Origin of the sequence: Curtobacterium phyllosphaerae (assembly GCF_049341865.1) — a bacterium.
In the GTDB taxonomy this organism is placed as follows: Bacteria; Actinomycetota; Actinomycetes; order Actinomycetales; family Microbacteriaceae; genus Curtobacterium; species Curtobacterium phyllosphaerae.
Genome location: NZ_JBMPIU010000001.1, coordinates 456,215 through 513,232 on the forward strand (window position 1 = coordinate 456,215; position 57,018 = coordinate 513,232).

The following is a 57,018-nucleotide window of genomic DNA, read 5'->3' on the forward strand; positions in this document are numbered from 1 at the left end:
TGTGGTCGCGGTCGTCGCGCCGGAGCCCGTCGTCGTGATCCCGCCGTCCGCGGCGAACGCGTCGCGCGCGCGGTCGGCGAGTGCACCGAACCCGTGCTCGAGATCGCCGAGTTCCGCGGCGGTGAGCCGAGCGATGTCCGGACGCACCCGCCACGTCGACGTCCGGCCGTCCACGCTGTGCGCGACCCGCACGGGTGCGTCGCCGAAGGCGGACGCGACGATGCGCCGGAACGTGCGGTCCTGCCGGACCGGTGCGCCGGCGGCCGAGATGGTGACGGAGGTGAGCCGATCGGGCGACGCGCGGAGGGCCTCCCGGGCGGTGTCGGTGGGAGCGCGCACCGCGAGTGCGGCGGCCGCCGAGCCGAGCACGGCGAGCACGACGACGGTCGCGGCGACCACGCCGAGGACCGCCCGCCGGCGGAGCGCACGACGGACCCGGAACCGCACCGGACTTGCTCTCAGCACCGTGCCCCCCTCGTCCCTCCGACGTTTCCGCACGACGATAGCGGAGCCGGGGCGTCCGTCGGGGGCATGCGATCCGGTCTGTGGACAGGTTCCGGCCGAAGGTCAGAGCGCCTTCCGCAACTCCAGCTCGCGACTGCCCGGTGCGAGCGGGTAGGGCAGGGTCACCCCGGTCCGGACGAACCCGCGGGACTCGTAGAACGCGATCGCGCGCGGGTTGTCCTCGCGCACGTGCAAGGTCAGCGCGGGTCCCTCTCCGGCGGCCCAGGTCTCCACCGCCGTGAGGAGCGCATCCGCGACCCCGACGCGCCGACCGCGGAACGCCGGCTCGACGAACACCCCGACGAGCATCGGCAGGGGGTCGTCGGGCAGCCCGTCGACGACACCGCCCATCGTCCCGGCCCACGTCCCCGTCCGGTCGATCGCGACGAGGAGCGTGGAGTGCTCCTGCAGATCGCGTGCGGCACGGGACCGCCAGACGTCCTCGGAGTGCAGTCGGGCGGCGGCGAGCGTCTCGCCGAACGCGATCGGGGTGTCGGCGAGGGCGTGCAGTCGGAGCGAACGGACCTCACGCCAGTCGTCGGGGAGGGTGCCACGGACCGTGAAGCGAGGAGCCATCCGCACACAGTACGACGGTCGCGGGTGCGGTCGGCGACGGCCACCCGGGAACGACCCGGTAGCGTCGGCACGGACGCGTCCCGCACGGCGCGCGAGAGCAGGAGCACGACACATGGACGTTGCAGGGACCTCGGTCGTCGTCATCGGAGGCGGTGCGAGCGCGGTGTACGTCGCCGTCGCTGTCCGGGACCGCGCAGCCGAGCGCGGTGTGCCCGCGCCACGGGTCACGGTCGTCGGGCGCGAGCCGGTGGTCGGACGCGGGCTCGCCTACGGCCGTGCGGGCCGGCACCACCGTCTGAACAGCCCTGCCCGAACGATGAGCATCACGGCGACCGACGACCAGCACTTCCTCCGCTGGTGCGCCGAGCACGGCCACGACGTGCAGCCGGGCGACTTCGTGCTCCGGAACACGTACGGCGACTACGTCGAGGACTGCTTCCGCGTGCTGGAGGCCGACGGTGCGGCGACCGCCGTGCAGGGCGACGTGGTGGACCTCGTCTTGCACGGAGACGGAGACGGAGACGGAGATGGGGACGGAGATGGGGACCGGGACGGCGACGGGTCGGCGGCCGGGACCGGGGTGCGCGTCGTGCTCGCCGACGGCAGGACCGTCGACGCGGACGTCGCGGTCCTCGCCCTCGGGAACCCGCCGCCGACCACCTGGGCGACCGGCGCCGCGGTGCAGGTCGACGATCCCTGGGCCGTCGACGCGCTCGCCGCGATCCCTGCCGGCGCGGACGTGCTGCTCGTCGGCACGGGTCTGACGATGGTCGACGTCGCCACGATGCTCGCACGGCGCGGGGACGGGGTGCGGATGACCGCGACGAGCCGACACCTGCTCCTCCCGGGGGTGCACCTGGCGGCGCCGGTCCCGGCTGGACCCGGGCTGGACGGGTCGGCGACGTCGCTCGGCGAACTGGTGCACGACCTCGGGACGCAGCTCCGGGCGGCTGCGCAGGACGACGGCCCGTGGCAGGCGGTCGTCGACGGGGTGCGGCCGCGACTCATGGACCACTGGACGGGGCTCTCCGAGGCGGAGCGTCGGCGGTTCCTCGAGCACCTCGCCCGTCGCTGGGACGTGCGTCGACACCGGATGGCGCCGTCGGTGCACGCCGAACTCGAGGCGCTCGTCGAGGCCGGTACCCTGCGGTACCAGACCGACGCAGACCCGGCGGACCACGATGCCGTGGTGTTCTGCACCGGACCGGGTGCCGTCACGACGCCCGGCTGGAGTCCGCTCACCGATGCGCTGCTCGCGCGCGGCACGATGGTCGCGGAGCCGCTCGGCCTCGGTCTGGCAGCCGAGTCATCCACCGCCGTGGTCGACGACACCGGGATCGCCAGCGGTCGGGTGCTCGCGATCGGGCACGCGCTCCGCGGGGTGCTGTGGGAGACGACGGCGATCGGCGAGATCCGCACGCTCGCCGGCCGGGTGGCGGATCAGGTGCTCGCCGCCGCGGCTGCAGCCCAAGCCTCCGCGGACTCCGACGCGGTCGACGCGCACGACCCCACTGTCGGGCCGTCAGGAACCGTGCACGGAACGACGGCTGGTGCGACCGCGACGGGCCCTGCGTCATGACGGACCGCATCGGCGGCCTCCCGTTCCCGGTCATCGACGGCCACAACGACCTGCCGTGGGAGTGTCGGGTCTCGCGGAACTCCAGCGTGGAGGGCGTCGACGGCGTGGAGCGGACCCTGCACACCGACCTCCCGAAGCTCCGCGAGGGCGGTGTCGTCGGCCAGTTCTGGTCGGTGTACGTCGACGTCGCCGACCAGGACCCGGTCCGGAGCACGCTGCAGCAGATCGACCTCGTGCGCCGTCTCGTGGAGCGGTACCCCGAGGAGCTGCAGCTCGCCCGGAGCGCTCAGGACGTCCGGGACGCGGTGGGCAGGGGCCGGATCGCGTCGCTCCTCGGTGCGGAGGGGGGCCACTCGATCGGCGACGACCTCGCCGTGCTCCGCACCCTCGCGCGCCTGGGGGTCCGGTACATGACGCTCACCCACACCGACGACACCCCCTGGGCGGACTCGGCGACGGGTTCGCACCCACACGGCGGACTGACCGACCGCGGTCGCGAGATCGTCGCCGAGATGGAGCGCATCGGCATGCTCGTCGACCTCTCCCACGTCAGCCCCGACACCATGCGGGACGTGCTCGACGTGGCGACCTCGCCGGTGGTCTTCAGCCACTCGTCCACGATCGCGGTGCACGACCACCCCCGGAACGTCCCGGACGACGTCCTCGAGCGACTGGCCGGGAACGGGGGCGTCGTCATGATCACGTTCGTGCCGCAGTTCGTGTCCGCCGAGTACGACGCGTGGGACGGGGCCGGCACGCCGCCGACGGTGTCCGTGGCCGACGTCGCTGACCACGTCGACCACGCCAGAGCGATCGCCGGCGCGGCCCACGTCGGACTCGGTGGCGACTACGACGGGACGCCGACGCTGCCGGCGGACCTCCGGGACGTCTCGCGATACCCGGTGCTCGGCGAGGAACTCCGCCGCCGAGGCTGGTCCGACGCCGACCTCTGGGCACTCGCCGGGGGCAACGTCCTCCGCGTGCTCGAGGCGACGGACGATCGGTTCGCCCGGAACTGACGGCGTGCCCGGCGGGTGCCCTGCGGGTGGTCAGGGGTGCGTCGGTTCCGCAGGACGATGCCGGCGCCGCGTGCCGGGCGGGTGCCCTGCGGGCGTTGGTTCCTGCCGGACCGACGCCGCCAGCCCGGTGACGAATCCGGACGGGAGGCGCGGGGCGGCCTGGCCCCGCGCCTCCCGTCCGGCGGTGGTGGCTGACGTGTCGGTCCCGCAGGACGATGCCGGCGGCCGGTGCCCGGGCGGGTGCCCGGCGGGCGGTGCTTCCTGCCGGACCGACGCCGGCAGGTCGGTCACGAATCCGGACGGGAGGCGCGGGTCGGCCTGGCTCCGCGCCTCCCGTCCGGTGGTGGTGGGTGGCGCGTCGGTCCCGCAGGATGGTGCCCGGCGGCCGGTGCCCGGCGGGTGCCCTGCGGGCGGTGCTTCCTGCCGGACCGACGCCGGCAGCTTGGCCCTGCGCCTCCCGTCCGGTGGTGGTGGGTGGCGCATCGGTTCCGCAGGAGGGTGCCGGCGTTCGGTGCCCGGCGGGCACCCGGCGGGCGGTGCTTCCTGCCGGACCGATGCCGGCAGGTCGGTCACGAATCCAGACGGGGGGCGCGGGTCGGCCTGGCCCCGCGCCTCCCGTCCGGCGGTGGTGGGTGGCGCGTCGGTCCCGCAGGACGATGCCGGCGGCCGGTGCCCGGCGGGTGCCCTGCGGGCGTTGCTTCCTGCCGGACCGACGCCGCCAGCCGACGCCGCCCCACCCCGCTCCGCCCTGGAAGCCGGACCGACGCCGCCGCACCGCCCCACCGCCGCGCGGCCGCGCCGCCCCCCCCGCACTCCCCGCCGAGCGGACGCGCTCAGCCGACGGGGTCGTGCGTCGGCAGGCGGACGACCTGCCCGGCGTACGTGAACCCGCCGCCGAAACCGAACAGGAGCGCCAGCGCCCCGGGCGGCAGCTCCCCGGCGTGCCACGCGCGCGAGAGTCCGAGGGGGATCGACGCCGCCGAGGTGTTCCCCGACGTGACGAGGTCGCGGATGACGATCTTCGCCTCCCCGCCGAGCGCCGCCGCGAGCGGGTCGATGATCCGGAGGTTCGCCTGGTGGAACGCCAGGACCTCGATCTCGTCGATGTCGTGTCCTGAGAGCTCGACGGCCCGCAGCGCATGCTCCTTCGCCTCCGTCAGCGCCCATCGGAGGATCGCGCCGCCCTCCTGCGCGAACGTGGCGGGTGCCGGGGGGAGCTGCACCGAGCCGACGAGCCGCGGCACCGAACCCCAGGCGACCGGCCCGATCCCGGCGTCCTCGGCTCGGGTGACGACGGCGGCGCCGGCACCGTCGCCGAACAGCACGCACGTCGAACGGTCCGCCCAGTCGAGCACGGGCGACATCGTCTCCGACCCGATCACGAGTGCCGTCGTGGCCGACCCGAACCGGATCGACTGGTCCGCCATCGCGAGGGCGTACTCGAACCCGGAGCACGCCGTGTTGACGTCGAGCACTGCCGGGCCGTCCATCCCGAGTGCGACCGCGATCTGTCCGGCAGCGGAGGGCGACCGCTCGGGATTCGTCATGCTCGCGAGGATGACGAGGTCGACGTCCTGCGGAGCCGTCGCCGCATCCGTCAACGCCATCCGCGCGGCGGCGGTCCCCATCGAGACAACCGTGTCGTCGCTCGTCATGAGTCGTCGTTCGCGGATGCCGGTCCGCGTCCTGATCCACTCGTCGGTGGTGTCGACGAGGCCGGTGAGCTCGTCGTTCGTCACCACGCGGCTCGGCCGGTGATGGCCGAGCCCCGCGACGCGGCTCGCGATCGGGTCGGGACTGCGCATGTTCAGGGGTTCCGGGTCCTTGCTCGCCTCGGGGTGCGGGGCGTCGTGGTGGGTGCGGTACGGGCTGCTGCGTCACTCGTGGCGGACGTTGCCCCCTCCGTGGGCGACAACCGGCCCTCGCGGTGCCGCATTCCTGCGGGACCGCCGGACGGGAGGCGCGGGGCGGGGCCGACCCGCGCCTCCCGTCCGGTGCGTGGTCGCGGCACCTCGGCGGCGCGGCACTGCGGCGGCCGAGGACGTCGGCACGGCGCCGCCGAGGGCATCGGCACGGCGCCGCCGAGGGCATCGGCACGGCGCCGCCGCCGTCAGGCGTGGGAGAAGACGAGGGTCGCGTTGTGCCCGCCGAACCCGAAGGAGTTGAGCACGGCGGCGCCCGCGTCGACCTGCCGTTGCGTCGTGGCGACGTCGACCTCGATCGCCGGGTCCACCGTCTGCACGTTGATCGTCGGCGGGACCGTCCCGGAGCGGAGCGCCTCGACGACGGCGACGGCGCCGAGTGCGCCGGACGCCCCGAGGAGGTGGCCCGTCATCGACTTCGTGCTCGTGACGACGGCGTGGTCCCCGATCGACCCGAGGATCGCCCGGCTCTCGTTCGCGTCGCCGATCGGGGTCGAGGTGGCATGCGCGTGGACGAAGCCGACGTCCGCGCCGGACAGCCCGGCGACCCGCAGCGCGAGGGACATCGTCCGCGCCTGGTTCTCCGGATCGGCCTGGACGATGTCGTACGCGTCCGAGGTCACCGCCGAACCGTCGAGCCACGCCAGGACGTCGGCTCCCCGGGCGCGGGCGTGGTCCTCGGACTCGAGGACGAGCATCGCGGCCCCCTCGCCGAGCACGAAGCCGTCGCGGTCGACGTCGAACGGGCGGGAGGCGAGGGTCGGGTCGCCCTCACGGCGGGACAGGGCGCGGGTCTGAGCGAGTGCGGCGAGGGTGAGGCCCTCGACGCAGGCCTCGGTCCCGCCCGCGAGCACCACGTCGGCGGCGCCGGAGGCGATGAGCATCCGCGCCTGGCCGAGCGCCTCGGTGCTCGACGCGCACGCCGACACCGGGGCGCTGGCACCGCCGCGCGCGCCGATCGCCATCGAGAGCCACGCCGCAGGACCGTTCGCCATCATCATCGTCACGGTGTGGGGCAGGACCTTGCGCGGTCCTGAGTTCTCGAGCGCGTGCTGTTGCTCGATCGTCGAGTGCAGGCCACCGATCGCCGTCCCGACCACCACGGCGACCCGGTCTCGGTCGTCCCCGGCGAGGGTGCTCGCGCCGTCCTGGTCGGTGAACCCGGCGTGCGTCCATGCCTCGCGCCCGGCGATCATCGCGAGGTGCTCGGCGCGGTCCATCCGCTTCAGCTCCCGGACCGTCAGGTGCTCGGTGACGTCCGTGTCGACGAGGGCGCCGATGCGGACCGGGAGCTCCTCGGCCCAGGGTTCGTCGATCTTCGTCACACCGGACCGTCCGTCGAGGAACGCCTGCCACGTGGTGGGGGCGTCGGCGCCGACAGGGGAGATGGCACCGAGACCGGTGACGGCGACGCGAGTGCTGGTCATGTCGTCAATCCTTCCAGGGGAGGGTGGGAGCCCGGCGGTGGATGTCCCACCACGGATGGGGTGCGCCGCGGTCGAGACCCTCCAACGAGACTCCGGGTGGCGGGGCGGGGCGGTGCTGCGGCGTGCGCGGCGCTGGAGGCGTGCGCGGCGCTGGCGGCGTGCGTGGTGCTGGTGGCGTCGCGCGGTCTGCATTCGGAGCACCCGGTAGGGTCGACGGGTGCAGGCGATCGTCATCGAGCGGCTGGAGGGGCCGTCCGCCGCGGTCCTCCGCGACGTCCCCGAACCCGAACACTCCCATCACCGGGCCGGCGGTCTCCGCGTCGTGGTCGAGGTCCGCGCCGTCGGGCTGAGCGTGATCGACGTCCTGCAGAGCCGCGGGACCTACCAGTACGGCGCGCCGGCCCCGTACGTGCTCGGGTCCGAGATCGCCGGTGTCGTGGTGTCCGCCGACGTCGGCTCCGGCTTCGCGGTCGGCGACCGCGTCGGGAGCATCGTCTTCTGGGGCGGACTCGCCGAGCGTGCCGTCGTCGCACCGGACTACACCGCCAAGCTCCCCGACTCGATGAGCTTCGCCGAGGGCGCCGGCGTCTACCTCAACTACTCCACGGCGTGGTTCGCCTACCACCGGTCGGGCGTCCGGCCTGGAGGCACGGTGCTGGTCCACGGGGCCGCTGGCGGTGTCGGGACGGCGCTGCTCGACCTCGCGCCGGCGTTCGGGGCGAGGGCGATCGCCGTCGTCTCCTCGGACGCCAAGGCAGCGGTCGCATCCGAGGCCGGAGCGTTCGCCGTGGTCCGCTCGGACGGCCCGTGGAAGGACGAGGTCCGCGCCTTGACCGACGGTCACGGGGTGGACGCCGTCCTCGACACGGTGGGGGGCGACCGGTTCACCGACTCGCTCCGAGCGCTCCGGACCGGCGGGATGCTCGTGGTGATCGGGTTCGCCGGTGGGGCGATCCCATCGGTCAAGGTCAACCGTCTGCTGCTCAGGAACCTGTCCGTGACGGGCATCTCGATGGACACGTTCGACGACGAGTACCCGGGGACCCTGCGGATGGTGCGCGACGCGATCGAGGAGCTCATGGCAGCGGGGGGCATCCACCCGCGGGTGGGCCGGGTGTTCCCGTTCGAGCAGGCCGCCGATGCGATGCGCCTCATCGAGTCCCGGCAGGCCGTGGGCAAGGTCGTCGTCGAGCGCTGAGGGTGGTGTGTCGGCGATGGCGCGGGTGCCGGGGCCCGGGCGGGTGGCGGGGCCTGGGCGGGTGGCGGGGCCTGGGCGGGTGGCGGCGTGGATGGGTGGCGGGGCCTGGGCGGGTGGCGGGGCCTGGGCGGGTGGCGGCGTGGGCGGGTGGCGGCGTGGATGGCAACTCAGGAACGCGGCGTGATCCGCGGGGGCAGGTGGGCCGTGGCGCGGCGGTGTCCTGAATTGCCGGCGAGTGTCGTTGCGGCGGGTCGGCTGCGGCTGGGGCAGCGGCGGACGCGCGGGGTGTCGGCAGCGGCGTGGATGGGCAACTCAGGAACGAGGCACGATCTGCTGGGGCAGGTGGGCCGTGACGCGGCGGTGTCCTGAATTGCCGGCGAAAGACGAGCACACCGATGCCCGCGGGGGGGGGGCTGGCGTGGCGCGGCGGATGTCGGTAGCGCAGGACACTCCTGCCGTCCCCGCTGCTCCGGACCGCGTGCAGCCGGACGTTCCTGCGCCGCCAGCTCGGGCGACGTGGTGGGCCTGAGCCGGGCCTCCCGTCTGCGGATGCCTGACCGACGGCGCCAGCCTGGAGCGGAGACGCGCCGACGGGCGGCGACGCGGCCCCGGCGGTGGGAGCGCGCCGACCGGCCGTTCCACCCGACGGCGACACGCCCGGCCTGGTACCGTGACCCCCCGGACAACACCGAGGACGCTCCCGCGGACGACGGGGCGCCCGGAGCAGAACGGACGGACAACCCCATGACCGGCGAACCCGAGCAGATCCGCCGAGACCCGTACTCCCCGACGATGCTCGAGGGCGACCGCATCCTCGTCACCGGCGGCGGCTCAGGACTCGGCAAGGCGATCGCCGGCGCGCTGCTTGCCCACGGTGCCGAGGTCGTGCTCTGGGGTCGGCGCCGCAACGTCCTCGAGGCGGCGGCGAGCGAGATCGCGATGCTCGGCGATCCGGCCCGGGTGATGGTCGACTCGGTGGACGTCCGCGACGCCGAGGCCGTCGACGCCTCGGTCGACCGCATCTTCGACGGTGGTCGTCCTCTGACCGGCGTCGTGAACGGTGCTGCCGCGAACTTCATCGCCCCGACCGAGTCGTTGAGTGCTCGCGCGTTCGCCGCTGTGACGTCGACCGTGATCAACGGGTCGTTCCACGTGACGCACGCGGTCGGCCGGCGATGGATCAAGGACCGGCTCCCGGGTTCGGTGCTGTCCCTCCTGACGACGTGGGTGGAGACGGGGTCGGCGTACGTGGTGCCGTCCGCGATGTCGAAGGCAGCGGTGAACGCGATGACGATGTCGCTCGCCGTGGAGTGGGCGCACTACGGGATCCGGCTCAACGCGGTCGCCCCGGGACCGATCCCGACGGACTTCGCGTGGGACGTCCTCGATCCTGGAGACGCCTCGGTCATCGGCGCGACCGACGTCCGCGGTGTTCCCGCAGGACGGTTCGGCAGGCCGGACGAGGTCGCGAACCTCGTCATGTTCCTGCTCTCCGACGCGTGCGACTACCTGACCGGGGAGACGATCGCGATGGACGGCGGTCAGCGACTCGCCGGGCCGTCGACGTTCTCGGACCTGACGCACCTGACCGCCGACGACTGGGCGGCGATCCGCACGCGAGGCAAGGCCGCCGCGGCGGCGACGAAGGCGCAGCAGGGGGGCGTGTCCTCGGAGTTGCGGTAGCGACGCGTCGTGCATGCCGGGGCCCCGTCGTTCCATCCTGCGCCGTCGGCGCTCGTTCGGCGGCGCGGTGCGGGCTCGTTCGGACGGTCGGCGGCGGCTCGTCCGGCGGGGCGGTGGGGGCTCGGCAGGATCGTCACGGCCTGGAGGGGCGGGTCGGGCTCGCACCGGGCCTCCCGTCCGGTGGGTGCGCGGGTTGTCAGGTGTCGGCTCTGCAGGAATCCGACTCCGGTCGGGGCTCCGTGCCGGGAAGCCCTCAGCGACCGGTGAACTCGGGCGGGCGCTTCTCGATGAACGCCGTGAGTGCCTCGGCCATGTCGGAAGTCCGGGTGAGCAGTGCCTGCCCGCGGCTCTCGAACTCGATCGCCGCCGCATACGACCCGATCTCGAGGTTGTGCTGGAGTGCACGCTTGGAGAACTTGACGCCCGACGGCGAGTTCCCGACGATCGCGGCGGCTGTCTCCATCGCGGACTCCAGCAGTGATTCTGCAGGAACGATGCGCGACACCAGTCCGATGTCCGCGGCTTCATCGGCACGGACCGTTCGACCCGTCAAGGCGATCTCGTTCGCCCGACCACTGCCGATGACCCGAGGCAGCAGCCAGGACAGCCCGAGGTCGCCCGCCGAGAGGCCGATGCGAACGAAGGACGCGACGAACGTGGCCGTCGGAGCGGCGATCCGGATGTCCGCTGCGAGTGCGAGTGAGAACCCGCCACCGGCTGCGGGGCCGTTCACCGCCGCGATGACCGGGAGGCGGAGCGTCCGGATGCCGACGAGCGCCCGAGCCGCAGCTTCCTGCCGTTCCAACATGTCGATCGCGGTGAGGTGCGGGAGCTCCTTCGCTTCGTCGAGGTCGTATCCCGCGGAGAATCCGCGACCAGCTCCGGTGAGGACGAGCACGCGAGCCGAGTCGTCCTGCGCGAGCGACATGGCCAACGCCTCGAGCTCGGCGAACATGCCGACCGTGATCGCGTTGAGTCGTGCCGGCCGGTTCAGTGTCACGAGGACGACGCCCGCCGCCGGTCGCGTGATCAGGAGGGCGGGCTCGGATGTCGGCTCAGGAATGATGTCGGGCATTTCGGGACCTTCCGGCGGCGATTCCGTGCCGCGGCAACGCGTCAGACGGGGACCGCTGCTGATTCTGCAGGAACGGGCGCGCCTGGTCCGGCGACGCCGACGTGCTGGGGCAGCTCCACGACCTGGACCGCGTACGCGAGGCCGGCGCCGAACCCGAACTGCAGAGCGATCTGCCCGGGTTGGGCAAGCCCTTCGCGGAGGAGCCGTTCCGTGGCGAGCGGCACGGATGCCGAGGAGGTGTTGCCGGTGTCGACGATGTCGCGTGCGACCACGACGTCGTCGTTCAACCCGAGTCGGCCGTGCAGGCCCTCGACGATCCGGAGGTTCGCCTGGTGGGGGATGAAGACCTCGATGTCCTTCGGAGTCAACCCAGCGTCCGAGATGGCCTTGAGGGCGAGTTCGGGGAGCGCGGTCTGCGTCCAGCGGTACACGGACGGCCCGTCCTGACGAGCCGTCGGCCACGGGACGTGCTCGTCCTCCGCGGCGAACTTGAAGTCGAGCCAGGAGTGCGTCAGCCCGATCGCGTCGTTGAGGCGCCCGTCCGAGCCCCACACGGTCGGACCGATCGCCGGGGTGTCGCTCGGGCCGACGAGCGCGGCTCCTGAACCGTCGCCCATGATGAACGACATGGTCCGGTCGGTGGGCTCGATGAAGTCGGAGATCTTCTCCGCGCCGATCACGAGCACGTGCTTCGCGAGGCCGGACCGGATCATTGCGTCGGCCTGACCGATGCCGTAGCAGTACCCGGCGCACGCGGCGTTGGAGTCGAAGGCGGCGGTCCCGGGCCCGGTGCCGAGCCGGTGTGCCACGAGCGGGGCCATCGCCGGCGTGGTCTGCATCCACGAGATGCTGGCGCAGATCACCGCATCGACCTGCTCGGGGTCGATCCCGGCGGCCTCGATCGCGCTGCGGCCGGCCTGCTCGGCGAGGTCCTGCACGAGGACCTCCTTCCGGGCGTGCCGACGCGTCACGATGCCGGTCCGGCGCTGGATCCACTCGTCGGAGGAGTCGATCGGGCCGACCAGGTCGTCGTTCGGCACGACGAGATCGCCGCGGACGCCCCCGACGCTGAGGATGCGGGAGTACGAATTCGTCGCTGCACTACGCATGGTGGAAGACACGTTATGTGTTCGTCGCAGGAAAAGCGCGGGTTTGGTCCACCTCAGTTCCGCGACGTGCTTCGCAGCGCGAGTTCAGGAAGGCTGTGTCGAGCGTCTCGGGGGAGGTCCGTCCCGCGCGGCGGTGGCGGTTCCGGGGATGACGGACCCGGTCTGGCCCTCCATGCGCATCGCGCGACCGCGTCCTGCAGAACCGGCGCGTCGCCGGGCGAGTCGGCGTGGCGGACGCGAGTTGCGCCTCCCGTCCGGGCGCCGGAGTCGACGTGGCCCGTCACACGGAGACGTCAGCGCGGACCGACGATTCCTGCCGGGCCGACCGCTGGACGGACTGGAGGCACGGCTCGCGCCCGCCCCGCGCGGTGCGTCATACACGGTTCGAGATCGAGTCGGATGCATAGAATCGGCCTTGACCGGCCGCACTCGTACGGCGCCGGATGCACCTCGAGAACGGGATGACGATGACCGGCAGGATCCACGACGACATCACGCAGGCCTTCGGCAACACGCCACTCGTCCGCCTCAACCGCCTTCCAGTGGCCGGTGGCGCCGAGGTCCTCGCGAAGCTCGAGTTCTACAACCCCGGTGCCAGCGTCAAGGACCGTCTGGGAGTCGCGATCGTCGATGCTGCGGAGAAGTCAGGAGCGCTCCGCCCCGGTGGCACGATCGTCGAGGGCACGAGTGGCAACACCGGCATCGCCCTCGCACTCGTCGGCGCAGCGCGTGGCTACCGAGTCGTCCTGACCATTCCGGAGACGATGAGTGTCGAGCGGCGTGCGGTCATGCGGGCCTACGGCGCCGAGATCGTGCTGACGCCAGGGTCCGAGGGGATGAAGGGCGCAGTGTCACGGGCGGCCGACATCGTCGAGCAGACGCCGGGAGCGATCCTCGCCCACCAGTTCGAGACCGCCGCGAACGCCGCGATCCACCGCGCGACCACCGCACCGGAGATCCTCCGGGACACCGACGGCAGGGTCGACTTCTTCGTCGCGGGCGTCGGCACGGGCGGGACGATCACCGGCGTCGGTCAGGTCCTGAAGGAGCAGGTTCCCGGCGTGCAGATCGTCGCGGTCGAGCCGGCCGACTCACCGCTGCTGACGAAGGGGACTGCGGGTCCGCACAAGATCCAGGGCATCGGGGCGAACTTCGTTCCTGAGGTGCTGGACCGCTCGGTCATCGACGAGGTCATCGACGTGGAGCTCGACGACGCCCTGCGCGTGGCCCGAGCGCTGGCCACGCAGGAAGGCATCTTCTCGGGGATCTCCTCCGGAGCGATCGTGCACGCGGCCCTCGAGATCGCGGCTCGACCCGAGAACGCCGGCAAGCGCATCGTCGCCGTGGTCTGCGACACGGGGGAGCGGTACCTGTCGACGATGCTGTACCAGGACCTGGCGGAGTGAGCTCTGCAGGACACCGCGGCGGTCAGCCCGGCCCGAGGGGCCGCCGATCCGTCGGGTTCCTGAATCGTCTGCGTGAGGACATCCGCGCCGCACGCCGTGTCGACCCGGCGGCGCGCGGCGACGTCGAGGTCGCGATCGTGTATTCCGGACTCCACGCTGTGTGGGGGTACCGCCTCGCTCACCGCCTCTGGTGCGCCAATGGGCTTCCCGCGTCGAGATTCGCCGCGCGCGTGCTCGCGCAGCTCGTCAGGACGGCGACCGGTGTCGAGATCCACCCCGGAGCACGCATCGGCCGAAGGTTCTTCGTGGACCACGGCATGGGAGTCGTCATCGGGGAGACCGCGGTCATCGGGGACGACGTCGTCATCTACCACGGGGTCACCCTGGGCGGGAAGGGCGGCGGCCACGGGCAACGGCACCCGACGATCGGAGACCGCGTCGTGCTCGGCGCGGGGTCGTCCGTCCTCGGCGCGATCTCCGTCGGAGCGGACACGGTCGTCGGGGCCAACACGGTCGTCACGCGCGACGTGCCGGCCTCATCCGTCGTCACCGGTCAGCCAGGAGTCGCGCGGCCGCGGTGAGCCCGTGGGCCTGTGAGCCTGTGCGCCCTGGCGCCCGTGCGCCCGTGCGCCCGTGCGCCCGTGCGCCCGTGCGCGAAGGGTCCCCCGATGTCGTTCCAGGGCCCGGGCGTCACCTCGGCAGCCACCACTCCCGTCTGCGTCGCGGGCCGGACCGTCGGATCGGCACGAATCGTGGTCGTGGGCGCGCCGGCCGACCCGGCGGAACGACTGCTTCGAGCGCCGTCTGGACCATGGTCCACGACTCGCGCAGCATCGCCACGGTCACCCGGACCGGCACGAGCCCGGCGTTCAGGATGGTGAGGTCCTTTCTCCGGTCGGCCTCGAACGACAACGCGTGGTGCTCTCGTCCGTCGACCTCGAGCCCGATCCGACGGTCGACGACGAGGTCGATCCGTTGTCCGTTCGGGAGCGGCCCCTGTGACCGAACGGCATGTCCGCGCAGGCGCAGCCGTGTCCGCGCGATGCTCTCCGGGAACGTGTCGCAGCGCGGATCGGCCCAGGACAGGATCCGGCGTGCGTCCGCCGGCAGCCGCCCCACCGCCGCGAGGAGCTGCCCACGTGTGAGGGCGAACGTCCGCATCGCCCAGTCCACGAGCGCAACGGCTTCCTCGAACGGCGCTTCGAGCACCGCTCGAGCGAAGGCGTCCACCACATCCACCCGCCAGGTCGTCCCGCGGGACTGGACCGCCGGTGGGTCGTACACCACGCGGACACCGGGACGATGGCGGAGTCGCGCTGCGTTCCGCGGGACCGAGACGACGATCTGTGGTGGGGTCCGGCTCCATCGCCACGGCAGCAGCGAGGTCAGGGCGGCGAGCCCGGTGAGCCGTCCCCCGACCTGGACCGCGATGAACCGCGGGTCGTCCGGTGGCCAGGTGGAGTACCAGCCACGGCGCGGTCTCCGGACGGTGCCCTTCCGCACGGCGGCGGTGAGGTGCCGGTCACGAGCTCCAGCACGCACGAGGTCGCGCTTGTGCAGGAGCCCGCCCCCGTCGGTCACGATGCTTGCGATGGTCGTCATGTCCGACACTCTCCGGCCCCTACGAGCTGCGCGGGGACGCGAGCAGCGCTCCTGTGGACGAGTCGGCGGCGAGGCGATCTGTGGAGGACGAGCCGCACCTCCCGTCCATCGCCGGAGCGCTGCGCAAGCGCTCCGGCACACGGGCCTGTCGGGCCGCCCGGCTGCGCCGGGTCCGTCAGCTCCGCTGGGTTCGTCAGCTCCGCTGGCTCGAGACGGTCGCGACAGTGCGGAGAACGCAGGAACTCGCCCTGGAGGCGCGGCCCCAGCCAGACCCGCGCCGCACCTTCCTGATTCGGCGGCGGATCCGCTCGCGTGAGTCGGCGCCGCGCGGCAGGCTGTCTCCATGGACGGAACAGCACTGCAACGCATCGCCGATCGCGTGGCGACCGGCTTGCCCGCGGCGACGAAGGGCCAGCCGTTCGGCGAGGGCACCGACGTGTACAAGGTCGTCGACAAGGTGTTCGTGATCGTGAGCGAGCGGAACGGATCGGCGATGGTCACCCTCAAGGCGGCACCCCCACACGTCGTCGCGCTCCTCGCGGGCCATCCGTCGATCACCCCCGGCTACCACATGAACAAGCGGCACTGGGTGACCATCGGGCCGGGCGCAGACGTGACCGAGCGACTCGTCGAGGACCTCGTCGGGAACTCCTACGACCTGATCGTGAGCACCCTGCCGCGGGATCGTCGACCGATCGATCCCGTGCGCGACGAACCGGACCAGGACGTGCGAGCGATGGAGCCGCTGGTCAGGCCCCGGCCCGGGCCAGTGTCTTCTCCGCCTCGGTGCGCAGTTTGACCGGAACAGGCCGGACGCTGCGCAACAGCGCGGCGGCCTGGCCCGGTTCGAGACCGCGGAAGACGTCACCGATCGTCACCCCATGGTCCGGTTGTTCGACGACCGTGAACGTGTCTCCGGCACGGACCGGCCCGGACTTGACGACGCGCAGGTACGCACCGGGGCGTCCTTCCTCGGTGAACCGCTTCACCCACTTGTCGATGCCCATGCGTCGCGCGAAGGTCCCGCACGGGATCCGGGGGAAGGTGACCTCGAGCACGAGCGACTCGCCGACGCGCCATCGTTCCCCGACCAGCGCGCGAGTCACGTCGAGTCCGCCGACTCGGAGGTTCTCCCCGAACAGCCCCGGCGGGATCGGACGGCCGAGTTCCGCTGCGAAGTGTGCGGCATCGTCGTCGCTGTAGGCGTACACGGCCTGGTCCTCACCGCCGTGGTGTTTCCGATCCGCCTGGACGTCTGCGTGGAGCCCGAGCGGACGGATCCGCACCGGACCGTCGACCGGGCGTTTGTCGATCGCGGTGACGCCGATCGTCCCGGAGTCGCGGAGCAGTCGATCGACGCGGCAGACGGCCGTGATGATGGGCATGCCTCCATCGTGCCGGAGTCGTGCAGGAGCCGCCAGAGGTCATTGCACGTCGGGGAGTGGTTCTCGACGAGCGATTCCGCCGTCAGCGCTCGGTTCTCCCGTCGATGCACACCTGCCCCTGAACGAGGAGCGCTCTGCGTGCCGCGACGGGCGTGCACCGTCCGACGGGGAGAAATCTGCTCACCGGGTGTGGCGGTCCGCGCCCGGCGGGCGAGTGCGACTCGGCTGGTGGCTTGAGGAAGTGCCGCCGGGAGGGGGCTGCGTCGACAACTCAGGGATGCGCCGCGACAGCGGGTGCTCGGACGTCGGGACGGCGTCGTCGTCCTGGATCGCGCCGACAGCCTCAGTAGTTGTTGAACGCCTGGGAGTGCGCCCATGCTGCGCAGGGGGTCCCGTACGCGGCGCGGATGTACCGCAGTCCCCACGCGACCTGCGTCGACGCGTTGGTCTGCCAGTCGGCAGCGATCGTGCCCATCTTCGAGCCGGGCAGGGACTGCGGGATCCCGTAGGCGCCCGAGCTCCCGTTCGACGCCCGGTAGTTCCAGCCCGACTCCTTCGTCCAGAGCGAGTTCAGACACGCGAACTGCGAGGCGCCCCAGCCGTACTGCGTCGCCGCCATCGACGCTGCAGTCGCCTTCGCACCGGACGGGGTGTTCGCGGCGGCCTGGGCCTCGGCAGCGGCCTGTGCCTGCGCGGCAGCTGCGGCGGCTGCGGCGGCAGCAACTGCCGCGTCGGCCTCGGACTTCGCGTCGATCGCGGACTGTTCCTGAACCTCCGTCGAACTCGTCACGGTCTCCGAGATCTGCTGCTGGAGCTGCACGGCCCCGAGCGAGTGGTAGTCCGACAGTGCGGCGATGTCTCGCTCGAGGTCGCTCGTGTCGGTCGAGGCGTTGGCGGTGTCGAGGACGGTGCGGGCCGTCGACATCGTGGCTGCGGCCTGCGCCTTCGCGAGGTCACGCTGACTCATCACGGACTGCGTCGCGGCAGGCACGCCGATTGGGTCTCCGACGCCGAACGCCTCGCCGACACCGCGCTGCGTCGTGACGGCGAGCACGCCGCCGGCGACGATCGTCACCGCGACGACGCCTGCGCCGATCTTCCGACGACGAACGGTACGGCGACGACGACGTGCCGCACGCCGGGTTGGAGGCGCAGGAACGGGGGTCGGTCGAGCTGCGTCGACAGCCGGGAGGGTGTCGGGGGAGGTGATGGTGTTCTCGTGGAGTTCTGTCACAGCGATCCGTGTCTGGGCCGACGTTCCGGGTCCCGGTGCCGCGGGCAGTCGCACACCTGCTCGCCGGCCAACGGGCTCGACAGCAGCGATGCGACCCGGATGTCGGGTGTGGCGAGCGGTGGTGTGGACCCGCTCGTCCGCCGGTCGTCGCCGGGACGTCGTCCTCGCTGGACCCACTTCGGGAGCGGGTTCCGCAGGAGGACGGCGTCGATTGATCAGGACGATCCCGGTCCGGCTCCGGCGACGTGTCCCGGCTCCGGGGAACGTTCTCCGTGCGATTGCGAAGTGTCCTGAACACCCGGCGCGGGGCGAAGCCGACACCATCGCATCGAATGCTGGACGAGTCGTGCGCAGCACCTGGCAGAACCATCCGTCCACCCGAACAACCCGGCACTGCTGCAGACGCCGACGTCGGACGGCACGCGCCGCCCGTCGACGCCCGCGCCGGACTCAGACGCTCCGCGGATCCTCTTCCACCCGCGCGACCCGCTCGAGCGCCCCGAGCGCCCCGGCGATCGCGGCGATGTCCTCGTCGTCCAGGTCCGCGAGGAGCTCCGTCACCAGCCCAGCGCGCTCGGCCCGTGCCGACGACACCGCTCGGACCCCCGCCGGCGTGGCTCGCACCACGAACGCGCGGCCATCGGTCGGATCGTCCGCGCGCTGCACGAACCCTCGCGACTCGAGCTCGCCCAGCACCCGCGTGGTCGTCGGCTTCGTGATGACCTCGGCCCGCGCGAGGTCGCCGGGCCGGATCGGGCCGAGCCGGACGATCGAGGCCAACGCCGACACGAGGCCGTAGCTCAACTCTTCGCTGCTGTTCCGGGCACGGCGGTTGATGCGACCGACGGCGACCGCGAGCCGCGCCGCCACCACCTCGCGATCGACCGCTCGCTCGCTCTCGTCGATGGGGTTCTCGATCATGCTGCTCCGTCGGGTCGCGAACTCGTCGTCACCGCGATCGTAGCGGTCGGCCCGTTCGACTGACGACGGACCCTCGCGTGGACCGCCCGGCGGACGGAGGCCAGACCCACCGATCGGCGGACGGGAGGCCCACCCACCGACCCAGGCCGTCCCCAGCCCGTCGGACGGCCGGTCGGGCACCCGTCAGCGCTCGTCGCCGGGCAGCTGGTGGATGGCCTCGGTCGCGAGCTCGGCCGCGATCCCGTCCTTCGCCACGATGGCGTCCCGCAGGCGCCGGAAGTCCGTGATCATGGTGTCCCAGTCGACGATCGTGTCGAGGTTCGGCAGGCGGAGCCGGAACGCGAGACCGTCCATGGTGTCCTTGCACACGCGCTGGAGCGACGGGTTCCCGCACTCCTCGACGAACATCGCGAACACGGCGAGGGCGTCGGTGTTGACGGCCTTGACGTCGTGCGCTTCCATCTCGGCGACGTTCTTGTCGACCGCGGCGATGATCTTCTTGCGGGTCGGTTCGGTGAGCAACGGCACGGCCAGGCGCACGACGCCGCCGAAGAGCACCCCGAGGGTCTGCAGCGCCTCGACGACCTCGTGTTCGTTCGGCGTCGTGACACGGGTGTACCGGTTCGGGGCCATCTCGATGAGGCCGGCGCGCGCGAGCTGGCTGAGGGCCTCCCGGATCGGGGTGCGGGAGACGCCGAGCCAGGAGATGAGCTCGTCGTCGTTGAGGCGCTCGCCGGGCTCCAGGGTGCCGTCCATGATCGCCGAGTGGATCTTCTCCCGGACGGTGTCGCGGAGGAGCTGGTGCTCGGTGGGCTCGCTACGGGGGACGGGCATGATGTTCCTTCGGCTCAGGTTCTGCAGTCTGCCCCAATGTACCTGATATACGCCGGCGCGTTCATCGGTCCGAGCCCAGCGCGTCGTCGAGCAGACGGAGGGTCGCCGGGTCCTCGCCGGCGAACCACCGCGCGAGCACCGCGTCGAACGGCGCTCGTGCGCCGTCGCCAGCCCCGTCGCGCGCGCCGTCACCTGCGCTGTCGACTGCGCCGTCGTCGGCGGCTCGGGCGAACAGGGTCATCGACGAGCGCAGCTTCATCGCATCGATCCCGCCGAGCAGGGCTCCGACGTCCGCCGCGGGAGCGGTCCTCGCAGCGTCGACGGCCGTCCCGAGCCGTGGCCCGAGAACCGGGTGCCGGAGGTACGCACGAGCCTCCGCGAGGGACCCGATCGCGTACCGCGTCGCCATGGGACTCGTGCCGAGGCCACGGATCTGCGGGAACACGAACCACATCCAGTGCGACGTCTTCCGACCGGCCCGCAGCTCGGCGACCGCTCGGTCGTGGACACCGTCCTGCGCGAGGACGAACCGGCGGAGGTCGAACGGATCGAGGTCGGCGGGATCGTGGCCCGCGCGTTCTGCGTCGATCACGGGCGGGCGTGCCGGGCGATGCGGAGCGCCCAGGCGAGGAGGGGCAGCTGCAGGGGGAGCCGGAGGAGTGCGACGATCCGCAGCGGTCTCGGCGAGCGCGGGTTGTCGAGCAGGTCCCGCGCCATCTTCACGTTCGCGGGGAACACCGCGAGGAACAGTGCGGCGGCGGCGAGTCCTGCACGGCGCCGGGTCCGCGGCACGAGGAGTCCGGCCGCGATGGCGAGTTCCGCGACACCCGACGCGTACGTCGTGGTCCGGGCGGGCAGACCGCGTGGCACGATGCGCACGAACGTGCCGGGCCGGACCATGTGGAGCACCCCGGACGCACCCAGCAGGAGCGCGATGCGGCCGGCGATGGTGGAGGCGCGTCGAGCGCGTGCGGATCGTCCCATGCGTCCATCGTGGACCCCTCGCGTGCAGCGCGGTGCACCGCGGTCGGCCGGCGCCGTCCTGCGGACGGGACTCAGACGAGCGCGGTCGCCACGAGGTCGAGGAGGACGTGCGCAACCTCGGACTTGCTGCCGGACGCCTCGCGGACCAGCTCCCCGCCCGGGACGAGGACCTCGATCGCGTTCTCCTCGGCCTCGAACCCGGAGGTCCACCCGACGTGGTTGACGACGAGCATGTCGGCGGGCTTCCGCGCGATCTTGGCGCGTCCGAGTTCGAGACGGGCTGCTCGGTCCGGCTCGGTCTCGGCAGCGAACCCGACCACGAGCTGCCCAGGGCGTCGTGCGGCCACGAGCTCGGCGAGCACGTCGGGGTTCTTCACGAGCGTCAGAGTGATGCTGTCCCCGGCGGACTCCTTCTTGAGCTTGGCGTCGAGGACGTCGGCCGGCCGGTAGTCGGCGACGGCCGCCGTCATCACGAGCACGTCGGCGTCGTCGGCCAGTCGGTGCATCTCCGCCGCGAGCTCCGCTGCCGTGCCGACGGGGACCACCGTCGGGTCGATCGGCGCGTCCGTCTCGCGCAGTGCGGCCAACACGCCGGGTTCGATGTTCGCACTGACCACGGTCACCGTCGCCCCGCGGGCCGCAGCCTCGGCCGCGATCGCCAGTCCCTGACGGCCGCTCGACCGGTTCCCGACGAACCGCACCGGGTCGAACGGCTCGCGCGTGCCTCCGGCACTCACCACGATCCGGGTGCCGGAGAGGTCGCCGCGGCGGGCGTCCGGGCGGTCGGCGGACTGGAGGCGCGGGGCGGCGGTGCCCCGCGCCTCCAGTCCGTCGTCGGGGACCGACCGCGGTCCGGAGGCCGGACTGCCGGCGTCCAGGACCGCGAGCGCGGCCGCGACGATGTCGTCCGGTTCGGACATCCGGCCGATGCCGGAGTCGCCGCCCGTCAGAGGCCCGGTCTCGGGGCCGACGACGTGCACGCCGCGCGACCGGAGGGTCTCGATGTTCGCCCGCGTGGCCGGGTGCTCCCACATCTGCGGGTGCATCGCGGGGGCGATCACGAGGGGCGCGGTCGTCGCGAGGAGCGTCGTCCCGAGGAGGTCCGGAGCGAGTCCGTGCGCCATCCGGGCGATCGCGTCTGCGGTGGCGGGGGCGATCACGATGATGTCCGCCCGGCGGCCGAGCGCGACGTGGCGGACCTCGGCGACCTCCTCGAACACGCTCGTGGAGACGGGGTTGCGGCTGATCGCCTCGAGGGTGGGGAGGCCGACGAACCGCAGTGCGCCCTCGGTGGGGACGACGTGGACGTCGTGGCCGAGCCCGACGAACGCGCGGACGACGCCGACCGCCTTGTACGCCGCGATGCCACCGGTGATGCCGACGACGACGGTCCGGGCGAGAGTGCTTCGATCGGTCACGCCCCGACGCTACCAGCGGGGTCGTCCTGCGGCGGGGACGGGATCGCCGGGACGGGATCGCCGTGCCGGGACCGTGGGGACGGGACCGCGGGGACGGGATCGCCGCGACGGGATCGCCGCGACGGGATCGCCGGGATGGGACCGCCGCTGGGCACCCGCCCGCGCCGTGTGGCGGTGGCGGCTGGTGCCTGGCCCCGCGTGGTGGCGGCCGTGCCCGCTGCCGGGGTCGGGGCTGCTCTGCAGGACGCGCTGCGAGGATCGACCCATGTGCACCGTGATCGTCCGCGTCGCCCCGGGAACAGCATGGCCGGTGACGCTCCTCGCGCTTCGTGACGAGTCCCCGGAACGGCCCTGGGACCCGCCGGGCGCGTGGTGGCCGACGATGGGTCAGGAAGTCCGCGGCGTGCACGACCGGTCAGCCGGCGGGGCATGGCTCGCCGTGTCGGACCGGACGCGGTCACTCGCAGTCGTCCTGAACCGTTCGCCGGACGAGCCGGTGCCGGCGACGCCGACGACGCGCGGAACGCTGCCGCTCGACGCGGTCGTGTACGGCCGTGTGCCGGCCGGGACACCGACCGCGCGACCGTTCAACCTCGTGCACGCGGATGCGGAGGGGGTCCGCGTGACGTCGTGGGACGGGGTCGAGGTCCGGACGAGCGCCCTCGCGGCCGGGGTGCACATGATCGCGGAGACCGCTGCGGACGACCGTCGGGTGCCTCGGATCGGACGATGGCTCGACGCGTTCCGGGAGGGCAGTGCGCCCGCCGTCCCGCCGTCCGTCGACCCCGCGGAGGCGCTCGCTGGTGCTGCGTTCGGCGCGGGTCTCGGCGCCGCTGCTGCGGGAGGCGCGGGCGCGGGTCTCGGCGCCGCTGCCGGTGCCTGGGCTCCGTGGTTCCAGGTCCTCGACGCCAGCCGACGGCTCGACCCGACCGACCCGGAGGCCATCGTCCGCGACCACACCGGACCCGATGGACGCTTCACCACCCTGTCGGTCGTGTCGGCGGCGATCGGGACCGAGGGTGTCGTCCTGCGGCATTCGCGGCTCGATGCGCCCGCCGCGATCGACGGCGGGGTGCGCGTCGGTCATGCTTGACCCGTGACCATGTCGAAGGACGAGTTCCGCGCGCAGTTCCGTTCCACCGGAGGGCGCCTCGGGCTGGGGTACCCGCACGTCGGCGAGGAGCAGGCGGCGATGGTGGTCCACGACGACGTCATGCTGCAGGCCACCTACGAGGGGTGGCTCCGTGCGCAGTCCGACCAGGCGGCGCGGGGTGGGCCGGCCGGTCGGGACGCCGGGGCGGATCCGGGTCCTGCCGGTCCGGGAGCGTCGGCGCCGGTCGGCCCGTCGCGTGATGCCGACGGCGACCGCGGGTACGGGGCGTCGATCGAGGACCAGCCGCCGTACGGACAGGTTGCACCGGGGTCAGGCACGGTTCCTGGCGGGCCCCCGTACGGTCGCGTCGACCCCGGGTACGGCCCGACCGGCCCCGGGTACGGTCCGACGGGCCCCGGGTACGGTGCACCGACCGGCTCGGGGTGCGGCCCGTCGGGACGCTCGTCGCCGTCGGGAGCGCCCTACGGCGGCGGTCCGGGCGACGCCCTCTACCGAGGTGCGCCGGGAGGCCCGTACCAGGGGCGACGTGTCGTCGCCTCACCAGTGAGACCGTTCGTCGTCGCGATCATCGGCATCGCCGTCGGGTGGGTGTTCTGGGGACTCGGCGTCGGGCTGGGCATCTGGGCGTTGCAGGACGTGCTGGTCCTCCGGCGCGTGATCCCGAAGGGCGCGAAGGGATCGACGATGCTGTCGGCGGCGTTCGCCCTCGCGATCGTGTCGATCGTGTTCGGGGCCTTCGTCATCCTCCGACGTCTGCTCGGCCTCTCCTTCCGCTGAGGTCTCGGCGTCGGGCGGGGCAAGGTTCCTGCCGCGCCGATGCCGTGCCTCCCCGACGCCGTGCCTCCCCGGCGCCGGACGGTGTCGGCGGTGCAGGAAGTCACCGCCCCGGGGGTGGTCCGAGCCACCTCGGGGGCGCCAGCTTCCTGCCGGACCGACCCCGAGCCTCCCGTCCGGCGCAGTGCCTCCCGTTCGGCGCATGACCGTGTCGGCGATACAGGAAGTCACCGCCCCGGGGGTGGTCCGAGCCACCTCGGGGCGGCAGGTTCCTGCGGGACCGACCCCGTGCCTCCTGTCCGACGCGGTGCCGCCCGTTCCGCGCCGACTCTCCCGTCCGGCGCAGTGCGTCCCTTCCGGCGCATGACCGCGTCGGCATCGCAGGAAGTCACCGCCCCGGGGGCGGTCCGAGCCACCTCGGGGGCGCCAGCTTCCTGCCGGACCGACCCCCGTGCCTCCCGTTGTGCGCCGAGCTTCCGGCGCATGACCGCGTCGGCATCGCAGGAAGTCACCGCCCCGGGGGTGGTCCCGCCACCCCCGGGCGCCAGGTTCCTGCCGGACCGGCACCGCGCCTCCCGTCCGGTGCAACAGCCTCAGCAACCGCGCTGTCCGGAATACCCGACGCGTATCCGTTGTATGATCATGCAAACGCATCGATCTCGGAGGGCACATGTCCAGCGCATTCGGCAACATCGGCGGCGACGACGCAGCAGACCCAGCGGCTCGGCCCGTGTCCCGGCCGGCCGACGCCCCGCCGCCCGCACCGGTCCGCGTCGGTGCCGTGCAGCTCGGCCTCGACACGTTCGGCGATGTCACCGAGACCCTCGGCGGCGAGCGGCTCAGCCAGGCTCAGAGCATCAGGAACATCGTCGACCAGGCCGTGCTGGCAGATCAGGTCGGTCTCGACTTCATCGGCGTCGGCGAGCACCACCGAGCCGACTTCGCAGTCAGTGCGCCCGAGGTCGTCCTCGCCGCCATCGCCGCCCGCACCGAGCGGATCCACCTCGGCTCCGCCGTCACCGTCCTGAGTTCCGACGACCCCGTCCGGGTGTACGAACGGTTCGCGACCGTCGACGCGCTCTCGAACGGACGTGCTGAGGTCGTGCTCGGCCGAGGGTCGTTCACCGAGTCGTTCCCGCTCTTCGGCTACGACCTCGCCGACTACGAAGCCCTGTTCGAGGAGAAGGTCGAGCTCTTCGCAGAACTCCTCAAGGAGGGGCCGGTGACCTGGTCGGGGACCAAGCGCGCCTCGTTGACGGATCAGGACGTCTTCCCGAAGACCGAGGACGGCGCGATCCGGACCTGGGTGGGTGTCGGCGGTTCCCCGCAGTCGGTGATCCGTGCGGCGAGCTACGGCTTCCCGCTGTTCCTGGCGATCATCGGCGGGCAGCCCGCGCAGTTCGCACCGTTCTCCCGGCTGTACCGTCAGGCGCTCGACCAGTTCGAGCTCCCGCAGCAGCCGATCGCGATGCACTCGCCCGGCTTCGTCGCGGACACGGACGAGGAGGCCGCCGCGATCTACTTCCCGTACCACAAGGACGTCACGGACCGGTTGGGCCGCGAGCGAGGATGGCCGCCGTTCGACGAGTCGCAGTACCGGGCAGGCCTCAGCGCCGGTGGGGCCCTGTACGTCGGGTCGCCGGAGACCGTCGCACGGAAGATCGCCCGGAACATGCGGATCCTCGGCGTCTCACGGTTCGACATGCGGTACAGCACGGGCCGACTTCCGCACGACCACATGATGCGGTCGATCGAGCTGTTCGGGACCCGCGTCAAGCCCCTGGTCGAGGAGATGCTCGCTGCTCCGGTGCCAGCCGTCTGACGCGGGGTACGGCAGGGTCCCGAAATGGGGACACGGTCGTACCCGCCCTCTGGACCGGTGGCGGCGAAGGAACCACGAGGGCGTGCTGAGCCCTCCCGCGGGTGCCCTGGCCCGCTGTGACGCGGGATCCGGTACCCGATCCGGATCCCGCGTCCATCCGGGCGGGGGCTCCGGGCGCGGGTCGCGCTGGGGCGGGACGCCGAGCTGTGTCGGGGGTGTCTGTGGTGCTGCGGTGCTGTGGTGCTGCGGCTCTCTGCAGTTCCGGCGCTGTGGTGCTGACGCTGCGGAATCTCGGTCCGGACGGGAGGCGCGGCTTCGGCAACTCAGGAAGCCAGCGCTGCGGGGGTGACCGTCGCAGCTGCGCGCGTGCCGATGCCCTGACTGGCCGACCTGTCGGCGCGGTCGCGTCCGCCTCGTCGCGGTGGTCGGACGCCCCGGTGCCACGGTCCGGTCGGAGGCGCTGGCTCGGCAATTCAGGACGCCAGCGCTGTGGGGGTGGCTGGTGCGGCTGCGCACGTGCCGATGTCCTGACTGGCCGACCTGTGGGCGTGGTCGCGTCTGCGGCGTCGCGGTGGTCGGACGCTCGAATGCCTCGGTCCGGTCGGGAGGCGCGGGCTCGGCAATTCAGGACGCCAGCGCTGTCGTGGTGGCTGGTGCGGCTGCACGCGTGCCGATGTCCTGAATCACCGGCATGTCGGCGTGGGTACCGTCGGTGTCGTGGATCTCCTCAAGCGGACGGTGCCTCCTCGACGCGAGGAGCGGTTCCGTGGACACATCATGGGCATCGGCTCATCGAGCGGACTCCGCGCCGTCGTCGGCATGTGGCGGCATTCTCCGCTGGGAGCGTTCACCGACGTGTTCCTCGAACTGCCCGACGGGACCAGCCTGCTCCTCGCGCCGGATGAGCGAGTCGCCGAGTACGTCGGATCCACATACCGGTTCGACCGGGTGGAGGTCGTTCCGGTGGAAGCGCGGCGGGTCGGCGACCGTGTGGTGCTGGCCGCTGGGCCGCTCCAGCTCGAGGCGAGCATCGGGGCGATCACGCTGCTCGGTCGTCTCCTCAGGATCGTTCCGGATCGACTGGCTGTGCACCCGTCGTGGCTCAGGATGATCAACCCCATCGCTCGACTGCTCGTACCGGGCGCTGGGACGGCCGGCACGGCGGGGGGAGGCCGTCGTGAGTTCTACGGCGTGGTCGGATCACACGCCGTCACGGGGATCCATGGCACCTGGGAAGGGAAGGACATCGGTGACCTGCGCGCGGTCGATCCGCCGGTGCAGTTCGGGTTCGCTTCGATGCCGGCGCGGCCGCAGATCGTCGATGTCCAGACGACCATCCTGAGTTGACGTCTCCTCCCGGACCCGGACCCGGACCCGGACCCGGACCCGGGTCATATGTGACGCAAGATCTCGGTACGCGGGGATGCGCGGGGGCCTCTGGCGGGCGGGGTTCCTGAGTTGTCGGGTGGGCCTCCTGGGTGGGTGGCGGGTGTTGGTGGCGCAGGGTGCGTGTGCGGGGGGATGCGTGGTGGGGACGTTTGGCGGGCGGGGTTCCTGAGTCGCCGGGTGGGCCTCCTGGGCGGGGATGGGTGTTGGTGGCGCAGGACCCGGGTGCGCGGGGATGCCTGGTGGGGACCTTTGGCGGGGGGGGTCCTGAGTTGCCGGAGTGGGCCTCCTGGGTGCCGGGTGCGCGGGGATGCGTGGTGAGGGCCGTCAGCGCCGGGGGTTCCTGAACTGCCGGAGTGGGCCTCCTCGGTGGGTGCCGGGTGCCGGCTGCCGGGCGGAGAGTGCCGGGTGTTGGGTGGCGGCCGTTGGCGGCTCAGGATGAGGACGCGCGAGGGTGCGTGGTGGGGGACTCTGTGGCTGGGGTTTCCTGAACCGCCGGAGGGCACCTCCCGGCCGGGCGCGGGCACCCAGGGCGCGACCAGGCGCACCCAGGACACCCGGGGCGCCCCCCGGAACACGCCCCCGGCACCCCGAGATGCCCCGGACTGGCGACTCCGGGCGCCTCGCGGGAACGTCATCGATCGCCGGGAGTTCCCGGAGAACGCGCGCGAAGGACCGTGGCGCGGGGCAGGATCTGGTGTCAGACACGGCCCCGGGTCCTCCCGGCAGCAGGTCCGGCGACGACGACGGGGCTCGAGGAAGGAAGCATCATGACCGACACACACGTCGACGAACGGGCCGCGATCTCGGACATCGTGCACGGTGCCCACACCGCACTGCTGACGACCGTGAGCGAGAACGGCGAGCTGCACGCCCGCCCCCTCGCGGTCCAGGACAAGACGTTCCAGGGCACGCTGCGGTTCCTCGTCCAGGCCGACAGCGAGAAGGTCTCCGACATCGCGCGCAACCCGAACGTCAACGTGGCGATCGAGTCGCAGGGCGGGTACCTGTCCATCGCCGGGACTGCCGCGGTCACGCAGGACGAGTCCGTAATCGACGAGCTGTGGTCGCCCTTCGCCGAGGCCTGGTTCCCGGACGGGCGGCAGGACCCTTCGATCCGGCTCCTCACGGTGACGGGCGCCTCGGTCGAGTACTGGACGCAGGACTCCGGCCCGGTGGGCAGCCTGGTGCAGACGGTGAAGGCGGCGCTCACGCACTCGACGCCGGACGTCGGGAGTCACGGCACCGTCGAGCTCTGAGGTGCGTTGCGGGGACGTCGCCCTCCGCGGCCGACGTCCCCGCGGAGCCGGACGGCCCCGAGAGGCCTCCGGGAGGTCCCCGGGAGGCCCCCGGCCGAGGCGACCCCGCGAGGCCTCAACCCGGCGGCCCCGGAACGCCTCCGCGCCCACCCGGCGGCCCCGGAACGCCTCCGCGCCCGCCCGGCGGCACCCGCACGCCTCCGGCTCACCCGGCGGCACCCGCACGCCTCCGCGCCCCGGCGGCACCGGAAGGCCTCCGGCCTACGGCGGCCCCAGCAGCCAGAGCACCGCGATGCACACCGGCTGCCCGACGAGCGCCCCGGAGACCATGATCCACCGCGCCCAGGGCCTGCCGACGAGTTCCGGGCTCGCCATCAGCGGAGCCAGCGGCATCACCAGCCGCGGCGTCGACGCCATCGGGATCGACACCGCGAAGACGTACAGCGCGTACGCGGCCGAGAACACGAGGGGGACGAGTCCGAGCTTCCTCGTCGACGGGCGGCGCAGCCACACCACGTACCCGATCACCATCGCGATCACGAGCACGATGCCGCCGACGCCCAACCAGCGTCCGGCGTTCAGGAACCACGGCGTCATCGGGACGAAGTGGACGCGGCCGATGAACGCCACCCACCACGACATCTCCGTCGCGAGGTAGGCGTCCGAGCGTCCCGTCGCGTGCGAAGCGATCAACGGCCACGCGATCCCGGCCAACGTCATGACGACCCCGGACAGCACGACGAGGACCCGCTCGCGGACCGGGAACGTCCGCGGCAGTGTGCCGAGCAGGCGATGCGCCTCCGGGAGGGCTCGCCCGGAGGCCCCGAGGAGCCGGTGGGCCGCACTGCCGGACCCGGCGACCGCGGAGTGGTCCGGGGCAGCGCCCACGACGACGGGGCGGTCGTCCGGGACGGCTGCGACGGCCGGGGCGGCCGCAGCTCGAGCGTCGCGACGCGCGAGGACGAGCCGCACCACCGCGATGACCGCGAGCGTGAGCGGGATCGCCAGGGCTCCGGGGCGGGTGAATGCGGCGACGACCCCGAGCGCGGTCATCACCCCGTACCGTCGCCGTTGCATCGCGACGAGCGCCCCGAACACGAGCGCCAGGAACATGCTCTCGGCGTACCCGACCTGCAGCAGGAACGAGAGCGGTCCGACGCAGAAGAAGAACACGCCCCAGAGTGCCGCCGTCCGGCCGGCACGCTCCTCGACGAGCAGGTACATCAGGAAGGCTGCGACGAACCCCGCCAGCGTCGCGACGAGCGGCGCACCGACGGTGAACGGGATGCCGGTGGACGCGGTGAGTGCCCGGATGGTGAACGGGAACGCCGGCAGGAACGCCCATGCGTTCTGGAGCACGTGTCCTGCGGAGTCGACCGGGAGCGCAGAGGGGTACCCGTGGATCGAGATGTCCTCGTAGTACTGGCCGTCCCAGCTCGTCAGGAACGCGAGGAACCCGTGGTCGTTCCCACGGATGGCGTTCGCGGGCTGCGAGCGTCCGACCAGTGGGAACGCCGCAGCGAGCCAGAACAGCGACAACAGGCGTCCGGACACGAAGATCGTGAGGACCGATGCCCACGCCGGCAACGCGACGAGCGCGTCGACGATCCGGAGCCCGGGACGGGCGACCGCGGCAGCCGCGGCGTCGGCACCCCGACGAGCCGCGACGTCGCGCCGCGACTGGTCCGAGCGGCTCACCGGGCGTCCGGGTCGGCGTCGGATCGGGCACACGTCACGCGACAACAGTAGACGCGGTTCCTGGGATCCTGCGGCAGCGACCGACGGACGGGAGGCCCGACCTGCGTTCTGCAGACCGGAACCGGCCGGCCCGTGGCCGGGACCGTCGACGGGCAGCGCCCTAGCCTGGAGACACACCGACCAGGAGGACCACCGTGCCGAAGACCGCCATCGTCACCGAGAACGCACCGAAGCCCGCGGGCCCGTACAGCCAGGGCATCGTCGTGGCCGGGTTCGTGTACACGGCCGGCTTCGGCCCGCAGGACCCGGTCACGGGTGCCGTCGCGGACGACGTCGCCGGCCAGACCGCGCAGGTGCTCGCGAACATCGCCGCTGTCCTCGCGGAGCACGGCGCCACCCTCGACGACGTCGTGAAGTCGACGGTCCACCTCGAGCACTCCGATCGCGACTTCCCCGCGTTCAACGAGGAGTACGCCAAGCACTTCACCGCGCCGTACCCGGTCCGGACGACGGTGCAGTCGCACCTCGCGGGCATCCTCGTCGAGATCGACGTGGTCGCGGTCCTGCCGACGACCGACTGAGTCCGGCCGCGGTGGTCCGTGGGCGACCTGCCGCCCGCTCGTCGGGGGTCGTGCCCAGGAGCACATGCGCCCGGGATCGTCACATGTGCCCGGGAGCACATGTGCCCGGGATCGTCAGATGCGCCCGGGATCGTCACACGCGCCGGAGACCGGTCCCGGGGGTCGCACCGGTCAGTGATCCGTCGCGGAGCACCACGCGGCCCGCGACGAGCACGTCGTCGATCCCGACGGCCGGCCGCATCGGCGCCTCGTACGTCGAGGCCGCGGCGACGCGGTCCTGGTCGACGACGACGATGTCCGCGACCGCGCCCGGGCGGAGCACGCCGCGCTCGCCGAGCCGGAAGTGTCGGACGGCCGTCGTCGACAGGTGCTCCACCGCCTCCGACCAGGACAGCAGGCCCGGCCGGACGTGGTCGGCGAGGTAGGTCGCGAACGTCCCGTACGCCCGCGGATGCGGGTGCGACCCGACGAAGATGCCGTCCGACCCGGCCATGTGTCCGGGCATGCGGTACAGCGGTGCGAGCTCCGTGGCCGACCTCGGGTGCGGGACCCGCATGATCGCCGTGACCTGGAGCCGCGCCGCGATGAGCAGGTCGATGACGAACGACACGGGGTCGGTGCCCTCGGCGGTCGCGGCGTCGGTCACGGTGCTGCCCTGGTGCTGCCGGTAGCGGTCCGTCGGCACGTGCGAGAGCGTCATCGCGTCGGACCAGTCTGTGCCGAGGTCGGCCCGACCGAGGACCCGTTCGAGGATCGCCTCCTGGACGGTCGAGCAGCCCTCCGCGGAGCGCACCGCCCGGGCGAGCCCGTCGGTCCCCGGGGCCGCGAGCTCCGGCGGCAGGACGAGCATCGACAGGATCGTGCAGCCGCGTGAGTACGGGTACGCGTCGAACGTCAGCGGCGTCCCCGTCGCCGCGAGGTCCGCGAGGGTCCTCCGGGCGAGGTCGACCGGGGCGTGGAGGTGCGACACGTGCGCGCGGACGCCGGAACCGCGCACGATCGACGCCATCTCGTCGAGACCGGCGCGCACGTTCGACTCGTAGCCGCCGCGCATGTGGGAGACGTAGAGCGCGTCGACCGCGGCGACCTCGTGGCAGAGGTCGACGAGCTCGTCCGTGTCGGCGTGGAGGCCGGGGACGTAGTCGAGCCCGGTGGCGAGTCCGACCGCGCCGTCCACGAGACCCTGCCGCACGAGCGCGCGCATGGCGCCCCGCTGCACTCCGCTCGCCGGGCCGGGGGCGTCGCCGCAGACGAGCTGACGGACCGTGCCGGCGGGGACGAGGGTCGCGACGTTGACCGGGACGGTGCCGTCGTACGTCGCGAGGAGTCCGGCGATGCCGTCGCCCCGGTACGACGGGTGGGGTCCGTCGATCGCGGCGAAGTACTCGGCCGCGTAGCCGCCGTCACCCGGTGCGGGGGAGACGCCGTCCTGCCCGGTGACGATCGTCGTGACGCCCTGGCGGAGGAGCGCGAGCTGGACGTCCGCCTCGAACACCAGGGATCCGGCGTGCGAGTGCGCGTCGACGAAGCCGGGCATGAGCAGACGTCCTGCGCAGTCGACGACCTGCGCGGACGTCGGCGCGTCCACGGTCCCGGGCGGAGCGACCGCCGCGATACGTCCGCCGTCGACGACGACGTCGGTCCGGACCGGGTCGCCGTCCGCACCGATCACCGAGCCGCCGCGCAGCAGGATGCCGGGCGGGGCGGCGGGCCTCACAGCCCGGCCACCAGTCGTCGCGCCCGGTGCGCCAGGGCCGCCATGTCGCCGCTCGTCAGCGCGTCCCCGACGAGCGGCGATCCGAGGCCGACCGCGACCGCACCGGCTGCCAGGTAGTCCGCCGCGCTGTCGACGCCGATGCCGCCGGTCGGGATCACCTGGACGAAGTCGAGCGGGGCGAGCACCTGCCGGAGGTACGCGGGACCGCCGAGCGGGCCGATCGGGAACACCTTGACCGCCGTCGCACCGAGTCGCCAGGCGGTCAGGATCTCGGTCGGGGTCGCGGCACCCGGGTACCAGGCCATGCCGAGCTCGGCGGCGCGCACACCGATCACGGGGTCGAGATGCGGGCTGACCGCGAAGGTCGCGCCCGCAGCGGCGGCCTCCTCGAGCTGCGCGACGTCGAGCACTGTGCCGACCCCGACGGACGCCGTCGGGGAGCCTGCGCGACCGTACTCGGAGGCGGCCCAAAGGATGCCGTCCTGCCACCCCGGGGTGTTCGTCGTGATCTCGATGCCGAGGACGCCCGCCGTCACCAGCGTCCGGGTCGCGGCGACGACGTGGTCGCCGGTGCCGCCACGGAGGATCGCGATGGTCCGTCCGCCGGTGTGCGGCAGCCGGGGCGCTCCGGTCCGGGAACGGTCTCTCGCGGCATCGGGGCTGGAGCTGGTCATGGTGCTGTCCCTTCGACGAGTTCGGTCACCGGTCGACCCGGTCGTGGACGACCGAGCCGGGTCCCCGCTCGATCGGTCGTCCACCGGGGAGGTCGGCCGGGCCCGGCTGGGCATCGGTGCGGTCGGCCGTGCTGGGCACGCGGCGAGGCTCCGCAGGCTCGGCGGCGATCTCGTCGGCGTCCGGCAGCGAGTGCCAGTCCCCGTCGACGGTGCAGGCCAGCGCTCCGGCCTCGGCGGCGAGGTCCAGGGCGCGCGCAGGAGGGTCCGCTCGCAGCCGGGCAGCGAGGTACGCGGCGACGAACGCGTCGCCCGCGCCGACCGGGTCCACGACGTGCACCGGAGTCGCGGCACGGTGCAGGACCTCGCCGTCGACCGCCACGACGGCGCCGCGGGACCCCATCTTGACGACGGCGTGGCCCGACGCGAGATCCGCGAGGCGGAGCGCGAGATCGGGCTCGTCGTCGTCGCGGTGCGGCAGGTCGAGCACGAGCCGCGCCTCGTCGTCGCCGGCGAACACGATCGACGAGCGGCGGGCGACGGTCCGGTACCGCTCACGACCGGCCGCGTCCGCGATGAGCTTCGGGCGGTGGTTGACGTCGAAGGAGACCGGGACGCCGGACCCTTCGGCGCGGTCGAGTGCTGCGTGCACGGTGTCCCGCGCGGTGTCCGACAGTGCGAGCGTGATGCCGGTGAGGTGCAGCAGCGCGGCGCGTTCGACGAGTCCGTCGGGCAGGTCGGCCGGCTCGAGGGCCGAACCCGCGCTGCCGCGTCGGTGGTACGTGACGCGGGTCCGGCCGTCCGGCAGCCGTTCCTTCATCATGAGCCCGGTCGATCGGTCCGTGTCTGTGATGGCCACCGTGGTGACCCCGGCCCTCCGGACGTCGCGCAGCACCCGGTCGCCGGCGGGATCGGCGCCGACCCGGCCGACCCACGTCACGGGGACGTGCAGGCGTGCCAGACCGATCGCGGTGTTGCTCTCGGCCCCGCCCGTGTCGACCCGCATCGCGCCGAGGTCGGCGACGGTCCCCGTGCCGCGTCCGACGAGCAGGAGCATCGTCTCGCCGAACGTCACGACACCGCCGTCGGTGATGCCGCCGGCACGCGCGGCCCGACCGGAGGCCTCCCCGATCATCGGGCGTTCCGCGCGAGGAGCAGCCGCGCCGCGTCCGACCCGAGCGCGACCGAGATCTCGAGCGCCATCCGGACGACGTCGTCGCCGAGCACCCGGACCGCACCCGCTGGCAGCCGCGACGCGAGGCCCGAGATGCTCATCGCCCCGACCACCTGGTTCGCGTGCCCCGTGATCGCCGCGCCGACGCACCGGATGTCCGGTTCGTTCTCGCGGTCGTCGATGCCGTACCCGCGCTCCGCGGTCCGCTCGATCTCGCGCCGCCAGCGCTCGTCGTCGGTGATCGTGCCGATCGCGGGTGCGGGCGTGGGTGCCGCGAGGACCCGGCCGAGCAGCTCCGGGTCGCCGAACGCGACGATGGCCTTGCCGCTCGCGGTGTTCCGCATCGGCAGACGGTTCCCGACCCGGGAGGCCATCCGCACCGTGCCCCGCGTCTCCACCTTGTCGACGTAGACGATGTCCGTGCCGTCCGGGACCACGAGGTGACAGGTGAGGCCGGTGTCCTCGGCCGCGCGGCGGAGGAACGGTGCCGCCACCGAGCGGAGGTCGATGCCCTCGAGGTACGACTGCCCGAGCAGCAGCGATCCGAGTCCGAGGGTGAACCCGCCCTCGACACTCCGGCGGAGCAGGTCGTTCTCGAGCATCGGGGCGGTCAGCCGCAGCACCGTCGACTTGCTCGTGCCGAGCGTCGCCGCGATCGTGGTGAGGCTCGTGGCCGGGGCCCCGTTCCGCGTCGCGTCGGCGATCAGGTCGAGGATCCGCAACCCGCGCCGCAGTGACAGCGCGGCGTTCCTCGGGGAGCCGCGCCGTTCCTCCAGGCCGTCGGCTCCGGTCGGCCCGTCGGCTGGGGTCATCTGCGGCGTGACCATCAGAACCACGTGCCGATCGTCTCGACGACGACGTCGGCATCGTCGACGAGGTGGATCGACCGCCACTTGTCGAACGCGGTGCACGGGTGCGAGACGCCGAGGACGACGACGTCTCCCGGGACGACCTCGGTCCCGTCCGAGACGGCCAGGTACGCGTGCTGGTCGTCCATCCGCGTGACGGTCAGCGCACCGGGCGGCAGGTCGGCCGGCACGGACGAGGGCGTCCCGCGGGGGAGGAGCCGACGGACGACCGGGAGTCCCTCGTCGAACGGGGCGTCCCGCTTGCCGACCGCGACGAGGGCGAGGCCGGGTTCCGGCACCGACGTGACACGGCCCCAGATCTCGATCGCGGCTCGCAGCGACCCCTGCTCGGGGATGCGGTGGAACGGGGTCTTGTGCTCGTAGGCTCCGTCGTCGTGCGTGAGGTACGCGCCGGAGCGCAGGACGACGTCAAGGTCGGTCGGCCGGTCTGCGAGCGCGTCGACGACGGCGTCGAAGTACGCGCTGCCGCCCATGCTGAGGATCATGCGACCGGGCTCGCCGGGCTCGTGCGCGTCGTCGGACTCGCCGGGCTCGTGCGCGTTGTCGGGCTCGCCGGGCCTGACGAGGCCGGCGCCCCGGATCACCCGTGCCACCCCGAGCACCCCGGCGACGTAGGCGTGGGCCGCCTCGACCGTGGGGAGTCCTCCCTCGTACCCGGAGACGCCGCGGAGGACCACTCCAGGAGCGGCGGCCGCGGCTCGGGCGACGTCGAGGGCGGCATCGGCGGACCGCACCCCGGTCCGGCCGCCGGAGAACCCGATCTCCACGAGCACGTGCACGGACCCGGCCACGGCGGTCGCGGCGGCGGACGCGGCGGCGACCCCGGCGACCGAGTCGACGTAGCTCAGGAAGTCCCCGTCCGGCCGCGACCCCAGCCACGCGAGGCCGGCGGGGTCGAGCACCTCGTTCGCGACGAGGACGTGCCGGATCCCGTGCTCGGCCGCGACCATGGCCTGCTGCACCGACGCGACCGTGACGCCCCATGCGCCGGCATCGATCTGACGGGCAGCGAGCGCGGGTGCCATGTGCGTCTTCATGTGCGGGGCGAACACGAGGCCGTGCCGGTCGACGAACGCCTGCATCACCGCGATGTTCGATGCGAGGGCGGACTCCCGGAGGGTCATCACGGGCAGGTGTGCGCCGGGACCGAGGACATGGTGCGGACCGGCTTCGACCGGCGACCAGGCGCCCTTCGCTGCGACGGTCGCGGGGCCGGGTGCTGGGCTCGTCGCGGTCGCGGTCGCGTGCCCGGTCGCGGTTTCGGTCGCGGTGGCGCGGTCGTCGGGCATGGGGCCTCCTCGTCCTGGCCGGTGTCGTCCACCGTTGCCGACCGTCCGGTCATCGCACAACGACTCCGCCCCCGCCATTCTGCAACGCAGAACGGTGTGCGGGGCTGATGTCGGCGGTTCAGGAAACCGGTCCCGCGCGGCCGGGCCGGGCCGCCGGCGTGCACCGGGTTCCTGCGTTCCCGACGGGGCAGGGCGGGACGGGGCACTCGGCCGGGGACGGGACGAGGAACGGACGGCGCGGAGTCGGAACGAGCAGACGGCGACGCGGCAAGACCGGAACAGTCGGGCAGGCCCCGGACCGGAGGGCCCCCTCAGCGACCGTCCCGGCCCGCGACCGACGCCCACACCCCGGCCACCACGCAGAGCACGACGACCATCGCCACCACCCCACCCCACCCGAGCCCGACGAACGCGACACCGCCGAGGAACCCGAAGAGGCTCGACCCGGCGTAGTACCAGAAGTTGTAGAGCGACGTGGACTGCGCACGGTCGGCCGTCGCCCGAGCCCCTGCCCATCCCGATGCGATCGAGTGCGCACCGAAGAACCCCGCCGTCATGACGACGAGGCCGACCACGACGAAGACGAGCGATCCGGAGAGCGTCACGACCGCCCCCACCATCATCACCGCGGTCGACGCCAGCATGATGCGTCTCCGCCCGAGCCGGTCGGCGAGCCCGCCCGCCGTCCGCGAGGACACCGTCCCCGCGAGGTACGCCAGGAACAGCAGGCTCGCGAGTGCGGTCGGCAGCGCGAACGGTGGGGCCTCGAGTCGGAACGTCAGGTAGTTGTACATCGCGACGAACCCGCCCATCAGCAGGAACCCCTGTCCGTAGAGGACGAGGAGCCGCGCGTTCCTGAGGTGCCGACCCATGGCAGCGGCCACGGACCGCACCGACACCGATCGGCGGCGGAACCCCCGCGGCACCGGCGTGGCGACGAAGAAGACGACGGCGGCGACCCCGGCCAGGACCGCGACCGAGAACGTGCCGACCCGCCACCCGGCGACGTCGGCCACCGGCCCCGCGACGAGTCGGCCGAGCAGCCCGCCGATCGTCGTCCCGGACACGTAGGTCCCCGCGGCGAGCGCTGCGTGCCGCGGACGGATCTCCTCGCCGAGGTACGTCACGGCGATCGCAGGGATGCCGCCGAGCGCGACCCCTTCGAGCACCCGGACGGCGATGAGCACGGGGAACGTCGGACTCCACGGCATGACGAGTCCGAACACGGTCGCGGCGATCAGCGCGATGCGCATCGCGCGGACCCGTCCGATCCGGTCGGCGACGAGCGACCAGGGCAGGACGGCGAGCGCGAGACCGATCGTCGCCGCCGAGATCAGGAGGCCCGACCGCGACGGGTCGACCCGCAGGTCCCGGGCGAGCGTCGGCAGGATGCCCTGTGGCGCGTACAACTGCGCGAACGTCGCGATGCCCGCGCCGAGGAGTGCCACGAGGATCCGCCGGTACTCCCGGCTCCCGCGGTCGTGGCCGTCCCAGTCGCGTGCAGCGTTGCGTTCCCAGGACGCGCGATCCGGACGGTCGGGAGGCACGGCCCGCCCGGATCCGTCGTCCTCCGTCCGGCGCGCACTCACCTCCGCCACGGTACCCGTTCGGTCCCGCAGGAGGGGGCGTCCGTCCGGGCAGGGACCGGTCCCCGGGCGAGGCGCCGTCCTGCGTTGCGACCGGCACCGCGGCGGGAGGTGTTCGGGCACGGTCCCCGGCGCGCGGCGGATCAGGAACCGGGCACGGTGCGCGGCACGACGGGCACCCGGGGGAGGCGCCGTCCTGAGTTGCCGACCGGTGCGGGCGCGCGGCGGATCAGGAAGCGGGGGCGGGAGGTGGCCGCGGGTGTCCCGCACGCGAGGTCGGGTCCTGCACCGACGGCGGGCTGGGCCAGCGGGACCGACGCGAGCCGTGCCTCCCGTCCGGACTGGACTAGCGTTCGTCGTGACATGAGCAGCCTCACGGAGCAGCGACGACGGATCGGACGGGGGACGGCCGTGGCCGTCCTCGTCGCAGGCACCTACTTCATGGAGCTGCTCGACGGCACCATCGTGGCGACGGCGGCACCGGCGATGGGCCGTGACCTCGGCGTCGACTCGGCAGCGATCGGTGTCGCAATCACCGCCTACCTCGTCACGCTCGCCGTCCTCATCCCGGTGAGCGGGTGGCTCACCGACAGGATCGGTTCACGGACCGTGTTCGTCGCCGCGATCGTCGTGTTCACGGTCGCGTCCGGGCTCTGCGCCGCCTCGGGATCGCTCGTCGAGCTGACGGGTTGGCGGATCCTGCAGGGTGTCGGCGGAGCGCTCATGGTGCCGGTCGGGCGGCTCGTCGTGCTCCGGAGCGCCGGGCGGGCGAACCTCGTGACGGCGATCGCGATCCTCACCTGGCCGGCACTCGCCGCACCCATCGTGGCGCCGTTCGTCGGCGGCGTCCTCGTCGACACCCTGTCCTGGCACTGGATCTTCCTGATCAACATCCCGCTCGGGGTCGTCGCCGTCGTCGCGGCGTGGCTCCTGGTGCCGCAGGAACGATCGCCGGAGCGGATCCCGTTCGACTGGTTCGGGTCGCTGCTCGCGTGCGTCGGTCTCGGCGCGCTCGTGGTGACGGCCTCGTTGCTCTCCCTCGACCGCGTCCCGGTCCTGCCGGCGATCGTCGCTGGCGTCGTCGGCGCGGTCTGTTGCTGGCTCGCGGTCCGGCACTTCCGTCGCGCCGAACACCCGATCCTCGGGTTGTCGTCGTTCCGGCTCGAGACCTTCCGGGTGTCCCACGCCGGTGGGTCGCTCTTCCGGCTCGCGGTGAACGGCGTGCCGTTCGTGCTGCCCCTGTTGTTCCAGGACGCGTGGGGGTGGTCGGCTGTGCAGGCAGGATCGGCCGTGCTGTTCGTGTTCGTCGGGAACCTCGGCATCAAGCCCGCGACGACGCCGTTCCTCCGGATGTTCGGCTACCGGTCGGTGATCATCGTCTCGAGCGGTGTCGCGGCGATCTCGGTCGCGCTCATGGCCCTGCTCACCCCGGCGACGCCGTTCTGGCTCATCGCAGTGCTGCTCGTCGTGTCGGGTGCGGCACGGTCGGTCGGCTTCACCGCCTACAACACGATCGCGTTCGCCGACGTCGAGCAGACCGACATGACGCCGGCGAACACACTGTCGTCGACGTTGCAGCAGACCGCCGCGGGGTTCGGGGTGGCGGTCGCGGCGGTCGTGCTGCGGGCGGCGGCACCGTTGGGCGGGGGCGACGACGGGGGGACGAACTCGGCGCCGTACGCGGTGACCTTCGTGGTCGTCGCGCTGCTGCTCGTCGTGGCCTGCGTGGAGGGGTTCCTGCTCAGCCCGTCAGCAGGGGACGGCGTCCGTCCGGTGCGGAGGCGGGTGCGGGACGCTGCCGTGGCGGATGCAGGCACCGAGGCGGGGTGAGCGGACGAGTGCTCAGCCGCGACGGCGCCGGGCGTCGTCAGGCAGCGACGTCACGACACGACGTTGCCGCGTTCGGACGACTTGGACCGCAGCAGCGCGAGAGGTCGTGGTCACGCCGCACGGTGTGAACGACAGCGTCGCGCACGACGCTGCTCGCCATCGCCCATGCCGTCACCGTCGTCCCAGCCGTCACCGTCGTCCTGACCGTCACCGAGGGCGGGACGCCGGACGCTACTTGGCGTCGGTGTCGCCCTGGACGCTCTGCGGGAGGTCGTCGTCGGCACTCGTCGTTCGCGCGTCACCCTCTTGCTCGTGGACGACGTCGGCGTCAGGCCGCTCGGTGTCGGGCTGTTCGGGCGCTTCGGACTGCGTGGTCTCTTCTGCCGGATCCGGCTGGCTGTAGCTCATGCCCCGAACGCTAGCCGTCACTCACCCAGCGCGCCCCGATTCACGGTGGCGGTCCAGCCGCGACCTCCCGCTGGCGGCCAGCCGCGGCCTCCCGTGTCCCACACGGACGCGATGTCCCACCCACGGCGACGGGTCACCGGCTCGACGTGCTCCGTCGTTCCCCGGACGGCACACCGCGGTGTCCGGACCACCCGATACAGTCTCAGGGTCCGCTTGTGCGCCGGGGGTACCGTGTCGAGCGGCATCGGGGCCGTGCGCACGATGCGTGCCCGTCCGTGCAGCCGGACGGTGACCCAGCCCGGGCCGGACGGCCCAGAACAGCAGGAGCGAGGCGACATGCGGGACGGCGTTGATCCGGGGTTGCGTGTGGTGAGCTACAACCTCCGGGAGCACACCGCGAACAGCGAGCTGGCCGGCCTGGCCGAGGACAGTCGCGCGGATGTGCTCTGCGTGCAGGAGTGCGACAGCAACGACCTCGCGGAGAGCGTCGGCGGACTGACCCTGGCCGCCTCGACCAAGACGAACCGCCTGGGGCTCGCGATCTACGTGCGGAGCGACCGCTTCCGGGTCCGTGACTTCACCATCCACTCCCTTCGCAAGTCGTTGCACGACCGCGTGCTCGCCCCAGCGCACGAACGGCTGATCGCCATGCACCTCGACGACCTCGAGCACGGAACCGAAGTCATCGTCGCCTCGTTCCACGCCTCCCCGCTCACGGCGACGAACAGTCTCCGTCGCAAGCAGATCGAGGCGGCGCACCAGTTCGTCCGCGACCTCTCGAGTGAGGCCCCGGCGATCATGGTCGGCGACTTCAACTACCCGTGGTTCCAGTCGAACCTCCGGAAGAAGATCGAGGAGCACGGCTTCGCGCTCTCGCTGAGCGACCAGCCGACCTACCTCCGATACCGCCGGTTCACCGGGCACTTCGACTTCGCGACGAGCGTCGGGCTGCACATCCAGGGTGTGGAGACACTCCCCGCGGGCATCTCCGACCACCGCCCCATCCTCGTCACGGCGAACTACGGATCGTCGGCGTCGTCCGCCGGTGAGCAGGCCGAGCCCGCCGCCTGACGTCGCGGATGCTCCTGGCCTGCGGCGTCGGCCTCGGGCCCGCAGCGTCGGCAATGCAGGATGGTTCCGTCGTTCCCGTGCCAGCACGATGCCGCGCCGGCACGCTCCCTGAGCGGTCGCACGATGTACCGTCGAGCATCGCCCTCGCCCCCACGTCGTCCTCGCCCTCCCGCGTCGGCACCGCAGGACGATGACGCCGTTCGTGGGCGGGGAGGCTGCCCCGCTGGTCACGTTCCTGCGTTCCCAGCCACGCGGCGGACGGGAGGCGCGGTTCCCGGCCGTCCCGCGCCTCCCGCGCGGTGGGGCGTCGGCGCGACCGCGCGGTGACGTCGGCAACGCAGGACGATGACGCCGTTCGTGGGCTGCGAGGCTGCCCCGCTGGTCGCGTTCCTGCGTCCCCGTCCGCGAATCGGTTCCCGCCCGTGGGTCGGTTCGCCCCTCCGGGTCGGGGACCGATCGGCCGACGGCGACATCTCAGGACGCTCCGCCGGTTCGTCACGGACCTCGTACGGCTCGTTCTTGTCATCCTGATCTGCCCACCGTGTGAGGACGGACTGCGTGGAAGCCGCTCGCCTGGGCCGGCTCGATCACAGGCGGCCAGGTCGACAACGCAGGAAGCACGCGCTGTCCGCGGGGGAACGCACTGCCCAGCCCGTCACGTTGCTGAGTTGGCAGGGCGGAGCTCCTTCGTCAGCGAGCGAGCCAGGGCAGGTCGACAACGCAGGACGCGCGTGCTGTCCGCGGGCACGGAGCCCCGCCCGCTGGTCGTCCTCCAGCGTTGCCGGACACGTGCCGGACGGGAGGCGCGGCTCCTGTCCGCCCCGGGCCTCCCGTCCGGCGGGCCATGGGCCGGGTCCGGAGCCAGCGCCGTGGCGACGGCAACGCAGGATGGCTGCGCCATCCCGGTGTCGGGTTGGGGCCCGGCTGTTCGCGTTCCTGAGTTCCCAGCGGCGCCCCACCCCGCCCCGCCCGCGCATGCGCCGGCGCCCTACCCGCGCCCGCCCCGCCCGCGATTCCCGGCGGAACGGTTCAGCGCCGGAGCGTCGCCCGCGCCAACCGGTTCCCGAGGAGCTGCCCCAGCTGCACGATGACCACGATCGCGGCCACCGAGATGTACACGATCCACCAGTTGTACCGCTGCGACCCGTAGGTGATCGCGTACTCGCCGAGACCTCCGCCGCCGATGAGCGCCCCCTGCGCGGTCATGTCGACGATGCCGACGAAGATGAACGTGTAGCCGAGGACGAGCGGGCCGAGTCCCTCGGGGATGAGCACCGTCACGATGATCGACAGCGGGTGCGCTCCGGCCGCCCGAGCTGCCTCCACGATCCCGGGGTCGAGGCCCACCAGGCTCTGTTCGACGATCCGGGCGACCGCGAACGCCGCCGCGATGGAGATCGCGAACGTCACGGCCGGGACACCGATGGTGGTCTGCACGACGACGCGGGACAGGGGCGCGACCGCGGCGAGGAAGATCACGAACGGGATCGGTCGCACGATGTTCACGACGAGGTTGAGCACGGTGAACGCTGTGCGGTTGCCGAGCAGGTTGCCCGGGCGGAACGCGTAGAGCGCCAGGCCGAGCGCGAGCCCGAGCACGCCGGCGACGACCAGCGAGACGAGCGACATGACGAGCGTGTCGATGATCGACTGGACGAAGACGTCCGTCGTGGACAGGAACCCCTGGATGCCGTTGTTCATGCCGCGACCTCCTCCACCGTCGTGATCCCGTCCGCACGGAGCGCCCCGACGGCCCGTTCCACGGAGTCCGGCGACCCGCCGAGCTCGTAGGTCAGGGACCCGATCCGACGCTCCCGGATCTCGCCGACACCACCGAGGACGAGCTCGGCGCTGACCCCGGCGTCCCGGAACGCCCGGTCGATGCGCGCCTGGAGCCCGTGCTCGTCGGTGATCTGGACGGTGACGAGCCGGCCGGGGTGGCGCTCCCGCAGCCGGGCGATCGTCGCTGGCGAGGGTCGGTCGTGGAGCGCCGTGCGGACGAAGCGCTGGGCGGCGTCGGTCTGCGGCGCGGCGAACACGTCGTACACGTCGCCGACCTCGACGACGCGACCCTGCTCCATCACGGCGACACGGTCGGCGATCTGCCGGACGGCGTCCATCTCGTGCGTGATCACGACGATGGTCACCCCGAGCTCCTGGTTCACCCGTCGGAGGAGCGACAGCACCTCGGTCGTCGTCTCCGGGTCGAGGGCGCTGGTCGCCTCGTCCGCCAGGAGCAGCGGCGGGTTGGTGGCGAGCGCGCGGGCGATCCCGACGCGCTGCTTCTGGCCGCCGGAGAGCTGTTCCGGGAACGCGCGGGCGCGGTCGCTCAGGCCGACGAACGCGAGGAGTTCGGCGACGCGACGGTCCCGCTCGGGCTTCGGCACCCCCGCGATCCGCAGCGGGTACGCGACGTTCCCGGCGACGGTCCGCGACCGGAACAGGTTGAACTGCTGGAAGATCATCCCGATCCGACGTCGTGCCGCCCGGCGGTCCCGTTCCGGCAGCGCGGTGAGCTCCTGACCGGCCACCGTGATCGTGCCGGACGTCGGCAGCTCGAGCGCGTTGACGAGTCGCACGAGTGTGGACTTGCCGGCGCCGGAGTACCCGATGACGCCGAGGACCTCGCCCTCCTGGACCTCGAGCGACACGTCGTCGACGGCGACGACGGGCTCCGCGGTGTCGGCGCGGACGTAGTGTTTCGCGACGTGTTCGAGCCGGACGAGTGCTGGCATGGGTGACCTTCCACGGGCGGACGGGGCGGGAGCGGGGCGCACGCGCCCGATGACGGACGGGAGGCGCGGTGCGGGCCGGCACCGCGCCTCCCGTTCGTCACCTGGCTGCGTTCTCGGCGTCCTTCTCGACGGCGGCGAGCTCCTTCTGCAGCGTGGCGGCGCTGGTCTTCTTGCTGACCGCGTCCGGGTAGTCCCGCGCGAAGACCTTCTGCACGGCCTTGTCCTGGAACAGCTTCGCGAGCTTGAGATAGGTCGCGTTCTTCTTCTGCGCGGCCGTCGTCGCGAAGATGTTCACGTACGGTGCGGCCGACTTCGACGACGGGTCGTCCTGGAAGATCGCGTCCTTCTTGGCGAGTCCGGCGCTCGTGGCGTAGTTGACGTTCACGATCGCGGCCCGCACCGATCCCTGCTGCAGGGCGTTCGCCGTCTGCGAGGCGTCGACGGGGCGCACGTCGACCTTGTGCGAGGTGATGTCGCTCGTCGTCGAGAACGCGTTGCCGCCGCCCTTGAGCTTCAGGAGCTTGGCGGACTGGAGCACGAGGAGTGCCCGGGCCTCGTTGATCGCGTCGTTCGGGATCGCGACCTCGTCCCCGCGCCGCAGCTTGGAGACCTTCGTGACGGACGTCGAGTAGAGGGGCAGCGGGTAGATCGCCGTCGCCCCGATCGGCTGGAGGTCGTCGCCGGCGGTGACGTTGTAGTTCGCGAGGTACTGGATGTGCTGGAACTGGTTGATGTCGACCTGCCCCTGCTCGAGTGCGGGGTTGGGGAGGGAGTAGTCCGAGAAGTTCACGAGCCGCACCGTGACGCCGAGCTTCGACTTCGCGAGTGCGACGTAGGTCTTCCAGTACGGGAGCGACTTGTCGGCGACCCCGATGGAGACCTCCTTGGTCGCGGCGACGGCGGGGCGCGCACCGAGGGCGCCGACGGCGATCGTCAGCGCGACGACGAGGACGAGGGCGGCGACGACCCAGCCGAGCGGGCGACGTGCGACGGCGGGGGAGAGCGGCGGTGAGGCGGGCATCGGGACTCCTGGGGGACTCGGTGGTGCGCGTGCCGGGAGGACGCGCCGTGCACCGAGTGTGCCGACGCTCCGAGCGGACGGCGATTCGCGTTCCGTCGTGTTACGACCACCGCGCACGCCGGGCGGACGGCGATCCACGTCCCGTCATGGGCTGACCGCCGCGCCACGCCGGGTGGTCGCAGAACGGACACCTGAGCACCCTGCCAGCTGCCGGGACGCGACACGTCGTCGGTCGCGGCGCATCGCGTGCGGTGCGGGCACGCCGTGCGACACGCCGACCTCGGTGATGGGACACGATCGCGGCGATGGAGCGATCCACCCCGAGCGGGGTACATCCGGCCGGAGGGCGTCAGGTGCTCGGCGGCTCCAGGATGCCGGTCGGCCGGAACCGGTCGCAGACGCCGGTCGGACAGATCGCGCAGTCGGTCCCGCGGCGGTAGTGCTCGTGCGCCGCCCAGACGTGCCCGCACTCGCACCGCTCGCGGGGATCGGGGGTACGGCGTGCCATCGGGCTCCCGGGGTGAGGACGCGGCGCCGACCCGGTCGGTGCACCACGGCGGGCTCCATGCGCGCCGCTCCCGATCCTACGGGAGGACCGGCAGGCGGCGGGGGACGAGCACGTGCCCTGGTCGGGGGACAGATCGGGACGATGCTCGAGCGTGGTCGATCGGGGCCACGGCGACCTGTCATCATGGGTCCGGACGGGCGACCGCTCGGGGCGTGCGAATCGCGAGTCCGTCCGTTCGATTCCCGGAAGTGCGGAACACCGCCGTTTCCGTGAGCCGCACTTGTCCCCTGTCCGGGGGTGCGCGTATGTTCCTGGTACAACCATTCCGGACGATCGCGGCTGTCCCTCACCCGGCTGACCACGACCAATCCGATCCCGAATGTGCCTCGAATGAGTGACACAAGTGTGTCCCTCGAACGAGTGTCACGCGGAGCCCTCCCAGCTCCTCCTGCACCGACGACCCCACGCCGGGCGTCTTCCGATCCCGAAATCGAACATGGACACAGCATGAACCCGAACTTGCCTGCGCCCGAGAACGACTCGTTCCTGACCGACCCGACGGTCTCGATCGTCATCCCGGCGCGGAACGAGGCCAAGAACCTGGCTCTCGTCCTCCCCAAACTGCCCGCCGTGCACCAGGTGATCCTCGTCGACGGTGACTCCGTCGACGGGACCGTCGCCACCGCGAAGGCCTTGATGCCGGACATCCACGTGGTGTCCCAGACCCGACGCGGCAAGGGCAACGCCCTCGCCTGCGGATTCGCCGCCGCCACCGGCGACGTCATCGTGATGTTCGACGCCGACGGCTCCGCCGACCCGGACGAGATCCCGCGCTTCATCGAGGCGCTCGTCGCCGGCGCGCACGTGGCCAAGGGCTCGCGGTTCCGGAAGGGCGGCGGCAGCGAGGACATCACCCGGTTCCGTGCCCTCGGGAACTACGGTCTCAACGCGCTGACGAACATCCTGCTCGGCACGCGGTACACCGACCTCTGCTACGGCTACAACGCGTTCCGGCGGTCGATCCTGCCGCACCTCGACCTCCCCGACACCCAGAAGTCCGCGCCGCGCGACGGCCGCATGCTCTGGGGCGACGGGTTCGAGATCGAGACGATCATCAACTGCCGCATCGCGTTCGCCGAACTCGACGTCGTCGAGGTCGCGAGCGTCGAGAAGCTCCGCATCCACGGCGAGAGCAACCTGAACGCGGTGTCCGACGGCTTCCGGGTGCTCAAGACGATCCTCGACGAGCGGTCCCGCGGGCTGGCGCAGCGTCGCCTCGCCCGCAAGCACGGCCACGCGTCGATCGTCCCCGGTGGTGCCATCGCTGTCCCGGTGCGTGGGCGCCGGGACGCCGCGTGAGCGGGACCGCCCCCGCCGTCAGCGTCGTCGTCTGCGCCTACACGCAGCGTCGGTGGGGTGACCTCCAGGACGCCGTCGAGTCCGTCATCGCGCAGTCGGTGCCGGCCGAGGTCGTCGTGGTCATCGACCACGAACCGGAGCTGCTCCGCATGGCCACCGAGCGGTGGGCCGACGAGCCCGTCGTCTCGGTCATCCCGAACGACGGTCCGCAGGGACTGTCCGGCGGTCGCAACACGGGCATGGGCGCGGTGTCCGGATCGGTCGTCGCGTTCCTCGACGACGACGCCACCGCCGAACCCGGCTGGCTGGCACGCCTCGTCGAGCCGTTCGTCGACGACGACGTGATCGCCGTCGGCGGCACCGCCGTGCCCGTCTGGCCGGCCGGCGCGAAGTCGTCGATGTACCCGCCGGAGCTCCTCTGGATCGTCGGCTGCTCGCACAAGGGCCTCCCCGAGACGATGACCGAGGTGCGGAACGTGATCGGCTGCTCGATGGCGTTCCGGCTCGCCCCGGTGCTCGCCGCCGGCGGGTTCGACGTGGACACCGGTCGCGTCGGCAGCGTCCCGCTCGGCTGCGAGGAGACGGAGCTCTGCATCCGGCTCCGCCAGCAGGACCCCGCCGCCCGCATCCTGATCGACCCGCAGGCCGTCGTCATGCACCGCGTGTCCGCCGACCGTGCGACCTGGTCGTACGTCCGGAGCCGCGGGTACCACGAAGGGATCTCCAAGGCGATCCTCGGCCGGAAGCTCGGCCGCGGTGATGCGTTGTCCAGCGAGACGGCGTACGCCAAGGAGGTGCTCCCAGCCGCCCTGCTCCGCGAACTCACCCAGATCGGTCGTGGAGGCGCGACGCGCATCGCCGCGATCGCGCTCATGACCGTGTCCACCGCGATCGGTTTCGCGCGCGCGGCGAAGGCCACCCCGAAGCCGGCGACGCACACGGTCGCCGCGCCGGACGCAACCCCCGCCGGACCGGAGCGGTCCGCCGGCGCCGCGCCGCGCCTCCCGGCCGAGGACGACGCCCGCGACGGCGCGGTGACCCGATGACGGACACGATCGCACCCGCACCGAAGCAGCACACCGTCGGCCGCCGGGTCACGATGGACTCCATCTGGATCCTCGCCGGGTACGCGGTCACCGCACTCACCGGGTTCGTCTTCTGGGTCGTCGCGGCGCGGATCATCCCGCCCGCGGACCTCGGCATCGACACCGCGATGTACTCGATCTTCACCGCGGCAGCGCAGGTCGCCGCGTCGGGCATCGGCGACGCGCTGCTCGTCATGCTCCCCGGGCTCACCCGCTGGCGGAAGCCGCTGTACCTCGTCGGGATCACGTCGGCGTTCGTGGTCGCCGCGATCGCCGGGGTGATCGCCGGCGTCCTCGTCGTGCTCTTCGTGCAGCCGGACGCCCCCACATGGGCGGTCATCCTCGGCATCGCACTCGCCAGCGTCATCTGGACGATGTTCGTCATCAAGGACCCGATCCTGACGTCCCTCGGCGGCGCGCGGCTCAACCTGACGATGAACGGCCCCGTCAACCTCATCAAGCTGGCGCTCATCCCCGTCCTCGTGGCGGTCGTCGGAGCGTCCGCGAACCCCGTCCTCATCGCCGCGGTGCTCCCGGCGGCCGGGGCGCTCGTCGTCGCCTACGGGTTCCTGATCCCCCGTCGGATGCGGTCGTTCGTCCCGGTCGCCGGGTCCGTCGCGGAACCGGCCGCCGGCGCCGGAGGCGCCGTGCCGTTCGTCACCGAGGTCGCCACACCCGCGACCGTCGACGTCCCGGTCGTGCCCGCCGGCGTGGTCCCGCCGGTGTCGCCGGTCGACGCGCCCGGAGCGACCCCACCGGTGGTCGGACGCGCGCACGGCCGCCGCTCGCTCCGGTCCGACGCAGCGGCCGCCCGGTCGGCCGTGCCCGCCGACACCGCTCCGGACGGGAGGCCCGAATCACCTCCGTTCCGGCGGTTCACCGCGTTCGCGACCCGGATGGGCGTCGCGAACGGCCTGTACCTCGGCAGTGCGCTGATCCTGCCGTTCCTCGTCACGAGCATCGCCGGCGGCGAACAGGGCGCCCTGTACGCGCTGTGCGCCCAGATCGGCCAGGTCGTCGACCTCGTCGTCATCGCCATCGGCACCTCGCTCGCCACGCACGTCTCCACGAACCGGCACCTGGCCGGCGCGATCGCGTTCCGCACCTGGCTCTTCGTGGTCAGCATCGTCGGCGTCGGCGTCGTCGGGCTCATCGCCCTCGCGCCGTTCATCCTCGGCCTGCTCGGCCCGTTCTACGTCGAGTCCGGTGGTGTGCTCATCCTCGGCACGCTCGCCGTCGGGTCGCTCCTCCGCACCGCGTTCGAGGTGTGGGGCTCGATGCAGCGCTCCCTCCACCGCACCAAGGCCGTGCTCGTGGTCAGCTGCGTGTCGTCGATCCTCCTCGTGCCGGCGTCCATCGCCGGCATCACGATGGCGGGCGCACTCGGTGGTGCCGCAGCGCTCGCCGCCATGACCCTCGGCCTGTTCGCCGTCGGGTTCACCGGCCTGCTCCGCGCCCGCCGCGCACCGGCTTCCTACTTCGAGCGGAGTGTCGCATGAGCGCCGCAGCCTCCCGGGGCGGGGAGATGGTCCTCCGCCGCCCGATGACCAGCCCCTCCGCGCCCGAGTGGTCCGGTGCCCTGTGGGTCGGCGACGTCGACCTGCGCGACGTCGACACCGCCGCACGCGACGGGATCGACGGGGTCCGCCTCGTCGCCGCCGACGGCTACCGTCGTGCCCGACTGCTCGTGCGCCGCGGCGACACCGTGCTCGGGTTCGTCGAGGTCCCGGTCGAGGACGGGCTCGTCGACCTCGACGCGCTCGTCGCCGAGACCGCGTCGTTCGACCGGGCCGCCGCCGAGTCCGCGGAGTCATCGGCCCCGGACACGAGCGGCGTCCGGATCACGGTGATCATCTGCACCCGGGACCGCGCCGACCTGCTCCGTGCGGCCCTGACCAGCGTGCTCGCGTCCGACCACGAGGCGTTCGACGTCGTCGTGGTCGACAACGCGGCAGCGACCACCGCCTCGGCCGACCTCGTCGCCCAGGAGTTCGACGACGATCGCGTCACGCTCGTCTCCGAGCCCGTCCCGGGGCTCTCGAGCGCCCGGAACACCGGTCTCCGGAACGCGACGGGCGAGATCGTGGCCTACACCGACGACGACGTCGTGGTCGACCCGGGCTGGCTGACGGCCATCGCCCGCGGGTTCGCCAGTGCGCCCGATGTCGAGCTCGTCTCCGGCCTGGTGCCGAGCGGGGAACTCAGGACCCCGGTGCAGCGCTACTTCGACGACCGCGTGTCCTGGTCCAGGAACCTGCGGACCCGGACGTTCCGGCTCGCCGAACAGCCCGCGGACCTGCCGATGTTCCCGTTCTCGGTCGGCGAGTTCGGCACGGGTGCGAACTTCGCGCTCCGCCGCACCACCGCACTCGAGCTCGGCGGCTTCGACACCGCGTTCGGTGCCGGTACCCCGACGGGCGGCGGCGAGGACCTCGACATCTTCACGCGCGTGCTGTTCGCCGGCGGCGCGCTGCTCGTCGACCCCTCCGCGATCGTCTGGCACCGGCACCGCGCCGACCTCGCCGCGCTGCGGGCCCAGGGCAAGGGCTACGGCGTCGGCCTCGGCGCCTGGCTGACCAAGGTCGCGCTGGACCCGACCATGGCGCGCGGTGCCCTGCGCCGCGCTCCCGAAGCCCTCACGAGACTCGTCGGCAAAGGCGCCGGCGACCTCGCGGAGGGGCCCGAACACACCGTCGACGATGCGACGCCCAGGGACGCCGCATCGTCGACGGCCGGGTCCCCGGACGCTGCGGCCGCGCCGGCCGGCGGGTCCACGACTCCGACGCACGCCGAGCTCCTCCGCGAGGTCCGCCGCGTCGGCCGTCTCGAGCTCGTCAGCGTGCTGCTCGGCCCCGTACGGTTCCTGCAGATGCGGTGGGGAGGCGCCGGTCTCCTCGACCACGCGTCCCGATCGTCGGTCGGCGACCCCGGTGCTCCAGCGACCGCGTCGCTCGTCGTCGTGCGCCGGCCGACCGCCTGGGGCGTCGTCGCCCTGTTCGCCGCGATCGTCGGCGCGACCGCCGTGTTCCCGGTGCTGCCGGAGTGGTGGCGCACGATCGCCCTCGCGCTGCTGACGTTCGTCGGCCCCGGTGCCGCCCTCCGGACGTGGGTGTCGATGCGCCCGTCGACGACCGCCGTCGTCGTGCCCGGCTTCGGGCTCGCGATCACGGTGCTCCTCACGGCGATGATGGCCGGGGTCGGGGCGTGGGGCGCCTCCGGCGCGGTGTTGCTCATCGCGGTGCTGTCCGCCGTCGCGGGGCTCGACCGTCGTGTGGAGGCCGGACGACCGGTCCGCCGGACCACCGCCTACCGGGCTCGTGAGTCGCGGCTGGAGCGGTGGATCGCGTCGCGGGTGCGCCGTCGGCCGCAGACCGGGTCGGTCGTTCCTGCGGAGCCGACCGTCGCCGAGGCGGCCGTCTCCACCGAGTCGGCCACCGCTGCGAAGGCCGACGAGCCTGCCAGGGCTGCGAAGTCGGCCACCGCCGCCGGGTCGACCGGCGCGCAGGAGCCGAGCACCCCCTCCAAGCCGGCGAGGACTGCCACGTCGGGCGGCGCGCGGAAGCCGAGCACCTCCTCCAGGCCGACGATGGCTGCGACTGCTGCCACCGCGGCCGATGTGACCGCGCCGACCACCGGCGCCGTCTCGACCGCGTCGGCGAAGCCGGCACCGGCGGGGACGCCGGGGAAGACGAAGCGGCAGAAGGTGGCACGATGACGACCTCGTCCGTCCTCCTCGCGACCCGCACGCCGGGTGACGCAGTGCGCAGCCCGGAGACGTCGGTCCTCCGCTCCCGCGCCCGCCTCACGGTGCTGGCGAGGCTCACGATGGTCGCCGCCGTGGTGGTCTGCCTGGTGACCATCCCCGCGATCCCGCGCGCGAGCTCGACCACCCTCGGGCTCCTGTTCGCCGGGGTCCCGGGTGTGCCCGTGTCGATCGCGCTCGCCGGTCTCGCGTTCGTGCTCGCCCTGCGTGCCGGCTCCGTCGCCGACTCCTGGGTCGCGACCATCGTGTCGGTCCTCTGCATGCGCCTGCCGATCGCCCTCGGCGCGGGCGCCCCGATCTACAGCTGGACCTACAAGCACCTCGGTGTCATCGACTGGATCCAGCACCACGGGCACGTCGCCACCGGCGTGGACATCTACTCCGGTTGGCCGGGGGTGTTCGCCGCCATCGCGTGGTTCTCGACCGTGACGGGTGTCTCCACGACGGTGATCGCGCAGTGGTTCGAGGTCGGGGTCAACCTCGCCCTCGTCTGCGCGGTCGGTTCACTCGCCCGGGCGATCGGGACGAAGCGCCTCACCGCGGTGACGGCCGCGTTCGTCGTCGGGGTCGCGAACTGGGTCGGGCAGGACTACCTGTCGCCGCAGGCCGTCTCGTTCCTCCTCGGCATCGTCGTCGTGACGCTGCTCGTCCGGAGCCGCAACCGTCCGCTCCTCGGCTGGTTGAGCGTGCCGCTCTTCGGGGCGATCGCCGTCTCCCACCAGCTGACGCCGTACTGGCTCATCGCGGTCGCGCTGGCGTTCGGCGTGATCGGTGCCGCCCGCCCGCGGTACATCGGCATCGTGTTCGGCGTCATCGCCGGTGCGATGGTCGTGGCGAACCTCCACCTCGTCGAGCAGTTCACCTCCGGAGCCGCGTTCGACCCGGTCGCGAACGCGCAGACGATCGAGACGGGCGTCGGCAGCGTCGGGCAGACCGTCACCTCCATCGCCGCTCGTGCGCTCACCGCCGCCGTCTGGGGGCCTGCGCTCGTCGCCGTCGTCGTCGGGCTCCGACCGGACCGGTTCGGTGGCGGTCGCGCGAAGCGGTGGAACACCTTGCGGCTCGCCATCCTCACCTTCGCACCGTTCGCGCTCCTCTTCGGGCAGAGCTACGGCGGCGAGGCGATCTTCCGCGTCTTCCTCTACTCGCTGCCGGGGTCGGCGATCCTCCTCGCTCCGATCGTCCTGCGCTGCGTCCGGTCCGGCCGGAGCGAGAGCGAACGCATGGCCCGGCCGGGAGTCGCACGCCGCACCGGTGTCGTCGTGGGTGGCCGGTTCGCGTTCGTCGGGACCGCGGCGGCCGTCGTGCTCGCCTCGTTGCTGAGCGCCCAGGCGACCTACGGCGCGTGGTTCGCGAACCTCGTCTCCCCTCAGTCGCTCGCGATCAGCACCGACCTGCTCCGGACGATGCCCGTCCCGTCCCAGGTGATCAGCCCCGTCGGGGCCGGGGCCGGTCGGATGACCGAGCAGTACGTCGACCAGGCGCGGATCGACCCCGGCTACGACTCGACGATGGACACGTGGGCCGGGTGGGCCGGCCAGTCGTTCCGGAACCCGGAGGTCGAGCGCAAGCTGACGAGCGACCTGCTGCAGTCCGACCGCCCGGTGTACATGCTCTTCACGCAGCAGCAGATCGACGCCGCGGCCTACACCGGGAGCTACCCGGCCGGTGCGGTCCAGCGGTTCGCCGCGCAGGTCGGCAGCGACTCGCGGTGGGAGTCCGTCGTGTCGGCGCAGGGCGTCGAGCTCTACCGTCTCAAGGGCGTCGGGTCATGACCCCGACGTCGTCCCGGGTGCGCGCGTCCTGGGCGCATGCGTCCTGGGGCGGCGCGTCGGCCCGCTCGGCCGCGACGACCGCCTCCGTACCGGTCTCCGCGACCGACCGGCTCGGGCGGATCGGCACGGTCGTCGTCCGGCTCGGTCCGCTGCGGATGCCCTCGCGCTCCGCCGTCCTGGACGCCCTGCACGCCCTGACGTCGGTCGGGCCGGAGGTGCGGATCGGCCTCGTCCCCGCCCCGGACGGCCGGAGCTGGCACTACGACCCCGCAGGGCTGCGCGCCCGGTGCGAGGCCATGGTCGTCGAGGTGCCGGAGGGCGACGACCTCGACGCGGTCATCGCCGACCTCATCGGCGCGATCGACCCCGCGCACCCGGTCCGGATCGTCCTCGCCGGCAGTCACCTGCTGCACCTGTTCGACCACTCGCTCATCGACACCCGGTTCATGGTCGGGTTGCCGAGCGCGCTCCTGTCGATGGCCGGAGGCGGGGCGCTGCCCGAGTGGGTCACGGCGCCGACACTCCGTCGCCCCGTGCTCGCCGCCGTCGTCGCCACCTACCTGCGGCACCCGCGGAAGGTGCTCGCGTTCCTCGATGCCCGGCGCCGGTCCGGGACCGCCCGTCGGCTCGAGCTCGCCGCCGCCGACATCGCGCGCACGGCTGGCGGTCCGGGTGCGGCGGAGGCCCCGGATGCGGGGGTTCCGGCGGGTGCCCCGGATGCGGCGGTTCCGGCGGGTGCCCCGGGTCGGGCGAGTGCCGCGGGTCCGTCCGACGCCCCGCGCGTCCCGTGGACACCCGACACCACCGTCGCCTGGATCGCCGGGACGACCGAGGGCTTCCGCGACACCCGGGCGTGGATCCGGGCGACCGACCCGCACCTCAGCTTCGGCGCGGTCCTCCTCGTCATGCTCCGCGCCGCCTTCCGGGCCGAGGGGATCACCGTGGCGGTGCACGCGGACATGGTCTACGACGTCCGGCGGTTCCTCCCCGCCGGCGGTCAGACGAACGGCAACCTCATCACCGGGATCCCGATCGCCGGCGCCGAGGACCCGGCCGCCGTCGAGGACCAGCTCGCCCGCACCATGGGCGCCGGCCGACCGGTCGCCGCCCTCGCGGCGGGGGTCGTGAAGGAGATGATCCGCCCGCGCCGGACCGCGGTGGAGGGTGTCCCCGCCGACGCGCCGCTCTACCCCCGCGCACGGATCGCGTTGAGCAACTCCGGCATCTCGCGGCCCCTGCAGAACCTGCCGTGGGCCGACGCGCCGGTGCACCAGGTGATGTACGCGATCCACCCGCTGCCGCCGGAGAACGTCGGAGTGCAGGCGGTGATCATCGACCGTGCGCTGCAGCTCACCGTGTCGTTCAACGGGAACGTGTTCCGGCGCGAGGCGGTCGAGCGCGCCCTCCACCGCGTCGTCCACGAGCCCATGTCGGTCCTCGCGGGGCTCCGGCTGCGGACGACGGACGAGACCGGTGGTGACGATGCGAGCGCGACCTGATCGCCGCGCCCTCCGTCGCACCGGCCGGAGCCGCGTAGCGCTCCTGCTCGCGGGGGCGCTGACCGTCGTGCTCGCCGGGTGCTCGGCGGCCGACGGCGGCGGCGACCCGACGTCGACGGCCACCGGCTCGTCGTCGGCGTCCCCGAGCGGGAACGGCACGGCCGCGGACGGTGCCACCGGCGACCAGTTCGACGGCCCGGCGGGGTCGCCGCCCGATCCCTCGATCTGGACCGCGCAGACGGGAGGCGGTGGCTGGGGCAACGGGGAGGTGCAGACCTACACGTCGAGCGCGGTCGCCCTCGACGGCAAGGGGCACCTCGTCATCACGGCCACGGCGCACGGTCCGGCCTCGCACCCGACGTACACCTCCGGACGGATCACGACGCAGCACAAGCTCTCGTGGACGACCGGCACGCTCTCCGCACGGATGAAGCTCCCCGACGGGACCGGACTGCTGCCGGCGTTCTGGCTCCTCGGCGCGGACGTCGACTCGGTCGGATGGCCGAGAGCCGGCGAGATCGACATCGTCGAGACGCCGAACACCACGAGCCGGTCGTCGCACACCATCCACGGCCCGAACAAGTACCTGATGTCGCAGGACGTCCCGGTGAGCGGCGACCTGCAGCACGACCCGAAGCTCAGCGCGGGCTGGCACACGTACACCGTCATCCGGACCGCCGACAGCATCACGACCAAGGTCGACGACACGGTCGCCGTGCACCTCACCAAGGCCAGCGCGCCGCCGACCCTCGACTGGGTGTTCGACCAGCCGATGAACATCCTGTTCAGCCTGGCGGTCGGCGGGAAGTTCCCCGGGAACCCCGACGCGAGCACCCCACGGACGTCGAAGATGCTCATCGACTGGATCGCGTACTCACCCCGGACCTGACGTCCCGCCCGGCCGCGAGGTCCGACGGCCGTGTGTCCCGCGACGCGGAGCCGTACGGTGGGAGGATGTTCCCGTCCGACCAGCCGACCACCTCCCGGACCCTGCGGTGAGGAGCGTCGAGTTCACCTTCGACGAGCCCACCGACGCCGCCGTCCGGTCGTGGTGGACCACCCTCACCGACGAGGGGCTGCCGAGCCTCGCCCTCCACGACTCCCCGTCGAACCGACCGCACGTGACCCTGGTGGCCGGGCCCGCGCTGTGTCCGACGCCGCGCCTCCAGTCCGTCGCGCGTTCGCGCCCGGCCGCCGTGACGTTCGGGGGTCTCGTCCGGTTCCCGGCGGCGCGGGGGCGGTTCGTGCTCGCGCGGTCCGTCGTCGTGGATCCCGCCCTGGCGGCGTTCCAGGCAGCCGTGCACGACGCTGTCGAGGCGGATGCGGAGGAGCACACGTCACCCTCCGAGTGGACGCCGCACGTGACGATCGCTCGGCGACTCCTGCCGGCGGACTGGGAGCGTGCGGCGGCGATCCTCGACGGGGTGGAGGTGCCGCCGAGTGCGGTCGTGCAGGGGGTGCGGTTCTGGGACGGTGATGCGCGGGTGGTGACGGCGCTGGGGTGAGCTCCGGGCGCGGGTGCGTCGGGGGTGCTGGGGTGCTGCGGGGTGCCGGGGTGCGTGGGGGTTCCGGACGGGAGGCGCCGCTCGGCCCCGCACCGAGCGTCGCGACCGCGGGTGGTCGGGCGGGGTACGACCTGCCTGGAGTGCGTCCGTGCCTGTCGGGCCCACGGCGGGAATTCAGGAGGGCGGGTCGCGGCGGAGCCGGTGCCGGGGCTCGGAGAGGAAGGTTCCTGCATTGCCGACGCTGCCCGGGTCCCGACGCACTCCCGGGGCCTGCCGCGAGGTTTCAGAGCCCGAGCATCCGTTCCGCGAACCCCGAACGGAACGTCCGGCCTGGATCGACCCGCCGAACCAGCTCGCGGAACCCGTCGAGGCCCGGGTACAGGCGTGCGATCTCCTCGACCCCGAGCGAGGTCGTCTTGCCCCAGTGCGGCCGAGCATCGAACGGGGCGAGCGCCGCCTCGAGCGTGGGCAGCAGCGCGGCGACCTCGGCGACGTGCTTCCGCCAGGTGAACGCGATGCAGAGGACGTCCTCGCCCTGGGACGGACTCAGGGGGAGCGTGTCCGCGGCCATGGTCCGGAGCTCGGCGACGTGCAGGTGCGGCTGGATCAGGTGTGCAAGAGCATGCACCGCGTCGAGCGCCCC

The 57,018-nt window shown here is 72.7% G+C and carries 49 protein-coding genes (2 of these 49 only partly in view); 23 read left to right on the forward strand and 26 right to left on the reverse strand.

Translation table 11 applies throughout. The features are described from left to right. Both ACO0E0_RS02095 and ACO0E0_RS02100 read right to left on the reverse strand, forming a co-directional pair. A protein-coding gene (locus tag ACO0E0_RS02095) for a hypothetical protein (protein ID WP_422869743.1) crosses the window boundary here: on the reverse strand, positions 1-465 show its 5' end (the start). It extends 2,322 nt beyond the left edge of the window; 465 of the gene's 2,787 nt are visible here — the first part of the coding sequence; the start codon lies at positions 463-465; its stop codon lies beyond the left edge, outside the window. A gap of 102 nt (positions 466-567) precedes the next feature. After that, on the reverse strand, positions 568-1,080 hold the full coding sequence (locus tag ACO0E0_RS02100) for a GNAT family N-acetyltransferase (protein ID WP_422869744.1): 513 nt from the start codon (positions 1,078-1,080) through the stop codon (positions 568-570). A 112-nt stretch (positions 1,081-1,192) separates the two neighbouring features. Here ACO0E0_RS02100 and ACO0E0_RS02105 point away from each other — a divergent pair, with 112 nt between their 5' ends. Then, entirely contained in the window at positions 1,193-2,659 is a 1,467-nt protein-coding gene (locus tag ACO0E0_RS02105) for an FAD/NAD(P)-binding protein (RefSeq protein WP_422869745.1), read from the forward strand. Continuing rightward, a complete protein-coding gene (locus tag ACO0E0_RS02110; protein WP_422869746.1) occupies positions 2,656-3,678 on the forward strand; it encodes a dipeptidase in 1,023 nt (340 codons plus the stop codon). The genes ACO0E0_RS02105 and ACO0E0_RS02110 overlap by 4 nt, the downstream gene beginning before the upstream one ends. 833 nt (positions 3,679-4,511) lie before the next feature. Here the strand turns inward: ACO0E0_RS02110 and ACO0E0_RS02115 are convergent. Continuing rightward, entirely contained in the window at positions 4,512-5,483 is a 972-nt protein-coding gene (locus ACO0E0_RS02115) for a beta-ketoacyl-ACP synthase III (RefSeq protein ID WP_422869747.1), read from the reverse strand. Between the two features lie 305 nt (positions 5,484-5,788). Next, positions 5,789-7,027 carry a beta-ketoacyl-[acyl-carrier-protein] synthase family protein gene (locus tag ACO0E0_RS02120; protein WP_422869748.1) on the reverse strand — a complete coding sequence of 413 codons (1,239 nt, stop codon included), beginning with the start codon at positions 7,025-7,027 and terminating at the stop codon, positions 5,789-5,791. Positions 7,028-7,244: 217 nt separating this feature from the next. Here ACO0E0_RS02120 and ACO0E0_RS02125 point away from each other — a divergent pair, with 217 nt between their 5' ends. Both ACO0E0_RS02125 and ACO0E0_RS02130 read left to right on the forward strand, forming a co-directional pair. Beyond that, a complete protein-coding gene (locus tag ACO0E0_RS02125; protein ID WP_422869749.1) occupies positions 7,245-8,225 on the forward strand; it encodes an NADPH:quinone oxidoreductase family protein in 981 nt (326 codons plus the stop codon). A gap of 744 nt (positions 8,226-8,969) precedes the next feature. After that, on the forward strand, positions 8,970-9,908 hold the full coding sequence (locus ACO0E0_RS02130; protein ID WP_422869750.1) for an SDR family oxidoreductase: 939 nt from the start codon (positions 8,970-8,972) through the stop codon (positions 9,906-9,908). Between the two features lie 253 nt (positions 9,909-10,161). On the opposite strand, the gene ACO0E0_RS02135 is transcribed toward ACO0E0_RS02130, so the two are convergent. Together ACO0E0_RS02135 and ACO0E0_RS02140 are read right to left on the reverse strand one after the other, a co-directional pair. Then, positions 10,162-10,983, reverse strand: coding sequence for an enoyl-CoA hydratase/isomerase family protein (locus ACO0E0_RS02135; RefSeq protein ID WP_422869751.1), 822 nt, complete (start codon positions 10,981-10,983; stop codon positions 10,162-10,164). Between the two features lie 41 nt (positions 10,984-11,024). Beyond that, the gene (locus tag ACO0E0_RS02140) at positions 11,025-12,092 is read right to left on the reverse strand and encodes a beta-ketoacyl-ACP synthase III (RefSeq protein ID WP_422869752.1); all 1,068 of its coding nucleotides are present in this window, start codon (positions 12,090-12,092) and stop codon (positions 11,025-11,027) included. Positions 12,093-12,559: 467 nt separating this feature from the next. On the opposite strand from ACO0E0_RS02140, the gene cysK reads away from it, so the two are divergent. Both cysK and cysE read left to right on the forward strand, forming a co-directional pair. Next, positions 12,560-13,498, forward strand: a complete 939-nt coding sequence (gene cysK / locus ACO0E0_RS02145) for a cysteine synthase A (protein WP_422869936.1) — start codon at positions 12,560-12,562, stop codon at positions 13,496-13,498. 59 nt (positions 13,499-13,557) lie between these two features. Further along, entirely contained in the window at positions 13,558-14,079 is a 522-nt protein-coding gene (cysE, locus tag ACO0E0_RS02150; protein WP_422869937.1) for a serine O-acetyltransferase, read from the forward strand. Between the two features lie 109 nt (positions 14,080-14,188). Here the strand turns inward: cysE and ACO0E0_RS02155 are convergent, their stop codons facing one another. After that, positions 14,189-15,100, reverse strand: a complete 912-nt coding sequence (locus ACO0E0_RS02155) for a hypothetical protein (protein ID WP_422869753.1) — start codon at positions 15,098-15,100, stop codon at positions 14,189-14,191. 343 nt (positions 15,101-15,443) lie between these two features. Here ACO0E0_RS02155 and ACO0E0_RS02160 point away from each other — a divergent pair, with 343 nt between their 5' ends. Beyond that, complete coding sequence (locus ACO0E0_RS02160; protein ID WP_422869754.1) at positions 15,444-15,899, forward strand: MmcQ/YjbR family DNA-binding protein; 456 nt, start codon at positions 15,444-15,446, stop codon at positions 15,897-15,899. On the opposite strand, the gene ACO0E0_RS02165 is transcribed toward ACO0E0_RS02160, so the two are convergent. From ACO0E0_RS02165 to ACO0E0_RS02195, 7 genes are all read right to left on the reverse strand, one after another. Further along, entirely contained in the window at positions 15,850-16,485 is a 636-nt protein-coding gene (locus ACO0E0_RS02165) for an MOSC domain-containing protein (RefSeq protein ID WP_422869755.1), read from the reverse strand. The two genes, ACO0E0_RS02160 and ACO0E0_RS02165, sit on opposite strands and share 50 nt — an antisense overlap. A 343-nt stretch (positions 16,486-16,828) precedes the next feature. Continuing rightward, positions 16,829-17,560, reverse strand: coding sequence for an aggregation-promoting factor C-terminal-like domain-containing protein (locus tag ACO0E0_RS02170; protein WP_422869756.1), 732 nt, complete (start codon positions 17,558-17,560; stop codon positions 16,829-16,831). Positions 17,561-18,169: 609 nt separating this feature from the next. After that, positions 18,170-18,640, reverse strand: a complete 471-nt coding sequence (locus ACO0E0_RS02175; RefSeq protein ID WP_422869757.1) for a MarR family transcriptional regulator — start codon at positions 18,638-18,640, stop codon at positions 18,170-18,172. Positions 18,641-18,823: 183 nt separating this feature from the next. After that, entirely contained in the window at positions 18,824-19,474 is a 651-nt protein-coding gene (locus ACO0E0_RS02180; RefSeq protein ID WP_422869758.1) for a GntR family transcriptional regulator, read from the reverse strand. A 61-nt stretch (positions 19,475-19,535) separates the two neighbouring features. Continuing rightward, positions 19,536-20,066 (reverse strand): DUF1810 domain-containing protein, encoded by a 531-nt coding sequence (locus ACO0E0_RS02185; RefSeq protein WP_422869759.1) that lies wholly within the window; start codon positions 20,064-20,066, stop codon positions 19,536-19,538. Beyond that, the gene (locus tag ACO0E0_RS02190) at positions 20,063-20,458 is read right to left on the reverse strand and encodes a DoxX family protein (RefSeq protein ID WP_422869760.1); all 396 of its coding nucleotides are present in this window, start codon (positions 20,456-20,458) and stop codon (positions 20,063-20,065) included. The genes ACO0E0_RS02185 and ACO0E0_RS02190 overlap by 4 nt, the downstream gene beginning before the upstream one ends. Positions 20,459-20,529: 71 nt before the next feature. Then, positions 20,530-21,876, reverse strand: coding sequence for a bifunctional phosphopantothenoylcysteine decarboxylase/phosphopantothenate synthase (locus ACO0E0_RS02195; RefSeq protein ID WP_422869761.1), 1,347 nt, complete (start codon positions 21,874-21,876; stop codon positions 20,530-20,532). 265 nt (positions 21,877-22,141) lie between these two features. Between ACO0E0_RS02195 and ACO0E0_RS02200 the strand changes: the two genes are divergently transcribed. From ACO0E0_RS02200 to ACO0E0_RS02220, 5 genes are all read left to right on the forward strand, one after another. Beyond that, positions 22,142-22,969, forward strand: a complete 828-nt coding sequence (locus ACO0E0_RS02200; protein WP_422869762.1) for an NRDE family protein — start codon at positions 22,142-22,144, stop codon at positions 22,967-22,969. A gap of 3 nt (positions 22,970-22,972) precedes the next feature. Further along, complete coding sequence (locus tag ACO0E0_RS02205; protein ID WP_422869763.1) at positions 22,973-23,767, forward strand: hypothetical protein; 795 nt, start codon at positions 22,973-22,975, stop codon at positions 23,765-23,767. A gap of 667 nt (positions 23,768-24,434) precedes the next feature. Continuing rightward, entirely contained in the window at positions 24,435-25,586 is a 1,152-nt protein-coding gene (locus tag ACO0E0_RS02210; RefSeq protein ID WP_422869764.1) for an LLM class flavin-dependent oxidoreductase, read from the forward strand. Positions 25,587-26,441: 855 nt separating this feature from the next. Further along, complete coding sequence (locus tag ACO0E0_RS02215) at positions 26,442-26,933, forward strand: hypothetical protein (RefSeq protein WP_422869765.1); 492 nt, start codon at positions 26,442-26,444, stop codon at positions 26,931-26,933. A gap of 809 nt (positions 26,934-27,742) precedes the next feature. Beyond that, entirely contained in the window at positions 27,743-28,231 is a 489-nt protein-coding gene (locus ACO0E0_RS02220; RefSeq protein WP_422869766.1) for a pyridoxamine 5'-phosphate oxidase family protein, read from the forward strand. Between the two features lie 261 nt (positions 28,232-28,492). On the opposite strand, the gene ACO0E0_RS02225 is transcribed toward ACO0E0_RS02220, so the two are convergent. Beyond that, positions 28,493-29,929 (reverse strand): glycosyltransferase family protein, encoded by a 1,437-nt coding sequence (locus tag ACO0E0_RS02225; protein ID WP_422869767.1) that lies wholly within the window; start codon positions 29,927-29,929, stop codon positions 28,493-28,495. A 194-nt stretch (positions 29,930-30,123) separates the two neighbouring features. Between ACO0E0_RS02225 and ACO0E0_RS02230 the strand changes: the two genes are divergently transcribed. Further along, entirely contained in the window at positions 30,124-30,510 is a 387-nt protein-coding gene (locus ACO0E0_RS02230; protein WP_422869768.1) for a RidA family protein, read from the forward strand. Positions 30,511-30,643: 133 nt separating this feature from the next. On the opposite strand, the gene ACO0E0_RS02235 is transcribed toward ACO0E0_RS02230, so the two are convergent. The 6 genes from ACO0E0_RS02235 to ACO0E0_RS02260 form a co-directional block, all read right to left on the reverse strand. After that, the gene (locus ACO0E0_RS02235) at positions 30,644-32,227 is read right to left on the reverse strand and encodes an N-acyl-D-amino-acid deacylase family protein (protein WP_422869769.1); all 1,584 of its coding nucleotides are present in this window, start codon (positions 32,225-32,227) and stop codon (positions 30,644-30,646) included. Further along, on the reverse strand, positions 32,224-32,901 hold the full coding sequence (locus tag ACO0E0_RS02240; RefSeq protein ID WP_422869770.1) for a bifunctional 4-hydroxy-2-oxoglutarate aldolase/2-dehydro-3-deoxy-phosphogluconate aldolase: 678 nt from the start codon (positions 32,899-32,901) through the stop codon (positions 32,224-32,226). The genes ACO0E0_RS02235 and ACO0E0_RS02240 overlap by 4 nt, the downstream gene beginning before the upstream one ends. Positions 32,902-32,926: 25 nt before the next feature. Beyond that, positions 32,927-34,033, reverse strand: a complete 1,107-nt coding sequence (locus ACO0E0_RS02245) for a sugar kinase (protein ID WP_422869771.1) — start codon at positions 34,031-34,033, stop codon at positions 32,927-32,929. Then, the gene (locus ACO0E0_RS02250; RefSeq protein WP_422869772.1) at positions 34,030-34,884 is read right to left on the reverse strand and encodes an IclR family transcriptional regulator; all 855 of its coding nucleotides are present in this window, start codon (positions 34,882-34,884) and stop codon (positions 34,030-34,032) included. Before ACO0E0_RS02250 ends, ACO0E0_RS02245 begins: the two co-directional genes overlap by 4 nt. A gap of 14 nt (positions 34,885-34,898) precedes the next feature. Then, on the reverse strand, positions 34,899-36,230 hold the full coding sequence (locus tag ACO0E0_RS02255; protein WP_422869773.1) for an alanine racemase: 1,332 nt from the start codon (positions 36,228-36,230) through the stop codon (positions 34,899-34,901). Positions 36,231-36,541: 311 nt separating this feature from the next. Beyond that, positions 36,542-37,777, reverse strand: coding sequence for an MFS transporter (locus tag ACO0E0_RS02260; RefSeq protein ID WP_422869774.1), 1,236 nt, complete (start codon positions 37,775-37,777; stop codon positions 36,542-36,544). Positions 37,778-38,179: 402 nt separating this feature from the next. Here ACO0E0_RS02260 and ACO0E0_RS02265 point away from each other — a divergent pair, with 402 nt between their 5' ends. Further along, the gene (locus tag ACO0E0_RS02265) at positions 38,180-39,646 is read left to right on the forward strand and encodes an MFS transporter (protein ID WP_422869775.1); all 1,467 of its coding nucleotides are present in this window, start codon (positions 38,180-38,182) and stop codon (positions 39,644-39,646) included. 231 nt (positions 39,647-39,877) lie between these two features. Here the strand turns inward: ACO0E0_RS02265 and ACO0E0_RS02270 are convergent, their stop codons facing one another. Further along, positions 39,878-40,054: a hypothetical protein gene (locus ACO0E0_RS02270; RefSeq protein WP_422869776.1), complete on the reverse strand. Its 177-nt coding sequence runs from the start codon at positions 40,052-40,054 to the stop codon at positions 39,878-39,880. A gap of 360 nt (positions 40,055-40,414) precedes the next feature. Here ACO0E0_RS02270 and ACO0E0_RS02275 point away from each other — a divergent pair, with 360 nt between their 5' ends. Continuing rightward, complete coding sequence (locus ACO0E0_RS02275; protein ID WP_422869938.1) at positions 40,415-41,125, forward strand: endonuclease/exonuclease/phosphatase family protein; 711 nt, start codon at positions 40,415-40,417, stop codon at positions 41,123-41,125. 1,029 nt (positions 41,126-42,154) lie between these two features. On the opposite strand, the gene ACO0E0_RS02280 is transcribed toward ACO0E0_RS02275, so the two are convergent. The 3 genes from ACO0E0_RS02280 to ACO0E0_RS02290 all read right to left on the reverse strand — a co-directional run bounded on the left by ACO0E0_RS02280 (position 42,155) and on the right by ACO0E0_RS02290 (position 44,881). After that, the gene (locus tag ACO0E0_RS02280; RefSeq protein ID WP_422869777.1) at positions 42,155-42,826 is read right to left on the reverse strand and encodes a methionine ABC transporter permease; all 672 of its coding nucleotides are present in this window, start codon (positions 42,824-42,826) and stop codon (positions 42,155-42,157) included. Next, positions 42,823-43,860: a methionine ABC transporter ATP-binding protein gene (locus ACO0E0_RS02285; protein WP_422869778.1), complete on the reverse strand. Its 1,038-nt coding sequence runs from the start codon at positions 43,858-43,860 to the stop codon at positions 42,823-42,825. The genes ACO0E0_RS02280 and ACO0E0_RS02285 overlap by 4 nt, the downstream gene beginning before the upstream one ends. Before the next feature lie 97 nt (positions 43,861-43,957). Beyond that, positions 43,958-44,881 carry a MetQ/NlpA family ABC transporter substrate-binding protein gene (locus tag ACO0E0_RS02290; protein ID WP_422869779.1) on the reverse strand — a complete coding sequence of 308 codons (924 nt, stop codon included), beginning with the start codon at positions 44,879-44,881 and terminating at the stop codon, positions 43,958-43,960. A gap of 1,015 nt (positions 44,882-45,896) precedes the next feature. Between ACO0E0_RS02290 and ACO0E0_RS02295 the strand changes: the two genes are divergently transcribed. The 8 genes from ACO0E0_RS02295 to ACO0E0_RS02330 all read left to right on the forward strand — a co-directional run bounded on the left by ACO0E0_RS02295 (position 45,897) and on the right by ACO0E0_RS02330 (position 56,375). Then, positions 45,897-46,748 (forward strand): glycosyltransferase family 2 protein, encoded by an 852-nt coding sequence (locus ACO0E0_RS02295; RefSeq protein ID WP_422869780.1) that lies wholly within the window; start codon positions 45,897-45,899, stop codon positions 46,746-46,748. Then, positions 46,745-47,794 (forward strand): glycosyltransferase family 2 protein, encoded by a 1,050-nt coding sequence (locus ACO0E0_RS02300; RefSeq protein WP_422869781.1) that lies wholly within the window; start codon positions 46,745-46,747, stop codon positions 47,792-47,794. The genes ACO0E0_RS02295 and ACO0E0_RS02300 overlap by 4 nt, the downstream gene beginning before the upstream one ends. After that, a complete protein-coding gene (locus ACO0E0_RS02305) occupies positions 47,791-49,332 on the forward strand; it encodes a polysaccharide biosynthesis protein (RefSeq protein ID WP_422869782.1) in 1,542 nt (513 codons plus the stop codon). The genes ACO0E0_RS02300 and ACO0E0_RS02305 overlap by 4 nt, the downstream gene beginning before the upstream one ends. After that, on the forward strand, positions 49,329-51,548 hold the full coding sequence (locus tag ACO0E0_RS02310; RefSeq protein ID WP_422869783.1) for a glycosyltransferase: 2,220 nt from the start codon (positions 49,329-49,331) through the stop codon (positions 51,546-51,548). Before ACO0E0_RS02305 ends, ACO0E0_RS02310 begins: the two co-directional genes overlap by 4 nt. Further along, positions 51,545-53,371, forward strand: a complete 1,827-nt coding sequence (locus ACO0E0_RS02315) for a hypothetical protein (protein ID WP_422869784.1) — start codon at positions 51,545-51,547, stop codon at positions 53,369-53,371. Before ACO0E0_RS02310 ends, ACO0E0_RS02315 begins: the two co-directional genes overlap by 4 nt. Next, entirely contained in the window at positions 53,368-54,870 is a 1,503-nt protein-coding gene (locus ACO0E0_RS02320; protein ID WP_422869785.1) for a serine/threonine-protein kinase, read from the forward strand. The genes ACO0E0_RS02315 and ACO0E0_RS02320 overlap by 4 nt, the downstream gene beginning before the upstream one ends. Beyond that, positions 54,854-55,759, forward strand: coding sequence for a glycoside hydrolase family 16 protein (locus ACO0E0_RS02325; protein WP_422869786.1), 906 nt, complete (start codon positions 54,854-54,856; stop codon positions 55,757-55,759). The genes ACO0E0_RS02320 and ACO0E0_RS02325 overlap by 17 nt, the downstream gene beginning before the upstream one ends. A 106-nt stretch (positions 55,760-55,865) precedes the next feature. After that, the gene (locus ACO0E0_RS02330; RefSeq protein WP_422869787.1) at positions 55,866-56,375 is read left to right on the forward strand and encodes a 2'-5' RNA ligase family protein; all 510 of its coding nucleotides are present in this window, start codon (positions 55,866-55,868) and stop codon (positions 56,373-56,375) included. Positions 56,376-56,658: 283 nt separating this feature from the next. Here ACO0E0_RS02330 and ACO0E0_RS02335 read toward each other — a convergent pair whose 3' ends face one another. Then, positions 56,659-57,018, reverse strand: partial view of an FAD-binding protein gene (locus ACO0E0_RS02335; protein WP_422869788.1) — the final stretch only. The gene runs 984 nt beyond the window's last position; the window shows 360 of its 1,344 coding nt (coding positions 985-1,344); the start codon falls outside the window, past its right edge; it ends in the stop codon at positions 56,659-56,661.

What these genes read in the sequence shown, in the direction of transcription:
- ACO0E0_RS02210 (WP_422869764.1), top strand. Translation starts at nt 24,435, where the DNA reads ATGTCCAGCGCATTCGGCAACATCGGCGGCGACGACGCAGCAGACCCA.
- ACO0E0_RS02220 (WP_422869766.1), top strand. Translation starts at nt 27,743, where the DNA reads ATGACCGACACACACGTCGACGAACGGGCCGCGATCTCGGACATCGTG.
- ACO0E0_RS02250 (WP_422869772.1), bottom strand. Translation starts at nt 34,884, where the DNA reads ATGACCCCAGCCGACGGGCCGACCGGAGCCGACGGCCTGGAGGAACGG.
- ACO0E0_RS02315 (WP_422869784.1), top strand. Translation starts at nt 51,545, where the DNA reads ATGACGACCTCGTCCGTCCTCCTCGCGACCCGCACGCCGGGTGACGCA.
- ACO0E0_RS02310 (WP_422869783.1), top strand. Translation starts at nt 49,329, where the DNA reads ATGAGCGCCGCAGCCTCCCGGGGCGGGGAGATGGTCCTCCGCCGCCCG.
- ACO0E0_RS02140 (WP_422869752.1), bottom strand. Translation starts at nt 12,092, where the DNA reads ATGCGTAGTGCAGCGACGAATTCGTACTCCCGCATCCTCAGCGTCGGG.
- ACO0E0_RS02285 (WP_422869778.1), bottom strand. Translation starts at nt 43,860, where the DNA reads ATGCCAGCACTCGTCCGGCTCGAACACGTCGCGAAACACTACGTCCGC.
- ACO0E0_RS02155 (WP_422869753.1), bottom strand. Translation starts at nt 15,100, where the DNA reads ATGACGACCATCGCAAGCATCGTGACCGACGGGGGCGGGCTCCTGCAC.
- ACO0E0_RS02295 (WP_422869780.1), top strand. Translation starts at nt 45,897, where the DNA reads ATGAACCCGAACTTGCCTGCGCCCGAGAACGACTCGTTCCTGACCGAC.
- ACO0E0_RS02240 (WP_422869770.1), bottom strand. Translation starts at nt 32,901, where the DNA reads ATGACCAGCTCCAGCCCCGATGCCGCGAGAGACCGTTCCCGGACCGGA.
- ACO0E0_RS02290 (WP_422869779.1), bottom strand. Translation starts at nt 44,881, where the DNA reads ATGCCCGCCTCACCGCCGCTCTCCCCCGCCGTCGCACGTCGCCCGCTC.
- ACO0E0_RS02200 (WP_422869762.1), top strand. Translation starts at nt 22,142, where the DNA reads ATGTGCACCGTGATCGTCCGCGTCGCCCCGGGAACAGCATGGCCGGTG.
- ACO0E0_RS02255 (WP_422869773.1), bottom strand. Translation starts at nt 36,230, where the DNA reads ATGCCCGACGACCGCGCCACCGCGACCGAAACCGCGACCGGGCACGCG.
- cysK (WP_422869936.1), top strand. Translation starts at nt 12,560, where the DNA reads ATGACCGGCAGGATCCACGACGACATCACGCAGGCCTTCGGCAACACG.
- ACO0E0_RS02320 (WP_422869785.1), top strand. Translation starts at nt 53,368, where the DNA reads ATGACCCCGACGTCGTCCCGGGTGCGCGCGTCCTGGGCGCATGCGTCC.
- ACO0E0_RS02120 (WP_422869748.1), bottom strand. Translation starts at nt 7,027, where the DNA reads ATGACCAGCACTCGCGTCGCCGTCACCGGTCTCGGTGCCATCTCCCCT.
- ACO0E0_RS02100 (WP_422869744.1), bottom strand. Translation starts at nt 1,080, where the DNA reads ATGGCTCCTCGCTTCACGGTCCGTGGCACCCTCCCCGACGACTGGCGT.
- ACO0E0_RS02270 (WP_422869776.1), bottom strand. Translation starts at nt 40,054, where the DNA reads ATGAGCTACAGCCAGCCGGATCCGGCAGAAGAGACCACGCAGTCCGAA.
- ACO0E0_RS02265 (WP_422869775.1), top strand. Translation starts at nt 38,180, where the DNA reads ATGAGCAGCCTCACGGAGCAGCGACGACGGATCGGACGGGGGACGGCC.
- ACO0E0_RS02190 (WP_422869760.1), bottom strand. Translation starts at nt 20,458, where the DNA reads ATGGGACGATCCGCACGCGCTCGACGCGCCTCCACCATCGCCGGCCGC.
- ACO0E0_RS02135 (WP_422869751.1), bottom strand. Translation starts at nt 10,983, where the DNA reads ATGCCCGACATCATTCCTGAGCCGACATCCGAGCCCGCCCTCCTGATC.
- ACO0E0_RS02110 (WP_422869746.1), top strand. Translation starts at nt 2,656, where the DNA reads ATGACGGACCGCATCGGCGGCCTCCCGTTCCCGGTCATCGACGGCCAC.
- ACO0E0_RS02245 (WP_422869771.1), bottom strand. Translation starts at nt 34,033, where the DNA reads ATGATCGGGGAGGCCTCCGGTCGGGCCGCGCGTGCCGGCGGCATCACC.
- ACO0E0_RS02105 (WP_422869745.1), top strand. Translation starts at nt 1,193, where the DNA reads ATGGACGTTGCAGGGACCTCGGTCGTCGTCATCGGAGGCGGTGCGAGC.
- ACO0E0_RS02175 (WP_422869757.1), bottom strand. Translation starts at nt 18,640, where the DNA reads ATGATCGAGAACCCCATCGACGAGAGCGAGCGAGCGGTCGATCGCGAG.
- ACO0E0_RS02160 (WP_422869754.1), top strand. Translation starts at nt 15,444, where the DNA reads ATGGACGGAACAGCACTGCAACGCATCGCCGATCGCGTGGCGACCGGC.
- ACO0E0_RS02165 (WP_422869755.1), bottom strand. Translation starts at nt 16,485, where the DNA reads ATGCCCATCATCACGGCCGTCTGCCGCGTCGATCGACTGCTCCGCGAC.
- ACO0E0_RS02280 (WP_422869777.1), bottom strand. Translation starts at nt 42,826, where the DNA reads ATGAACAACGGCATCCAGGGGTTCCTGTCCACGACGGACGTCTTCGTC.
- ACO0E0_RS02130 (WP_422869750.1), top strand. Translation starts at nt 8,970, where the DNA reads ATGACCGGCGAACCCGAGCAGATCCGCCGAGACCCGTACTCCCCGACG.
- ACO0E0_RS02305 (WP_422869782.1), top strand. Translation starts at nt 47,791, where the DNA reads ATGACGGACACGATCGCACCCGCACCGAAGCAGCACACCGTCGGCCGC.
- ACO0E0_RS02115 (WP_422869747.1), bottom strand. Translation starts at nt 5,483, where the DNA reads ATGCGCAGTCCCGACCCGATCGCGAGCCGCGTCGCGGGGCTCGGCCAT.
- ACO0E0_RS02325 (WP_422869786.1), top strand. Translation starts at nt 54,854, where the DNA reads ATGCGAGCGCGACCTGATCGCCGCGCCCTCCGTCGCACCGGCCGGAGC.
- ACO0E0_RS02180 (WP_422869758.1), bottom strand. Translation starts at nt 19,474, where the DNA reads ATGCCCGTCCCCCGTAGCGAGCCCACCGAGCACCAGCTCCTCCGCGAC.